Raw genomic sequence first — 55,331 nt, 5'->3', positions numbered from 1 at the left:
GGCGGCGGCTTCGGCATCGCGCGCTTCGAATGTACCTTCGGGCAGGACGACGCGGCCGGGAAGGAACTTGAGGGTGGCCGGATTGGGAGTGGCTTCGGTTTGGATGAACATGGAATTCTCGATCCTCGTCCGCTGCGCCGGTTCAAGGCCGGCCGGGAAGCGGCACCGGTATAGACCGGCGCCCCTCCCCATGTGGACCCAGGTGGCGATTTTCTCAACACTCGGATCCGTTGCGACGATTTCACGACGGCCGCATCGACAGGGAGCGATTCCTCCTGTATGGGCAGCGCCAACTCACAACAGGATGCCGAAATCCTGACGCTGGATGTTCCCATCGGGACGCCCGGCGCGACACGGCGGAGCATAGTATGAACATCATCCAGCAGCTCGAGCAGGAGCAGATCGCTTCGCTCGGCAAGACCATTCCCGATTTCCAGCCCGGCGACACGGTGACCGTGAACGTCAAGGTGAAGGAAGGCGAGCGCACCCGCGTCCAGGCCTATGAGGGCGTCTGCATCGCGCGCTCAGGTGGCGGGCTCAACGAGAGCTTCACCGTCCGCAAGATCTCATACGGCGAGGGCGTCGAGCGCGTCTTCCCGGTCTACTCGCCGCTGATCGACTCGATCGTGGTGGTCCGCCGCGGCAAGGTCCGGCGCGCCAAGCTCTATTACCTGCGCGATCGCCGCGGCAAGTCGGCCCGTATCGTCGAGCGCGCCGACCGTCCGGCCGAGAAGGCCGACAAGGCCGCCGCCGCAAAGGCGACGAAGGACGCCCGCAAGGCCGAGAAGGCGGAGAAGTCCGCCGCGAAGGCCGCTGCCGCGGAGTAAGTCTGCAAGGATTGCAACGTTTGAAGGCCGGGCGGCGTGCCCGGCCTTTTTTCTTGAGGACGCTGGGACTATTCCAAAGCGGCCGTAACCTTGATCTCGACCCTCATCTCAAGCTTGAGCAGACCGGCGGCGATGACGGTCGTGGCCGCCGGCCTGATCGTCGCCAGCAGGCGGCCGTATATGCTCAGCACGGCCTCGGCATCGTCGCGATCGGTCACGTCGTAGGTCGCCCGGACGATGGCGTTCAGGGATGTTCCATCTTCGGCGAGCACCGCCTCGATCGTCCGCCAGCAGGCCTCGGCCTGCGCGCCCGCATCCTCTGTAATCGTCGTGAACGAGGAATCGTAGCGAGCGTGCCGGCGACGAAGACGAAGCTGCCCTCCACGACGGCGCGAGATTATCCGTAGGCCGCCTCGAAGAGCGAACCGGACGCGATCAGCCGACGACCGTTCACCCGCGCCGGAGTGCTTCGAGCACCTTGGCGCCCGGCCGTCCCGTCGCCGGCATGCCGAGACTCCGCTCGACTTCCTTGATCGCCTCGCGGGTCTTCGATCCGACGCGCCCGTCCGGCTCACCCACGTCGTAGCCGCGAGCGGTGAGGCGGGTCTGGAGGTCGCGGCGCTCGGCACGCGACAGCGGCGGATCGTCGGTCGGCCATCCGGCCTGGATGCCCGGCCGCCCTTTCAGTCGGTCGGACAGGACGGCGATGGCGAGGCCGTAGGATTCGGCAGCGTTGTAGGAGTAGATCGCGTCGAAGTTCTTGGTCACCGCGAAAGCTGGTCCGTTGATCCCGGCGGGCAGAAGGATGCCTATCGGGCCGTCCCCGGAGAGCGGCCTTCCGTCTATCCGCGTCACGCCCATGGCGGCCCAGTGCGAGACCGCATGCTTGTTCTTGCGGCCGGCGGCGCCCGCGTTGAAGCTCCGCGGCACCTTGACCTCGTAACCCCAAGGCATGCCGTTCGACCATTTCGCGGCGCGAAGGAAGTTCGCCGTCGAGCCGACAGCGTCGGGCACCGAATCGACGACGTCGCGGCGGCCGTCGCCGTCGAGATCGACTGCAAGGCGCTGGTAGGTCGTCGGCATGAACTGGGTCTGGCCGAAGGCGCCGGCCCAGGAGCCGGTCAGCCGGCTCGGCTCGATCTCGCCGCGCTCGATGATCTTCAAGGTCGCCATCAGCTCGCCGCGGAAGAAGTCGCGCCGGCGATTGCCCGAGCACGCGAGGGTGGCGAGCGACTGGATCAGCGGCATCTTTCCAAGATTCTTGCCGAAGTTCGATTCGACGCCCCACACCGCCGCGATGGTGTGGCGGTCGACGCCGTAGCGAGCTTCTGCACTTGCGAGTGCTTGCGCGTGCTGGCGCATCGCCGCCTTTCCGTCGTCGACCCGTTCCTCGTCGACGAGGGCGGCCATGTAGTCCCAGATCGGTGTCTTGAATTCGGGCTGGGCCTGGGAGAGCTCGATGACCTTGTCGTCGAAGGCGATTCCCGCCGTCGCCTTGCGAAAGCTCGCGGCGGAGACCCCCTGCGCGGCGGCCTGCGACTGCAAGCCAGCGAGACAGTCCTGAAAGTCGGCCCGCGCCGCCCCGGCCATGGTGAGGCCGGTGAGGCAGAGGATGGCGGTCAGCGTCACGCGCGAGGTCATGGCGATCTCCAGGCCGTCTTTTAGCGATTCCCCACCTTTAAGCCGCCGCCATGGTAAACGATCCGTAAATCTCAGGCCCAGCCGCGTGCCGCGAGCTTCTCTTCGTAGGCGTCGATCTTCGGCGCGCGCTTCAGGGTGAGGCCGATCTCGTCGAGGCCGTTGAGCAGGCTCTCCTTGCGTCCCGGATCGATGTCGAAATGCAGCGTTCCGCCGTCCGGCCCTTTGATGGTCTGAGTTTCGAGATCGATGGACAGCGTCGCGTTGGCGCCGCGCTCGGCATCCTCGAACAGTTTCTCGAGGTCCTCAGGCGAAACCACGATCGCCAGGATCCCGTTCTTGGCGCAGTTGTTGAAGAAGATGTCGGCGAAGCTCGTCGAGATGACGCAGCGGATGCCGAAATCGGTCAACGCCCAGGGCGCATGCTCGCGTGACGAGCCGCAGCCGAAATTGTCGCCGACCACCAGGATCTTGGCGTTGCGGTAGGCGGTCTGGTTGAGGACGAAGTCGGGGTTCTCCGAACCGTCGTCACGGTAGCGCATCTCCGAAAACAGGCCTTTGCCCAGACCCGTGCGCTTGATCGTCTTCAAGTACTGCTTCGGGATGATCCGGTCGGTGTCGACGTTGATGATCCGCATGGGCGCGGCGACGCCCTCGAGGGTGGTGAATTTTTCCATGGTGGTCCGCAATTCGTGAGCGCATCGGACAGTGACGCATCGTGCAGATCTTGTAACAGCGGCGGAGAAGCGCCGGAAGCCGCTGCTGTCTCGCCGTCGTCGCCGCGAGCGGCTATGTTCTGCCACGACCGATCGAAGGCGTACGCGATGACCGAGACGAGCAATCAGTTCAAGAAGGCGCCCAAGCGCAAGAAGGAGAAGGCGCGAACCGTATCGGTCTCGCCAGAGATGCGGCAGGCCTATGCCGACCTCATCAAGGAACGGGAAGAGCGGGAAGCCTATGCCAAGCACCTGCCTGCCAACGAGAAAGCCCGCTAACCCCTGGGCCGCGCATCAAGGCGCCATAAAAACGGCCGAATAGGACGTGACCTGACGGGGATCAGGATCGCCTTGGCGGCGGCGCATCCCCGACCTTATCGGGGTGCCGGCGCGGACCGGTGCCCCCGAACCAGGTGACGAGGTCTTCCCCTGTCACGAAGTCTTCGCGTGGCGCGAGGCTCCAGGAAAACGAATCGATGAGCCTGGACGAGGTCAAGCAGCAGGAGCGACAGCACGAGGTGATCGACCTCGATGCCGTCGGCACGCCCGACCTGCGTCATGGCATCGAGATCGCCGACCCCTCCGATAACCGACGGTTACCGGCTCTCTTGCGCAAGGCGCGGGAACGGCTCGACTGGACGCAGATCCCACGCCTGCCTCAGCGCAGCGCAAAGCCCGCCAGCCTCGCAAAGTCTCTGGCGCAACGCTTCGGCTTGTTCGTCTTGCTCCCGACCGCCATCGTTGCGGCCTATCTCTTCCTCATTGCATCCGATCAGTACGTCGCAGAGGCGCGTTTTGCGATCAGGGGCAATGTCGAGCCGATGGGCAATGCCGCGCTCGGTGAGTTCACATCCCTGATCCGCAAGCACAACAGCCAGGACAGCTTCGTCATCAAGGAGTTCATCGGCAGCCAGAACATGGTCGAGCAGCTCGAGAAGGCGATCGGCGTCTCGACCATGTTCGCCAAGCCCAGCGTGGATCTTTGGGCGCGCTATTGGGGCCCTCAGCCGATCGAGGAACTGACCAAGTACTGGAACCACCAGGTTGCCACCCATATCGACGTGATCTCGGGCATCATCACGTTGAACGTCCGCGCCTTCACGCGGGAGGACGCCCTGACGATCGCCAAAGAGGTCGTCGAGCGATCTGAAAAGCTGATCAACGAGATCTCCCGCCGTGCCCAGGCCGACATGGTGCGGCAATCGGAGGTCGACGCGGCAAAGGCGCAGGAGCGGCTGCGAAACGCCTATCTCGGCCTGCAGCAATTCCGAAACCGCTGGGGGATCATCGACCCGGCGAAATCGGCGGAGTCGACATCGACGACACTGATGAGCCTTCGCCGCGACAAGCTCAAGGCGGAGTCGGACCTGCAGGTCCTGCGCGGTTCGAGCCTCGACGAGAAGTCTCGCAGCATCCAGGTATTGGTGGCCAACATCGCGGCCGTCGACCAGCAGATCCGACAGCTCCAGGACCAGCTCACCACGGACGGGATCGTCCCGGGCTCGGTGACCAACATGACCCAGGCGCTGCTCGAATTCGAAGGACTGCAGGTCGAGCGCACGATCGCCGAGAAGCTGAACGAATCCGCGAACTTCCTCCTCGACCGAGCCAGGGTCGAAGCCGGCAAGCAGCAGATCTTCCTCTCGACCTTCGTGCCGCCGGCGCTTCCGGACGCTTCGCTCTATCCGCGACGCTGGTACGCGCTCGCCGTCGCCTTCTTCAGCTTCCTCGTGGTCTGGAGCTCGGTGTCTCTGATTATCAGCGGCATCAACGATCAGCGGCTCTAGATCGTCGTATCCGCGTCAGAGTACCCGGCCATGTCCGATTTTACCGACCTCGTCTCCCGTGCGGTGAACCCTACGATGACGCGCGAGGAGCGCAACGCCGTCTACGATGTCGTCAAGCAGGCGCTCCAGCGGTTGCAGGAGCGTGAAGGCCAGTCTCCGACCGATCCGCGTACAGCGCTCCAGCAGCATCTCGTCGAGGAGACCATCCGCGACGTCGAGCTCGACATCGGCCGCGTCCTCTCCATGCAAAAGCTGGAGCGCGCTTTCGCCGCGCAGGACACCGGCGACGGCGAGGCTGGCTGAAACCCGCCTCGTCGACTTTGCTCTCAGCCGTAGGCCGCGACGCGAGCGCTCCCGGGCTCGGCGACGCTCATGCCGGCATCGACATACTCGTTGAGCTTGTTGCGCAGGGTTCGGATCGAGATGCCGAGGATCTTGGCGGCATGGGTCCGGTTGCCGAGGCAATGGTCGAGGGTGTCGAGGATGAGGTCGCACTCGACCTGCGCCACCGTGCGGCCGACGAGGCCGCGCGTGGCAGCCTCCGCGACTTGGGCGGCCCGTTCCACCGGTCCGATCGCGGCGGAGATCGTCTCGCCCTCCGGCGTCAGGATCGCGTCCGGGCCGATCTCGTTTCCGGCAGCGAGGAGGACCGCGCGATGAAGCGTGTTCTCGAGTTCGCGCACGTTGCCGCGCCAGGGGTTCTCGCGCACGAGTCCTTGAGCCTCGCGGCTCAAGGGACGCACCGGGAGGCCGTTCACCTCGGCGTATTTCTTGGCGAAATGGCCGGCGAGTTCGAGGATGTCGGCCGGCCGCTCGCGCAGGGGCGGGAGCCGCAGGTGGACGACGTTGAGGCGGTAGAACAGGTCCTCGCGGAATGTGCCCTTCTTCACCTCGTCGAGGAGGTTGCGGTTCGAGGTCGCCAGCACCCGTATGTCGACCTTGACCGGTGACGAGCCACCGACCCGGTCGATCACCCGCTCCTGCAGCGCGCGCAGCAGCTTCGATTGCAGCCGGACGTCCATCTCGGAAATCTCGTCGAGCAGCAGCGTGCCGCCATTCGCCTCCTCGAAGCGGCCGATGCGCCGGGCAATTGCTCCCGTGAAGGCCCCCTTCTCGTGGCCGAACAGCTCCGATTCGAGCAACGCCTCGGGGATCGCGGCGCAGTTCACCGAGACGAAGGGGCGTGAGCCGCGGTTCGACTTCTGGTGGACGTGGCGGGCGAGCACCTCCTTGCCGGTTCCGCTCTCGCCGGTGATGAGGACGGAGGCCTCGGAGCGTGCGACCTGCTCGGCGAGCCTGACGACCCTCTCCATCGACGCGTCGCGCCAGACGAAGGCGCGGCCATCCTCCGAGACCGCCTGCAGAACGGCGGCGATGAGCTCGGGATCGGGCGGCAGCGGGATGTACTCCTTGGCGCCGGCCTGGATCGCGGCCACGGCGGCCTTGGCGTCGGTGGCGACGCCGCAGGCGACGACGGGAGTACGGATGCGTTCGTCGGCGAGCGCGGTGACGAGGTCGCGGATGCTCAGCGACACGTCCACCATGACGAGGTCGGCGCCCTTTGCGCGTAGCACCGCAAGGCCCTGCTCGATCCCCTCGGCATGGGTGACTGCGGCGCCGCGGTTCATGGCAATCTTGGACGCCGTGATCAGCTCGCCGTTGAGTCGTCCGATGATCAGAAGCCGCATGGCGGTCACTCCTTGTCGAGGGCCTCAGCGGCCGGTTTCGTTCTGCGAGGGCGGGACGCCCACCGGCTGTCAGTCGTCGCTCTTGATGATCTCGGTCATGGTCACGCCGAGGCGTTCCTCGACCAGCACGACCTCGCCGCGGGCGACGAGTCGATTGTTCACGTAGATGTCGATCGCCTCGCCGACCTTGCGGTCGAGTTCGAGCACTGCTCCGGCCTGGAGGCGAAGGAGGTCGCCGATCGGCATCCGCGACGAACCGAGGACCGCTGAGACCATCACCGGGACATCGAAGACCTGTTCGAGATCCGACGCGCTCTTCGGAGTCGTGGGGGCATCGCGGATCGACTCGGTTCCGAGGCCGTCGAAAGAGGCGTCGATGCCGTTGAGCTGAGGCAGGCTGAAATCGTCGGCTGACATGGCGGCTCTCGGATACGAACGGAAAATCTGGGCTCAGGCGGAAGCAGGACCGGAGACGTGTCCGATGGCGTTGAGGACGGCCGCCTCGATACGGGCGCGGTCGCGCACCACGCCGCCGTCCGCCCATTCCATGCGGGCATCGCCTGGGGCGAGGTCTGGCTCGCCGAGGACGACGAGGCGACCCTCGAAGCCGCGCTCGCGCGCGAGGCGCTTCACCAGCGCTTCGGCATCGTCGAGCAGACTTTCGTGGACGCGCATGACGAGGTGCGGAACGCCGCGCAGGTGCTGCAGCGCCTCGCGGGCCGCTTCCGCAATGGCATCGAGGGGACGCGAATCGAGGGCGTCGCCGGCGATCCGGCGGGCGAGGGCGACGGCAAACGCCATCGCTTCGGCCTCGCGCTCGGCGTCGCGGGCATCGGATTGTCCGAGGAGGCCCGCTGCCGCGAGGCCAAGCCGCGTAATCGCATCGGCGAGTCGGGCCTGGACCTGATGTTCGGCCTGGGCGCGGCCTTCCTGAAAGCCGCGGGCATGAGCCTGCGACGCGGCCTCCGCTGCGGCGGCTGCCTCCTTCTCGGCGGCAGCGCCGACATCCGGGCGGCGGAAATCGGTGTCGAACAGGAAGGGCCGGGCGTTCAATAGACCAGCTCCTCTTCACCGCTCGACTTGGCGATCATGATCTCGCCCTTCTCGGCGAGTTCCTTGGCGAGCTCGGTCATCTTGGCCTGGGCCTCGTCGACGTCCTTGAGGCGGATCGGGCCAAGCGAGCCCATTTCGTCGGTGATGTTCTTTGCTGCACGCGTCGACATGTTGCCGAGGAAGAAGCCGCGCACGCGCTCGTCGGCACCCTTGAGGGCGCGGCAGAGGGTGTCGTTGTCGACCTTGCGCAACATGGTCTGCACGCTGCCCGGATCGAGCTTGAGCAGGTCCTCGAAGGTGAACATGAGCTGGCGGATCTTCTTGGCCGCGCCGCGATTCGCCTGATCGAGGGCGGAAAGGAAGCGGCCTTCGGTCTGGCGATCGAAGGCATTGAAGACGTCCGCCATCAACTCGTGGGCGTCGCGACGTGTGGTTTGCGCGATGGTGGTGACGAACTCGACCCGCAGCGTCTCCTCGATGTGGCGCAGGGCCTCCTTCTGCACCGTCTCCATGCGGAGCATCCGGTTCAGCACGTCGATGGCGAACTCCTCCGGCAGGATGGTGAGCACCTTGGCGGCGTATTCGGCGCGGACCTTGGACAGCACGACGGCGACCGTCTGCGGGTACTCGTTGCGCAGAAACGAGGCCAGGATCTCGGGATCGATCTGCGCAAGGCTCGCCCAGACGCGTTTACCGCTCGCGCCCTTGATCTCCGCCATGATCGAGGAGACCTGATCGGTGGGGAAGATCTTGAGCAGGAGCGACTCGGTGCGCTCGAAGTTCGAGGTGATGCCACCGCCCGACGAGAGCCGAGAGACGAAGTCGACGATGAGCTTCTCGACGGTCTCGGCTTCGAGCGAGCCGAGCTGCACCATGGCGTGGGAGACCTTCTTGACCTCCTCTTCCTCGAGAAGCTGCCAGATCGGTGCACCTTCGGTCTCGCCGAGCAACAGCAGAAGCGCGGCGGCGCGCTGAGCGCCGGGCATCGCCGCGAAGGCGGCCCCTCCGAGCGAGCTCAGATCCCTGGCGACGTTCGATCCAGAAGCCATGCGGTCAGCTCCTCACGACGGCGGAAATGAAGGATGAGATCATGCCGGTTCCGCTCAATTGTCCTGGATCCAGTTGCGCAGGACCTCGGCCGTCTCGGTCGGGCTGGCGCGGACCATGTCGACGACCCTCTGCACGGTCTCTGCCTGGATCTTCCCGTTGAGCTGCGCGAAGTCGACGAGCTGCGCGGTCTTGTTCTCGCGCGGGACCAGGGCTTCCGCCTCGGAGCTCATCATCCCGCTTCCGGCGAGAACGAGCTGCGGCTGCGGCACCTCGGGCGTCAGGATGCGGCGTACCAGAGGCTTCACCACGGCGAGAAGGACGATGATCGTCAGGAGTGCGAGCACTGTCAGCTCGACGATGCGCAGGATTTCCTCCTTGCTCGGTGCGAGCAGGGACTGGACGAGGGATGGCTCCGTAAATTCCGGCGGCACCGGCGTTTCGGCGAAGCGCAGGTTCACGACCTCGACCTGGTCGCCCCGGACCTTGTCGTATCCGATGGCGGTGCGGACGAGGGCCGCGATGCGCTCCATCTCGGCGGCGGGCCGAGGCTGGTAGGTCGGTTTTCCGTCGGCGCCGGGAACGTAGGCGCCGTCCACCGCCACCGCGACCGAGAGGCGCTTGATCCGGCCGCCCTCGACCACCTCGGTCTTGGTGACACGGGAAATCTCGTAGTTCGTCGTCTCTTCGTTCTTGTTGGAGGCGTCCTTGGGGGCCGCCGCGGCGCCGCCCTTGTCGGCGCCCGGCAATTCGTTACCGACGGTGGTGGCGCCCTCGGCAGCGCTGGTTTGCGAGGTCTCGCTCCGGGTCTGGCTCGAACGGACGACCCGGCTCTCCGGATCGTAGGTCTCGGACCGGCTCTCGATCCGGTTGCTGTCGAGCTCGGCGCTCACCTGGATACGCGCGCGCCCCTGGCCGACGATGCCGGCAACGATCTCCTCGACCTGGGACCGCAGGCGCCGCTCGATGCCGGTCTGCTTCTCCTCCAGCCCGATACCGGCTTCCGCCTGCGCGCCGCGGGCGCCGTCCGCGAGCAGGCGGCCACGCTCATCCACGATCGATACGCGCTCCGGCTTCAGCCCTTCGACGGCGGAAGCCGCGAGATGCCGGATCGCCCGCACCTGGGACGGGTCGAGGTCGCCCATCAGCTTGAGGACGATGGCCGCGCTCGGCGACTCGCGGTCGCGCTCGAACAGGCGGCGCTCCGGCATGACGAGGTGAACACGGGCCGCCTGGACCCGGCCGATGGCACGGATCGAGCGGGACAACTCGCCCTCCAGCGCCCGCAGGTGGTTCACATTCTGGACGAAATTCGTGGACGAGAAGGCGTCGCCCTTGTCGAAGATCTCGTAGCCGACGCCGGCCGTGCTCGGCAGGCCCTTGCCGGCGAGGTCCATGCGCAGGCGCGGCAGGTCGGCCCGTGGGGCGAGGATGGTCTGCCCGGCATCGCCCTTGGTCTCGTACTTGATGCCGCGGGCATCGAGGTCGCGGATGACGGCGCTCGAATCCTGCATCGACAGGTCGGCGAACAGGACGCCCATATCGGGCTTCGAGACGCGCAGGATCACGAAGGCGAAGAAACCGATCAGGGTGAGCGTGACGGCCGCCATGGCGGCGAGCCGCGCCGGCCCCAGCTTCGTCACCACTTCAAGGACGGATTTCACGACGCGACCAACCCACCCGACGCAGCGCGGCGGCTGGCCCGCCCCGCTCGGCAAAATTTGCCCAGGCCGTGGTTAGCGGGTGGTTAACGAATGATGCGATCGAGAGTGGAAAAGGGCAAAACACGCCAGGAAGGTTGCCGGCGCGTTAGAGGGTCCACCGCCGAGGTGGTGTTCGGCGGCTGCACAAATCCTTCGGGTGCTCTCACGCTGATCGAGCTCCGTCGGATCCGGATCTCACGCCGCGAGGGCGACGGCCTCGACCGCTGCCATGACCTCGTGGGGAGCGGTGTGATGCACCATGTGCCCGCAGCCCTCCACGACATGCAGGAAGCTTCCCGGCAGGGCGCGGTGGAGGCGCAAGGCCTGATGGTCGAGATCGACCATCTTGTCCTCCGATCCAGCCACGATGGCCACCGGCATCGTGAGTTCGCCGTAGCGGCTCTGCAGAGCGACGGCGTCGGGGATCATAAGGGCCGATTCCGCAGCGCTGGCCCGCAGCTGCGAGGGCCGGATCGCCATTTCGGGAGGCACAGCGGCGAAGGTCGCCGGCACCGGTGCGGGACTGAACAGCTTGCGGATCATCTTCGGCCACAGAAGGCGCGCCAGGGGTGGAGATACCGTATAGCGAAGGATATCGCCGAGTACCGGCACCGCCGGCGCCGACATCAGGACGACGTCGCCGCGCACCGAGGCGTAGTAATAGCCGCTCTCCACGATCAGGCCGCGCACCATCTCCGGATGCGCCAGCGCCAGCGCGATGGCGACGGAAGCGCCCCAGGAATGGCCCAGGATGAGGGCTCGGGGCGCCTCTATCTGCTGAAGGGCGGAACGCAGCAACTCCGCCTGGGCCGCAGGGGTCCACACCGTGCTGCGCGGGCGATCGCTGTAGCCGTAGCCCGGACGGTCGAAGGCGATGACGCGATAGCGCTTCGCGGCCTGCCTGACGAACCCGCTCGACATGAAGTCCTGGACCATGCTGCCGTTTCCGTGCAGCAGCACCAGCGGCTCCCCCTCACCAAGTTCGGCGTAGTGGACCTGCACGCCGTCGACGTCGATCAGACGCCCGGTCGGTGGGTTGTCCCTCTCCGCCTGTCTGGCTCTTGCGCTCACGGCAAGGGCCGTCAGACCAAGTGCGGCTGCGCCGAGACCGGCCAGGATGACCGGACGTGCCAGGGGATTGGGCTGAGCCATAGGGTGACATCCGATCTTGGGGGATCGCACGCAAGTCGCCTCAGGTTGGGGCGCTGATGCTGCGTTGCAACAAGATTAACGGTCGCCGCGAACCATCGTTCCTTGGTGCTGAAGAGCGTCATCCCTCCTCGCCTTCGATCGTGGCCAGGGCCCGTGCCGTGAACACGTCGAAATCGCCTGCCATGCGGATTCTGCCTCGCAAAGCACCGGGCTGGCGGCGGAATCGAAGCGACTTCGATGGCGGGTGGACCTCGGTCAGTACCTCATCCCCCGACGTGACAACGAACGAGCTGCCGTGCCGGGCTTGGTGCAGCACAGCGGTCATGCTCGTCTCGAACTCGCGTAGCTCCAGACGGCGAGGCGTCTCCTTCTCGTCCCGGTCCGACTCTGCCATCTGTCCCGCTCCTTCAGCAAAAAAGGCCTCCGACCGCGAGGTCGAAGGCCTTTGTCGATCATCCGCTACCGCAGGTTCAGCGCTTGAGCGGCCCAGCCTCGATGACGTCTTCCAGGGTGCGCAGACCGGCGCGCGGGGCGTTGACGAGGCAGGCCATGTTGCCGGGCGGGTGCTGGTTCTTCCACATCTTGGTGTGGGCGTGAGGGATCTTGTCCCACGGGAAGACCTCACTCATGCACGGGTCGATGCGCTGATCCAGAACGAACTGGTTGGCGGCGGACGCCTGCTTGAGATGGGCGAAGTGCGAGCCCTGAATTCGCTTCTGGCGCATCCAGACGTAGCGGGCGTCGAAGGTGATATTGAAGCCCGTCGTGCCGGCGCAGAACACCACCATGCCGCCGCGCTTCACCACCAGCGCCGAGACCGGGAAGGTCGCCTCGCCCGGGTGCTCGAACACGATGTCGACGTCGTTGCCCTTGCCGGTGATGTCCCAGATCGCCTTGCCGAACTTGCGCGCTTCCTTGGTCCAGGCGTGGAACTCGGGCGAGTTCACCTTGGGGAGCTGACCCCAGCAATCGAAATCCTTGCGGTTGATGACACCCTTGGCCCCGAGGCTCATGACGTAGTCGCGCTTGGACTCGTCCGAAATCACCGCGATGGCGTTGGCGCCGGAGGCCGCGCAGAGCTGCACGCCGAACACGCCAAGGCCGCCCGAGGCGCCCCAGATCAGCACGTTCTGGCCTGGCCTCACGGTGTGAGGGGCGTGGCCGAACAGCATGCGGTAGGCGGTGGCGAGGGTGAGGGTGTAGCAGGCACCTTCCTCCCAGGTCAGGTGCTTGGGGCGCTGCATGAGCTGGCGCGACTGCACCCGGCAGAACTGGGCGAAGGAGCCGTCCCCGGTCTCGTAGCCCCAGATCCTCTGGCTCGGCGAGAACATCGGGTCACCGCCGTTGCATTCCTCGTCGTCGCCGTCATCTTGGTTGCAGTGGATGATGACCTCGTCGCCGACCTTCCAGCGCTTCACCTTGGCGCCCACCGCCCAGACGATGCCCGAGGCGTCGGAACCGGCGATATGATAGTCGCTTTTATGCACGTCGAAAGGCGAGATCGGCTCGCCCAAGCCAGCCCAGACGCCGTTGTAGTTGATGCCGGCGGCCATGACGTAGACGAGCACTTCGTCATCGCCGATCTCCCAGGTCGGAAGAACCTCGACCTTGAACGAATCCTCAGGCGGTCCGTGGCGCTCGCGCCGGATCGCCCAGGCATACATCTTGGCCGGCACGTGTCCGAGCGGCGGGATCTCGCCGAGTTCATAGAGGTCCTTGACTTCGCTCTGCTTCAACTGTGCCCCTGCCGACATCCTGGATCTCCCTGCAACTGCTATGGCGCCCCTATATCGGCGAACCGTAGCCGCTCCAAGGCCCCCAAAAGGCCGAGAATCGGCTATGCCCCAGGTAAAATGGGGTCTCATCTGCTATGTTAAGACTGGTATAAAGTATTAAGGCCTTGGCTTACTCCATGAGCTGCTGTCGCCGTGAAATCGCTTCATGGAGGCGCGAAGAATTTTTTAGATACTGCGGGTCCGCTCGTCCGTTCAGGAACGTCAGCCGGCAGATGACGGATCGGTGAGGCTTGGCTAGGGTGCCGCGCAGCGAGCGGCTCCCTAGCCGCGCAACATCATCGAGACGGAGCCACGTGGAATGAGCGCGAATGCGACCATCGCAGAGGTCAAGCGCGACAAGCCCTGGATCATCCGGACCTATGCCGGGCATTCCAACGCCAAGGAATCGAACGCGCTCTACCGTGGCAACCTCGCCAAGGGCCAGACAGGCCTGTCGGTGGCTTTCGACCTGCCGACCCAGACCGGCTACGACCCAGACCACGAGCTCGCTCGCGGCGAGGTCGGCAAGGTCGGCGTGTCGATCGCGCATCTCGGCGACATGCGCACCCTGTTCGACCAGATTCCGCTGGCGCAGATGAACACCTCGATGACGATCAACGCCACGGCGCCGTGGCTGCTCTCGCTCTACCTTGCCGTTGCCGAGGAGCAGGGCGTGCCGTTCGCGGGCCTACAGGGCACGACGCAGAACGACATCATCAAGGAGTACCTGTCGCGCGGCACCTACGTGTTTCCCCCGGCGCCCTCGCTGCGGCTGACCAAGGACGTGATCCTGTTCACCACCAAGGAAGTGCCGAAGTGGAACCCGATGAATGTCTGCTCCTACCACCTGCAGGAGGCGGGGGCGACGCCGGTCCAGGAACTCTCCTACGCCCTCGCCATCGCCATCGCGGTGCTCGACACCGTGCGGGAGGATCCCGATTTCGACGAGGCGAGCTTCGCGGACGTGTTCAGCCGCATCTCGTTCTTCGTGAATGCCGGGATGCGGTTCGTCACCGAGATCTGCAAGATGCGGGCATTCTCCGAGCTCTGGGATGAGATCGCACAGGAGCGATACGGCATCACCGACCCGAAGAAGCGGATCTTCCGCTACGGCGTCCAGGTCAACTCCCTCGGATTGACCGAGCAGCAGCCTGAGAACAACGTCCACCGTATCCTCATCGAGATGCTGGCGGTGACGCTGTCGAAGCGCGCCCGGGCCCGGGCGGTGCAGCTTCCCGCCTGGAACGAGGCGCTCGGCCTGCCACGTCCCTGGGACCAGCAATGGTCGATGCGAATGCAGCAGATCCTCGCCTTCGAAACCGACCTCCTCGAATACGACGACATCTTCGACGGCTCCAAGGTCATCGACGCCAAGGTCGAGGAGTTGAAGACGCAGACCCGTGCGGCGCTCGACCAGATCGGCGGCATCGGCGGCGCGGTCGCGGCGGTGGAGACCGGCGCCCTGAAGCGCGCGCTCGTCGAGTCGAACGCCAAGCGCATCTCGGCGATCGAGGCCGGCGACCAGATCGTGGTCGGCGTCAACAAGTTCCAGGCCGGCGAGCCCTCGCCGCTGACGGCGGGGGAGGGCGCGATCTTCACCGTCTCCGAGACCGTCGAGATGGAAGCCGAACAGCGCATCCGCGAGTGGCGAGGCAAGCGCGATCAGAAGGCCGTCGACAAGGCCCTCGACGAGCTCGAGGCCGCGGCCCGCTCGGGAGCCAACATCATGCCGGTCTCGATCGCGGCGGCAAAAGCCGGCGTCACCACCGGCGAATGGGGCGGGCGCCTGCGCCAGGTCTTCGGCGAGTACCGCGCCCCGACCGGCGTCACCCTGGAGACGGTGTCGTCAGGTGCGGCAGAGGAGGCCAAGCTCCTCATCGCCGATCTCGGCGAGCGGCTCGGCGAGCAGCCCAAGATGGTGGTCGGCAAGCCCGGCCTCGACGGCCATTCGAACGGCGCCGAGCAAATCGCGCTCCGCGCCCGCGACGTCGGCTTCGACGTGACCTATGACGGCATCCGCCAGACCCCTGCCGAGATCGTCGCCAAGGCGAAGGAAACCGGCGCCCATGTCGTCGGACTCTCCATCCTGTCGGGCTCTCACGTGCCGCTGGTCCGCGACGTGAAAGCGAAAATGCGCGAGGCCGGCCTCGACCACGTCCCGGTCGTCGTCGGCGGCATCATCTCGCCGGACGACGAACTCGTCCTCAAGAACATGGGCGTCACCGCGGTCTATACGCCCAAGGACTACATCCTCGACACGATCATGATCGGCATCGCCAAGGTGGTCGGCCGGGCCCTGGACAAGCAGGCGGCCGATAAGGCGGATGGCGTCGCCGGCTCATCGCGGGGCAGCGCCGAGAAGGTGTTCTGAGGCTCTGCAGAACCCTTTCTCTACGGGTATCCGGCCTGGTGGGTATCGGCGCTAAGGTGCCCAGGTCGGCAGGCCCGACTTGGGTGGGGGAGATTACCCGGCGGCTGCCGGTCGGAAGAGGGGACCGCGACCTTTCCGGACAGACCAGTGCTTTCCTTTTCCAACCCACTTCATGGGCCACCCTCTCCCGTAGAGGGGAAAGGGACGAGATCCCGTGTAAACGCGTCAGTGGAACGCCCCCGCCGCATGTCCCTAGCGCCGCTCGTCGCCGTACCGCTCGCCGCCGGCCTGAGCGCCGGCTTGATCGTCCTTCTGCGGCCTCTGCTCCACCGTTATGCCCTGGCCCGGCCGAACGCGCGGTCGAGCCACACCGTGCCGATACCGCAGGGCGGCGGCATCGCGGTCGTGCTGGCCGTCCTCGTCGTGTGCGGTTTTGCCCTCGCCATGTCCGGCCCGGGGCTGGATGCCATCGAGGCGCTGCTGCTCTCGCACGCGATCCTGGCCCTGGCCATCCTCGGCGCCGTCGACGATATCCGGCCCCTCCCGGCGTCGCTGCGCCTCACGATCCAGGTGGCCGTCGTGGCCGGCGTCGTCTTCGGCGTCGGCGGCCGGCTCGTTCCCGCCCTGCCTCTGCCGCTCGAGCGGGTGCTCGCTGTCGTCGCCGGCGTATGGTTCGTGAATCTCACCAACTTCATGGACGGGCTCGACTGGATGACGGTCGCGGAGATCGTGCCCATCGCCGGGGCGCTGACCCTGATCGGCCTCGCAGGCGGATTCCCGGCTTTGCCAACCCTGGTGGCGGCCTGCCTGCTCGGGGCCATGCTCGGCTTCGCGCCGTTCAACCGGCCGGTGGCGGGGCTGTTCCTCGGCGATGTCGGCTCGTTGCCGATCGGGCTTATGGTCGCCTGGCTGCTCTATCGGCTCGCGCTCGATGGCGGATTCGCGGCGGCGATCCTTCTGCCGCTCTACTACCTTGCCGACGCCACCCTCACGCTGCTGCGCCGGGCCGCACGGGGCGAACGCATCTGGCAGGCGCATCGCAGCCATTTCTATCAGCGCGCCACCGTGAACGGCCTCCCGGTGATGGCGGTCGTCACGCGGGTCTTCGTGCTGAACCTCTGGCTCGCAGGACTTGCGGCGCTCACCTTGGTTTGGCCGTCCTCGACGGTCACCATACTGGCGCTGGCAGCGGGCATCGGCGCCGTGGCACTGACGCTTCGCGACTTCTCGCGGTCCCGTCGCATGGCGATCTGACGAGAGAGGCTGGGATTTTGAGCGGACCCCTCATCGCGCTCACCGGAGCCACCGGCTTCATCGGGCGCCATCTCCTCAAGACCTTGTCCGCCAAGGGCTTCCGCGTCCGGGTCCTGCTGCGCCGGCCGATCGAGGTGCCGGAGGGCGCGAGCGGCGCCGTCGTCGGGGATCTGACCCGACCGATGAACATGGCCGCCGCCCTGGCCGGCGTCGATGCCGTCGTCCATTCCGCGGGCCTTGCGCACGCGATGTCGGGCGCGCCGGAGGACGATTACCGCTCATCGAACACCGACGCGACGCGCCGCCTCGGCGAGGCTGCGGCCAAGGCGAAGGTGCGCCGCTTCGTGTTCCTGTCCTCGATCCGCGCCCAGACCGGGCCGAGCGCCGAGGGCGTCGTGCGGGAGACCGATACGCCTGCTCCCACCGACGCCTATGGCCGATCCAAGCTCGAGGCCGAGCGCGCCCTGTCGGAGATCGGGATCGACTGGGTCGCCCTGCGCCCGGTGCTGGTCTACGGCGAGGGCGTGAAGGGCAACATGGCCGCGCTCCTCAAGCTCGCCGCCACACCCTATCCGCTACCGCTTGCCAGCATCCGCGGACGGCGGTCGCTCGTCTCGCTCGATGGCTTGTCCGACGCTGTCGCTGCCGTTCTGACGACCTCGGCGCCGCTCGCCCGCCCGCTCGTCGTCGCCGAGCCCGATCCCCTTACATTGCCGGAGATGATCACGGCTCTGCGTCTGGGGTACGGCCGCCAAGCGGGGCTGCTACCCTGTCCGGAAGCAGCGCTTCGACTCGCCGGTCGACTGACCGGTCGTGAAGAGGCCTTCACGCGGATCGCCGCGGACCTCATGGTCCAGCCGGAGGGCATTCTGGCCCTTGGCTGGACGCCGCGACGGACGAGCCGAGACGGGCTTGCCGCCCTCGCGCGATCGATGGTGACGAGCGCATGAAGCTTGCTGCGATCCCCGGCTGCGGACGTCGACAAGGTCGCGGTAGCGGCGTCCGTCATCGACGCGGACGCCGCCAGGGTCGGTCGAGATCCCCGTGCCGAAGCGGGAGCAGCCGCGAGGCCGAGGCTGGTCGCGTGAACGCCGTCTACGAGCAGTCGAACGGGTTTCGGCAAAAGTCTCCCCTCGATCGGAGCGCCGATGGGTGCTCTGGGGGCACCATCTCCCTAAGAACCAATTTCAATCCTGAAGGTCCTTTTCCCCCTCCTGCCATCCCGAACTGGCTGGCGGGATCATGAGCCTGATTCAGGAAACTGCCTCGGCGGTCTGGGAGAGTTCGGTCAGGACCGGTGCCGTGCTCGACCCGCGCTGGCGAAAATCCGGAATGGCTTCTTCGAAGACCGCTTCGGCACCCGTCCGATCCCCGGAAGCGACCGCGGCACGAAGGCGTTCGATCCAGCCTGCCAGAACGGTGCGGTCCGCAAAGACAGGCTTAGCCGCCATGACACCGTCGATCCCGTCGAGTGTCACCCGCGGCTCCTCGCGTGCGAACAGGATCTCATTGAGGCGCTCGCCCGGGCGCGCACCCGTGACGGCGATCTCGATATCCTCGCCGGGCTCGAAACCCGCGAGCCGGATCATCCGCTCGGCGAGGTCGCGGATGCGCACGGGCTGGCCCATCTTGAGGACATAGACCGCCGCGCGCTGATCATCGCCCACGAGGTCGTCCGCGCGGCCCTCGCGATCGGCATGGGAAGCGGCGGTGAGGACGAGGTCGGCGGCCTCCCGCACCGTCATGAAGTACCGCACCATGTCGGGATGCGTGACCGTTACCGGGCCGCCGCGGGCGATCTGCGCCTTGAACACCGGCACCACCGAGCCGACCGAGCCGAGAACATTGCCGAAGCGCACGGCGATCAGGCGGGTGGCTCGTGCCGACGAGCCGGCGGCCTGTTCGGCATCGTGGGCCTGGGCCACCATTTCGGCGAATCGCTTGGTGACGCCGAGCTGCGACACCGGCTCGATCGCCTTGTCGGTGGAGATCATCACCATGGCCCGCGCGCCTGCCGCCAGCGTCGCCTCGGCGACGTTGATCGAGCCGAAGACGTTGGTCTTGATGCCCTCGGTCCAGTCGCGTTCGAGATAGGGCACCTGCTTCAAGGCGGCGGCGTGGAAGACGTAGTCAGGCCGGAACTCGGCGAAGACCTCGCTCAGCCGTTCGCCGTCGCGGATATCGGCGAGCGCGCCGGTAACCTCGGCTTCGGCTTCAAGAAGGCTCGGCTGGTTGAGGACGCCGTGCAGGGCCGGCTCCGAGCTCTCCACCACCAGGACGGCGCTCGCCCCGAAGGCGACGGCTCGGGCGCAGATCTCGGCGCCGATCGAACCGCCGCCGCCGGTGACGATCACCCGGGCGCCGTTGAGGAAACGCTCCAGCCTCGGGCGATCGATCTCGACAGTCGGGCGCAGCAGCAGGTCCTCGATCTCCAGAGGCGCCAGTTCTGTATCGCGCATGCCGTCGCCGAGGCTCGTCACCCGCGCCAGCGGCAGGCCGAGGCGACGTGCACGAACGATGAGGTCGTCGGGCTCGGCTTCAGGGGCAAGGGCGCTCGGCGTCGCCACCAGCCGGCGCACCGGCGTTCCGCGCTCGGCAAGGCCCGCGATCACCGCCTCGAGGTCGGAGAAACCCCCGAGCACCGGCACGCCGCGCATGATCTGGCCGGCTTCGTCGGCCCGCGGCGACAGGATGCCCTTCGGCGACAGCCGCCGGATCGATCCGGCCTCGATGGCGCGCAGGATGACCTCGATGTCCGAGCCTCGGCCGAGCAGCAGGGTCGGCGTCGAGGCGCCGCGGGCCTGGGTCTGGCGCGAGCGGGCATATTTGAAATACCGGAAGGCGAGGCGAGTGCCGCCGAGCAGGAAGACCTGCAGCACCCAATAGAGGCCGATGGCGATCTTCCCGAAGAAGTAGAAGCCGTACATCGTCGAGGAGACGAGGACGTAATCGAGCACCAGGAGCGTCAGGGCCAGGACGCTCGCCGCTCGCACGATCCCGGCGAGATCGGGAAGCGAGGCGAAGCGCCATTTCGTGCGGTAGAGCTTGAACCGCGCGTAGACGAAGCCTGCGAAGATGACGAAGGGCGGCAGCAGGAGCGGCAGCGCGTGCAGCCGTTCGGCGAGGAGATCGCCGTTGAAGCGGAACACGAAGGTGAGGATCACGGCCAGCGCGGTCGCCACGAGATCGTGGGCGATCATCACCGCCAGTTTGTAAGTGCGCTGCTGCATCGATCGCCCGGCCGGCGGTATCGGCGTCGCCCCGTGCGATGTCAACGCGGGGCGCTAGTCCTCGCCTCGCTGAGGTTTGCCGGTCAACGCGATGTAGAAGCCGAGCCCGTCTCCGGCCGGGAGCGGATGCAGCCGCTCGATGAGCCCCTTGCGCCGGGCGTCGAGCAGCAGCCGGCCGGTGGGCTGGAACAGCGTCTCGCCGCCGCCTTCCGGCGGAGGATCGAGGCGGACGGCCACCGTCTTTGCCTTCCCGAAGCGGCTGCGCTCGATCATCTCCTTGAGCGAGGCCTCCGCCCGCGCCCGATTGGCGCCGCGCAGGTCGAGGACGGATTCGGCGTCGGTGACGCCGAGGGAGCCGTGCAGATTGTCGGTTTGGATGTGGTCGAGATCGGACAAGGGGGTACCTGATGCGGCGGTCGGGTCAGGAAATGACGTCGCGATAGACATCGCGGACCGCGACGGCGCCCGCGAGTTCGGGCAGGTCTATCCCATTGTCGAGACCAAGCACCACGCTCTCCCACTCCTGCGCACCGACACGCGAGAACATCTCGATCCGGACTTCGTCCTGGTAGACGATGAGGAAGCGCCGAAGCGACGCAACGGTCTTGTAGAAATCGATCTTGCGTCCGCGGTCGATCGTCATGGTCGAGGGCGACAGCACCTCTGCCACAAGGATTGGATCGGAGGCGTATCCGTCCGGCAGGAATGGACCGCATCGAACCACGACATCCGGGATGGGCGCGAAATCATCCGTTGCCTCGCTGAGGATGGCGAGGCCCGGCAGTGCGCGGCAGCCCTTATCCCGTGTCAGATCGGAAAGCGAAAGAATGAGGTTAGCGACGATAGTCTGATGACGCTCGCGAGGCGGCGACATCAGGACGGGTTCGCCGTCGAGGAGTTCCCAGATCTCACCGTCCGGTCGGGCAGCAACCCATGACCGATACTCGGCGACGCTCATGCGGGTCTCGCGGCGAGCCGCAACGCTCATGGAAACGACCTCCCGATCAGGAGCCAAATCGTATCACCACGGGCGGCGCCGCAATAGAGTAGGCGCCGCCCGTACAGAGAGTTCAGCCGTGGACCAGCACGTTGCGGAACTGCCAGGGATCGCTCTCGTCGATATCCTCCGGGAACAGCCCGGGGCGGCCTGTGAGCGGTGTCCAGTCGGTGTAGACGCCGACGACCGGGCCGAGATACGGCATCTGCACCTCGAGGCAGCGGCGGAAATCGACCTCGTCGGCCTCGACGATGCCTGCCTCGGGGTTCTCCAGCGCCCAGACCATGCCGGCGAGGACCGCCGAGGTCACCTGAAGGCCGGTGGCGTTCTGGTAGGGGGCGATGCGGCGGGTCTCCTCGATGGAGAGCTGCGAGCCGAACCAATAGGCGTTCTTGGCGTGGCCGTAGAGGAGCACGCCGAGCTCGTCGATGCCATCGACGATCTCGGTCTCGTCGAGGATGTGGTGTTTCTCCTGCACGATTGCGGCATTGCCGAACATCTCGTGGAGCGAGAGCACGGCGTCGCCCGCCGGGTGGTAGGCGTAGTGGCAGGTCGGCCGGTACGCGGCGCGCTCGCCTTCCAGAACCGTGTAGTAGTCCGAGATCGAGACCGCTTCGTTATGGGTCACGAGGAAACCGAACTGCGACTGCGCGGTCGGCGTCCAGGACCGGACGCGGGTGTCGGCACCGGGCTGCAGCAGGTAGATCGCGCAGCGCGAGCCCTTCTCTTGCTCACGGGCGTTCTGCGGCTTCCACGTCTCGTGCGTACCCCAGCCGAGCTCGGCCGGCTGGTTGCCCTCGGAGACGAAGCCTTCCACGGACCAGGTGTTGACGAAGACGCCCTGGGGCTTCGGGTTCTTGGCGCGCTGGGTATCGCGCTCGGCGATGTGAATGCCCTTGACGCCGACTTCGCGCATCAAAGCCGCCCATTCGGCGCGGGTCTTCGGTTCCGGCGTGGTCAGGCCGAGATCGGCGGCGACGTTGAGGAGGCCCTGTTTGACGAACCAGGAGACCATGCCGGGATTGGCGCCGCAGCAGGACACGGCCGTGGTGCCGCCGGGCTTCTGCGCGCGCGCATCGAGGATGTCCTCGCGAAGCGCATAGTTGGTGCGGTCGCCCTGGCTCTTCGACTTGTCGAAGTAGAAGCCCGGCCATGGCTCGGCGACGGTGTCGATGTAGAGCGCGCCGAGCTCGCGGCAGAGCTCCATGATCGCGCGCGACGAGGTATCGACCGAGACGTTGACGCAGAAGCCCTGGCCGCCGCCCTCGGTGAGGAGCGGGGTGAGCACGTCGCGGTAGTTCTCGCGGGTGAGCGCCACCTGCTCGAAGCGCAGGCCGTGCTTGTCGGCGAGCGGCTTATGCGCGTCCGAGGGCTCGATGACGGTGAAGCGGGCCTTGTCGTACTCGAAATGTCGCTCGATCAGCGGAAGGGTGCCGCGGCCGATCGAGCCGAAGCCGATCATCACGATGGGGCCGCTGATGCGGCCATGCACGGGCCAGGAGGTTGCGGCGTCGGTCATGGGCAGATCATCCTTCTTTCTTGGTCTTCGAGGTCGTCGCACGGCGATCGCATGCCTTAGGCGCCGGAAATGACGAACAAGCGACGGGCTCAGTGGCGTTTGCGGACCCGTCGGTCAACCGCGGCAGGTTGGTGATCGCCATGCGCTCGGCAGCAGCCGTTACCGAAGATTGAACGAGACTATGCCCTGAACGCAGGGCGACATCCCACCGAACTTCATTGCGGCGTCAACGGCCCGGCTTGATATTGCACTGCAACAGAACAATAGCGACCCCATTCGAGGAAGCGTCCGTCTCCCTGCGCCACGGACCCCTGTCATGCTCGCTCTCATCACCCCCGGCCTCGGTACCCCCGCCGACGAGCCGATCGATCGCGATCCCGGAATCATTACCCTGGCGGCATCGCTGCTTCGCGCGGTAAGCCGCCATCGTGAGGCGGCCTTCCAGCGCCGCTGCGATCTCGCCGCCAAGGCGGACCATCACATCAACGTCTGAGCCTCGGCGAGCCCTCAGTCAGGCGACGCGTCGTCGCGAAGCCGCACCGGCTTCGGCTGCTGCCGGCACCAACTGATCCGGCACCTCCTGATCCAAGGCGCCTGCGGCCCGCAGGATGCCGCGTGCGCCGGCCAATGCGCCCTTGCGCAATTCGAGACCGAGAAAGCGCTCGCGCTCGAAGGGACCAGGCATGAACAGCCCGCCCACGATCTCCGGCGAGAACCCGAACCGCGCATAGTAAGGCGCGTCGCCTACCAGCAGGATTGCCGCGTGGCCGAGCATCTCGGCGCGGCGCAGGGCAGCCCGCATCAGGGTCGAGCCGAGGCCGTGCCCCTGTAGCGCGGGATCGACGGCGAGCGGCCCAAGCAGAAGGGCAGGGCAATGGGCGCCGGCAGCGACATGCCACAGGCGCACGGTGCCGACGACGCGGCCGTCCTGCTCGGCCGTCATCGCGAGACCCTCGGCCGGAAGGCGACCGGTCCGCAAGCGCTCGGACGTCTTGAAGCGGCGCGCCTCGCCGAAACAGGCGTCGAGCAGACCTTCGCGGGCTGCGACGTCCGGTGGGCGCTCTTCACGGATCTGGATCACGGCCGTAGCCTCCCTCGCATTCGAGGCGGGAGAAAACAGCCCTCGCACCGACCCCTCGCAGGGCGGCCGTCCGGGACGCGGAATAGGGGTGAGGTCCGGAAATCTCCTCCCCACACCCAAGTCGGGCCTGCCCGACTTGGGCATTTGGACTTCAGATCTCGGGCAAGCCCGAGGTCTGTGGGGGAGGAGAGCGGGCCGTCAGATCACGTATTGCTGCAGCGGCGGGAAGCCGTTGAACGCCACCGCCGCGTAGGTGGTGGTGTAGGCCCCGGCACCCTCGATCAGCACCTTGTCGCCGATGGAGAGCGAGATCGGCAGCGGGTACGGCACCTTCTCGTAGAGCACGTCGGCGGAATCGCAGGTCGGGCCGGCAAGGACGCAGGGGCTCATGCGATCCTCGTCGTGCTCGGTGCGCACGCGGTAGCGGATCGACTCGTCCATGGTCTCGGCGAGGCCGCCGAACTTGCCGATGTCGAGATAGACCCAGCGGATCTCGTCCTCGGCATCCGACTTCTTCGAGACCAGCACGACCTCGGCCTCGATCATGCCGGCATTGCCGACCATGCCGCGGCCCGGCTCGATGATGGTCTCGGGAAGCTGGTTGCCGAAATGCTTGGTGAGCGCGCGGAAGATCGCGTCGCCATAGCTCTCCACGCCCGGCACCGCCTTGAGGTACTTGGTCGGGAAGCCGCCGCCGAGATTGACCATCGAGAGCGCGATCCCGCGATCCGCGCACTCGCGGAAGATCATCGCAGCCGAGCCCAGAGCCCCGTCCCATGCGCCGGTATTGCCCTGCTGCGAACCGACATGGAACGACACGCCGTAGGCATTGAGACCCTGGCGGTAGGCGTGCTCCAGGACGCCCACGGCCATTTCCGGCACGCAGCCGAACTTGCGCGAGAGCGGCCATTCCGCGCCGGCCCCGTCGCAGAGGATGCGGCAGAACACCTGCACGTCGGCGAGATCCACGTCCGCAGCCTCGGCGGCACGCACGATCTTCTCGACCTCGGCCTCGCAATCGACGGCGAAGAGGCGCACGCCGAGCTTGAGCGCGCGCGTGATGCAGCGCTCCTTCTTGATCGTGTTGCCGAAGGAGACACGGTCGGCGGTGGCGCCGGCCGCGAGCGCCATCTCGACCTCGACCACCGAGGCGGTGTCGAAGCAGGAGCCCATCTCGGCGAGCAGACGCAGCACCTCAGGAGCAGGGTTCGCCTTCACGGCGTAAAACACGCGCGTGTCCGGCAGAGCGCGGGAGAAGGCGGTGTAGTTGTCGCGCACGACGTCGAGGTCGAGCACCATCACGGGGCCTTCGTCCTGGCCCATGTCGCGACGGGCGCGCAGGAAGTCGCGGATACGATCGGTCATGGCGTCAACAACCCACAGGTTCGCGGGCGCCCCATTTCGCGGGGACGCGCTGTCGAATGTCTGGACGACGTCAGTCGTCCGGCGTCTGGGGTTCCTGCGTCGCGACGCACGTCGTGCTTTGGAGACACGTCGGGCGTCGCGGGCGCATGAGCACCCGGAAGCTGCCGTGGATTGGAAGGGGATTCCCTACCGCACGCCGGGCAAAGAGAAACAAGCCTCTTCGGTGCCGGCCTTTGGAGGGCCGACGAGACCAAAAAAGCCCGTTCGTCGTTGCTTTAAGCTGCGTCCCCCATGGAGAGTGGGGTTCGCCGGTTTCGCCTCCGGCTGCCGGTTGTTGTCGGGGTCCGGTGTTGCCACCTGGATGCCGGCCGGAGGGAATCCACCCTATCGACCATCGATCCTTTAAGACCCCTGGCGGCTGTCCGGCAGTTGGCCGGATGCCCACCAACCGACACGCGGCCACAGGCACGTGCGAAATTGGGCAAGCGCGATATACGGTCGGGCCGTTCCTGCCACAAGGATAAACAGCCGGCTCAGCACAAATAATATGCGGTTGCCGGCGGTTGTTGCAGAAACGCCGCGGAAGGGCTTTAGGCCTTCCCAAGTTGCGGCGGACGCGCCATCAAGCCCGCAACTCGAGCCCGAGCCGGATGGCCTCAGAGCGCAGGACAATGACCGTGCCCACCCGCTCTGCAAAGTCGCATAAGAAGTCCGCAGGCACACCGACGATCCGGCTCGCGACCCTCGACGATCTCGACGCCCTCGTGGCCCTCGAACACGCCGCCTTCGCCAGCGATCAGGCCGAACGCCGTGCGATCCGCCATGCGATCCGGTCGGCCAGTATGTCGGTTCTGGTGGCGGTAGATGACGAAAAGGAAGGGGCCGAGGTCTTGGTCGCCGCTGCGACACTGGAACGCCGTCGCGGCACCCGGTTCTCGCGCCTGTCCTCGATTGCGGTCTCGCCGACACGAATCGGCCGCGGACTCGGGACGATCATGCTGCAAGCGGCGGAGGAGGATGCGCGCATCCATGCCTGCGCGGCGCTGCGGCTCGAAGTCCGGGCCGATAACGGCGCCGGCATCCGCCTCTACGAGCGCCACGGCTATAAGCGCTTCGCCGTCATCGAGGATTACTACGAGGACGGGATGGAGGCCTGGCGCTACGAAAAGGCGCTCTAGAGACCCCCTCCCCGACGAGGGGAGAGGGATGGGACTGCAAGGATCAGTCGCAGCTTTCCTTGGTCACCGACTTGCGATCGCCGAGCTCGTTCTCTTTGGTCACCGTCTTGGTGCGGCAGCCATCGCTGGTCTCGCGGCGCTCGACGGTCCTGGACTCGGAGGCCGGACGATCGACGACGACGCGGTCGGGACCGCCACGTTCGATGACGGTGGTCTGAGCCTGGGCGGCGGAGACGCCCGAGAGGGCCAGCACGGCAACGGCTAAGATTGAATAACGCATGCATCTCTCCATCAGGATGATGCGCCGTAACGGCGAGGGGGGCCGTACCGTTCCGGTTGGTCCTGGATGATTTGCCGAATTCTACTTGGAGTCGTTCCGCGAAATGTACTGTTAGAGCGCTACGGTTGTCGTGCCGCTTTCCTCGCCCTTATGGGAAGGAGCTGGAGGTAGGGTCATTGGGTGACCCGTTGCGGAGCCCAGCGGAACCACTCACCCCCGCCCCTCCCCACAAGGGGAGGGGACGTGCCTCAGCCCTCGATCTTCGAGAAATCCGCGACCTCGCGGGTGGCGGCGCGCAACGCGTTGAGGAGATAGAGGCGGTTCTCGCGAAGGCGCGGGTCGTCGGAATTGACCGTCACTTTCTCGAAGAAAGCATCGACCGGCACTCGAAGGGTCGAGAGCGCACGCATCGCGCCGGAAAAATCCTCGGCTGCCACTGCGGCGGACGCAGCCTCGCGGGCCGTCACCAGGGCTTCCGAGAGGGCCCGCTCCTCCGGCTCGCCGGATTGCGCGATCAGCGCCCGGTCTGGCTCGGCCTCGTAGCTGCGGCCGTCCTTCTTCTCCTCGATCCTGAGGATGTTGGCTGCGCGCTTGTAGCCGGCTAGCAGGTTCTTGCCGTCCTCGGTGTCGAGGAACTGACCGAGCGCTTCGACGCGCCGGACGACCATGAGGAGGTCATCCTGACCGGGCAGCGCGAAGACGGCATCGATCAGGTCGTGACGGGCGCCTTGGTCGCGGAGGTAGACTTTGAGACGGTCAGCGAAGAAGGACAGGAGGTCTGAAAGATACTCGTTCTCCTCCCGCGCCGGCGCGGCGACGCGCTCTTCACTTAAAAAGAAATCGGCGTCCTCCAGCACCGATCGGAGTTTCAAGGAAAGCTGCCGCTCTACAATGATCCGCGTGACACCTAACGCGGCTCGACGCAGAGCATAGGGGTCTTTACTCCCGGTTGGCTTCTCATCGATGGCCCAGAACCCCACCAACGTATCAATTTTGTCGGCCAGGGCCACGGCCACCGAGACCAAGTCGATCGGCACGCGATCGCTAGGACCAACAGGCTTGTAGTGCTCCTCGATGGCAGCCGAGACACTAGGATCTTCGCCCTGCAGTTCGGCGTAACACCGCCCCATGAATCCCTGAAGCTCAGGAAATTCACCGACCATCTCAGTGACGAGGTCGGCCTTTGCAAGTCGCGTTGCGATTTCAACGAGACCAAGGTCGGCGCCGATGTGCGAAGCCACGTTTCGCGCCAGGGACACAAGGCCTTTTACCCGCTCGCCCTGCGTCCCGAGCTTCTCGTGGAACACGATGCTGTCGAGCTTCGGCAGCCGGTCCTCGAGCTTCACCGCCTTGTCGGTCTCGAAGAAGAAGCGCGCATCCGAGAGCCGGGCGCGCACCACCCGCTCGTTGCCCGCTGTGATGGCGAGGCCGCCGTCGCTGGCGACGAGGTTCGAGGTCAGTATGAAGGCGGGGGCGAGCTCCTCGCTGCCGCTCTTGCGCAGCACGAAGCATTTCTGGTTGGCGCGGATCGTCGCCCGCACCGCCTCCGCGGGAATTTCGAGGAAGGCCTCGTCGAAGGTGCCGAGCAGCACGACCGGCCATTCCACCAGCCCGGCGACCTCCTCCAGCAGGCCTTCGTCCTCGACGAGGTCGAGGCCGCGGGCGAAGGCGAGGTCGCGGGCATCGTGCAGGATGATGTCCTTGCGCCGATCCGTGTCGAGGACGACGTGGGCGCGCTCCAGCGCCTGGACGTAATCGTCGAAGCGGCGCACCTCGATCGGGCCGGGCGAGAGGAAGCGGTGGCCGTAGGTCGTGGTGCCGGCCTCGATCCCGTCGATGGAGAAGGGCACCACGTCGGGCGTCTCGGTCTCGGGCCCGAAGGTGGCGACGATGGATTGCAGCGGGCGCACCCAGCGCAGAGAACCGGATTTCGCAGAGGCTGCGCCCCAGCGCATCGATTTCGGCCAGGGAAAGGACCGGATGATCTGCGGCAGGATCTCGGCGAGGACGTCGAGGGTCGGAAGGCCGGGCCGCTCGATGACGGCGACGTAGAACTCGCCCTTCTTCGGGTCGGTGACGATCGTCGCCTCGTCGAGGCTGTTGAGCCCGGCGCTCTTGAGGAAGCCCTGAACGGCCCCCTCCGGCGCGCCGACGCGCGGGCCCTTGCGCTCCTCGCGCACGTCCTGGCCGCGGGCTGGCAGCCCGGCGATGTGGAGCGCAAGGCGCCGCGGCGTCGCGAAGGCCTTGGCGCCCTCGTAGAGGAAGCCGCGCTCGACCAGGGCGTCGGTGACGAGCTTCCTGAGGTCGTCGGCCGCGCGCCGCTGCATGCGGGCGGGAATCTCTTCGGAGCGCAGTTCGAGGAGGAGATCGGGCATGGTCCGGGGGCCTGGACGCAAGCCTCGTCTGGGCCGCGTCGTGGGTTGCCGAGAACCGGCGGGGCCGGCTTAGTGGAGCCCGTGTAGAGAGGCGCGTGAACCCTGTCGAGAACGGCGACGCCCGGATCAGCGCGTCGACATGATCGCGACGAGGTCCCACCGCTCCTTGGTGAGCGAGCGGACATTGGCCACCATCCAGCTGCCGTTTTCCTTCACCATGTCGTAGCGCAGGTCCTGCGGAGTGCCGTTCGTGAAGCGCGCCTGGATTTCGGCCCGTTGGTCGTCGGCGGCGACGAGGCTCTACCGAAGCGTCTTTGCGAGGCCGTCCTGCCGGTCCTGGCCGTTCAGGTGATAGGCGAAGCCGAGCCGCCCGACCTCACCCTTCGCCTCCTGGGCATCCTTCTCGAACAATCCTCGCAAGGGGCGAGCGAGGAAGCGCAGATCGTTGATGTCGTCCGCCGCGTAGACCGCGCGGACCGTCTCGATCGGGTTCGTCGCGGATTGCCCCAGGACTGGGCCTGCTAGGAGGATCAGAGCGAGAGCAGTCGCAACGCGTCTCCGATGGATGCTTCTCACGCCGCCATTCCTCCGCCCGCCGTCTTCAGCCACGCCGCCCCACAGGCTTTTGCCAGTTCCCGCACCCGCAGGATGTAGCTCTGCCGCTCGGTCACCGAGATTACCCCGCGGGCGTCGAGCAGATTGAAGACGTGGCTTGCTTTGATGCACTGGTCGTAGGCCGGCTGCGCCATCAGGTGGCGCTCGGTCTCCGAAGCCGGTGCGCCGGCTTCGAGGTAGCTGCGGCAGGCCTTCTCCGCGTCCGTGAACTGGCGAAAGAGCATTGCCGTGTCGGCCGCCTCGAAATTGTGGCGCGAATATTCCTGCTCGGCCTGGAGGAAGACGTCGCCGTAGGAGACCTTCTCGTCGCCCTCGCCGCCGTTGAAGTTGAGGTCGTAGACGTTCTCGACGCCCTGGACGTACATGGCGAGGCGCTCCAACCCGTAGGTCAGCTCCCCCGCCACCGGCGCGCATTCGAAGCCGGCGACCTGCTGGAAATAGGTGAACTGGCTCACCTCCATTCCGTCGCACCAGCATTCCCAGCCGAGACCCCAGGCGCCCAGCGTCGGGCTTTCCCAATCGTCCTCGACGAAGCGGATGTCGTGGAGCTCCAGGTCGACGCCGATGGCGTCGAGCGAGGCGAGGTAGAGTTCCTGGAGGTTCGGCGGGTTCGGCTTCAGGATGACCTGGAATTGGTAATAGTGCTGCAGCCTGTTCGGGTTCTCGCCGTAACGCCCGTCCTTTGGGCGGCGCGAGGGCTGGACATAGGCGGCCTTCCAGGGCTTCGGTCCCAATGCCCTCAGCGTCGTCGCCGGATGAAAGGTCCCGGCGCCGACCTCCATGTCGTAAGGCTGCAGGATGACGCAGCCTTGTGCTGCCCAGAAGTTCTGCAGCGTCAGGATCAGGCCCTGGAACGATGTTCTCGGTGCGAGATCGATGGCGCTCGACATGGTCTTCGTGTCCGGTCTGTTCGAGGGACGGCCAGCGTTTAAGGGGGGAGCGCGCCCTGTCAACGCCCGACGCTCCGCGAAGATGTGCGGCCCGGCACACAATTCTGCCACGATTCCGAAGGGCAAGCGGAACTGTACGCCAGCAGCCAAGTTTATGCAGCAATCAAGGGGTTGGGGTCGTCTTCGAGACAGTCCCCAGAATCAGGGCACAAGGTCATGCGCCAGTCCGTCACCGTCTTCGCTGCGCTCGTCGTCGCTTCTCTCGCCGCGACACCTTTCGTCATGAGCGCCACGAACGCCCTCGCTACGCCCGAGCACACCGATGTCGCCGAGATGCCCGCTGCGGTGACTGCAATCGAGGTGGCGCCCGTTGCGGCTCCTGTGGTCGCTCTCGCTGCCGTCGAGACCTGTCAGCGCAAGATTCGTGTGGTCTATGCCGGCTACGCCTCGCCCGCCTGCACAACCGCTTCGCGCTGAGGCCTAGAGACCGAACCGCGCCCAAAGCGCTCGCTCCTCCAGGGCGCCTATGGCCTCCGAGGCAAGGCTCGCATTTGTACCGCCGGGCGTCGCCCGGCGCAGTATGCGGGCAAGGAGCGAGCCCTGGCGATCGGCGACGAGAGTCAACTCGACCTTGTCGCCGTAGCGTTCCCTCATTGTCGCGCGCAGATCCCCAAGGCCATCGACCAGTCCTAAAGGCAGAGCCTGACGGCCGGTCCAAACCGCGCCAGTGAATAGGTGTGTACCCTCGGGCAAGTTCGGGCGCCGCTCGCGGACCAGCTTGGTGAAGAGTTCCTGCACGTCGGCCTGGATCTCGAGCAGCCGCTCCACGTCCGCGGGGTTTTCGGGCCGGAACGGGTCCAGCATCGCCTTGGCTTCGCCCTGGGTATGGACGCGGCGCTCGATGCCGACGCGCTCGATCAGCTTGTCGAACCCGAACCCCGCCGAGACGACGCCGATCGAGCCGACGAGGGAGGCAGGATCGGCGATGATCTCGTCGGCGGCACATGCGATCATGTAGCCGCCCGAAGCCGCCACATCCTCCAAGAAGGCGAAGACCTTGAGGTTCTTCTCGGCCGCCAGTGCCCGGATGCGGCGGTAAATCAGATGCGACTGCACCGGCGATCCGCCAGGGGAATTGATGACAAGGGCGACAGCGGTGACGCCCTTCAGCGTGAAGCCCCGTTCGAGGCTGCCGGCGAGGCCGGCAATGGACAGACCAGCCCTGAACGGAGAAACGGCACCGATCGCGCCGTTAAGGCGAATGATTGCGATCCGCGGCGGGGATTTGCGCCAGCGCGCCGGTACCAACGTCCTGAGCCACTTCGAAAAAGCCGTTGCCATGGGTCCTCGATCGCCTCGTCGTCACTTGGCTGCAGCCTTACCACGGCTCGGTTTCGGACCGCGGCTTCCCCGTCGCCGCACCGACCGCTCTCATGCCTCACCGCGATGCATAGCCTCCACGGCCGGCGTGAAGCGCCCCTCCGCATCCTGCAGGACGAGCGGCGGCAGCAGCATCATGGGCGCGCGGCTCCCCTTGCGGGCCGTCGCCAGAATTCGGATCGCGGGGCGATCGTCGCGCGCATGGACGGGACGGACCGCGATGGCGCCAAAACGGTTACCCAATGCGTCGAGGCATTGGCCGAGGGCATCAGCCCGATGCACCAGGCCCAGCCTGCCATCGGCAGCGAGCACGTCGGCACAGGTTCGGACCCAGCCGTCGAGGTCACCCTTACCGAAGCTGTGAGCGTCTCGCTTGCCTGGATGTGGCGAGTTCCGATGGCGAGCCTCGTCGAAGAAGGGGGGGTTCGTGAGGACGAGATCGGCCATTCCGGGCGTCAAACCTGCGGAATGACGTTCGCGGCCTGGACTCAGAATGTCGGCCTCGACGACTCTCACACGGCCGGTCATCCCGTTGTTCTCGACATTCTCGCGCGCCAGCCCGGTGAGCCCGGAATCCCGCTCCACCAGGACCACTCGGCACTCCGGATGTAGGAGCGCAACGGCAAGGCCCACCGCGCCCGTCCCGGCTCCGAGATCGAAGATCGTAGCGCCTGGATCCGGCCTCAACAGATGGGCAAGCAGGACGGCGTCGGTCCCGGCCCGGTGGCCACCGCGCTCGGGCTGGCGTAGCCGCAGGCGCCCGCCGAACCAAAGGTCTGCCTGGTCGGTCACGGAGCTCGCAGCTCGTGGGCGAGACCCGCATCGGTGAGCAGCCGCCGCGCCTGCCGGGCATGGTCGTCGGGAACCAAGAGCCGTCTTGCGAAAGCTCCGATCGAGCCCTCCAGCAGGCTCATGTGCTGGTCCGCGACGAGGACGGGAATATCGGCGCCTTCGAGAAGCGATTGCGCAAAGCCCATCAGGACGATGTCGTTGCTGCGGATCAGTTCCGTCATGAGGATCGTGTCTCCGGTCGCCCGTCGGAATGGGCGCGAACAGGCCAACGGCGGCCGCCTGGGGGGAAAGGCTTAGCCGGTTTCGTTGCGGCATGCTGCGTGTTGCGGGCGCGGGGGCAGCATGCCATGGGGAGCCTGAGAGGTGAGCCCGCGGGCGCCGAGGACGGCGGAGCGGGCCGCGGCCGGCATGGTCCTATCGCGGGCTCGGTCAGCATGGAGGCTAGGCCCATTGGGTGTCGTGGTTCCCTTCGATGAGGGCCGCTCCGATCCGGAAGCGAGCCTGAACGATCTCGTCGCGCTGGTGGCCAAAGGGATGGAGCGCGTCAACGCGACGATCCTGTCCCGGACGGGCTCCGAGGTCGAGATGATCCCGGAGGTGGCCAATCACCTCATCGCCTCGGGCGGCAAGCGCCTGCGCCCGATCCTCACCCTCGCGACCGCCGACCTCTGCGGTTATGCCGGGGGGGAGGGGGCGGTGAAGCTCGCCGCGAGCGTCGAATTCATGCACACGGCGACGCTCCTTCACGACGACGTCGTGGACGAGAGCGACATGCGCCGCGGCCGGGTCGCCGCCCGCATCAAGTGGGGCAACGAGGCCAGCGTCCTCGTAGGCGACTTCCTCCTCGGCCAGGCCTTCCGGATGATGGTCGAAGTCGGTTCGCTCCGAGCGCTGGACATCCTCTCGGCGGCAGCCACCGTCATCGCCGAGGGCGAGGTGATGCAGCTCACCGCCGCCAAGAACACCGAGACCAGCGAGGACGAGTATCTCGCCGTCATCCGCGCCAAGACCGCAGAGCTCTTCGCCGCCGCCTGCGAAGTCGGGCCGGTCCTCGCCGATCGCCCGCGGGCGGAACAGGCGGCCTGCCGCTCCTATGGAATGAATCTCGGCATCGCCTTCCAGCTCGTGGACGACGCCCTCGATTACGGCGGCACCAGCGCCTCGCTCGGCAAGAATGTCGGCGACGATTTTCGCGAGGGTAAGATCACCCTGCCGATCGTCCTCGCCTTCCGCCGAGGCAGCGACGAGGAGCGGTCGTTCTGGCGCCGGACGCTCGAACAGGGCGAGGTGACCGATGCCGACCTGGACACGGCCCTGGCCATCCTGCGTCGCCATAAAGCCCTCGACGATACGATCGAGCGCGCCCGCCATTATGGGGCGATGGCCCGTGACGCGCTGGCGCTGTTTCCGAACAGCCCGATGAAGCTGGCACTCCTCAAGGTCGTCGACTTCTGCATCGCTCGGGCCCACTGAGCGGAGCAACAGCCGGATTTTGTTTCGTCAGGCGGCCCGCATGGCCGCCTCGGCAGCGATCTCCTGGCGTTGGGCCTCTGCTGCGCCGTCGAGAACCACGTTGCCGTCCTTGTCGGACCATTCGGCGAGCAGCAGGTCGGTGGCCTGCTTGCCCAGAGGCGCACCGAACAGGTAGCCCTGTCCGTAGGTGCAGCCCTGATTGGCCAGCCAATCGACGCTCGACGCGTTCTCGATCCCCTCGGCCGTCGTGACGAGACCGAGACTGGAGCCGAGCGCGATGATGGCGTCGACGAGCCTTGCCCGCTCGGAGCCAAGCGGAATCGACGAAACGTAGCTTCGGTCGATCTTGAGCTTGTCGAACTGGAGCTCGCGCAGGTGGTAGAGACTGGAATAGCCTGTGCCGAAATCGTCGAGCGCGATGCGGACCCCGAGATTCTGGAGCGATTTCAATGCAATGCGAGCGGATTCGAGATCATTGACGAGCGCCGTCTCGGTGATCTCGATCTCCAGTCGGCTCGGAGCGAAGCCCGTCTCGGTCAAGATCGCAAGCACCCGCTCGGGCATCTGCTTGTCCTGAAGCTGCAGCGGTGAAATGTTGACGGCGAGCTGGAGATGAGACGGCCAGGAACGGGCATCCCAGCAGGCCTGGCGCATCAAGGACCAGCTCAGGTCGGCGATCATGCCGGTCTCTTCAGCCAGAGTGATGAAATCGGCCGGATTCATCAATCCATGGTCGGGATGACGCCAGCGCGCCAGCACTTCGAATCCAATCAGTTCGCGTCCTGGCAGCGCCACCACCGGCTGGTAGAACGGTTCGATCTCGCCGCGCTCGATACCCGTGCGCAGCTCCTGTTCGAGGCGAGCTCTCACCTTGAGCGCGTGCCCCATCTCGAGTTGGAAGAAGCGGTAAGTGCTGCGTCCGTCGCGCTTGCCTTGGTACATTGCCACGTCGGCGGCATGCAGGAGAGCTTCGGCGGTCGAAGTTTCGACTGTAGCGAGGGCGATGCCGACGGTCGCGCCGATCTCGAGATGCCCGGCGCCCCATGGGATCGGCTGCGACAAGGTCGTGATGATCTGCTGGGCAAGCCGGCTCACGCCGTCCGTATCGATGCCGTAGTCGAACAGGACGGCGAATTCGTCGCCACCGAGGCGAGCAGCGGTGTTTCCGGCAGGAATGACGAGTCGCAGACGATCGGCGACCGCACAGAGGACGGCGTCACCGGCGGCATGGCCGTGAACGTCGTTGATCGGCTTGAAGCGGTCGAGATCGATCTGAATCACCGCGATGCTCGGGACACCCCTCGCTCCGTCGATGCGCATGTCCAGCAGCTCACGGAAGAGCCGGCGGTTGGCAAGTCCGGTCATCGCATCGTGGCGCGCGACCGCTTCGGCATGGGCCTGGGCTCCATCGCGAGCCATCATGACGCGGCGAAGCTTCAGAGACTTGCGCACGGCAGCGACCACGACGCCAAGGGTCATGCAGATGGCGAGCAACATCATGTGCTCGAGCCCATGCAGGGTCATGAAGGAGAGAACGACCGTGAACACCCCGAGCTGCGTGCCGATGATCCAGATGCAGGCACCGATCATCATCAGCGAAAGCAGCTCGCGCAGCTCGCCCTCGGCCCAGGACGCGGATGTGTCGTCTCTCATTCGCTGATCTCCTTGGAGACCAGCCTTACCGTTCCGCCCCTTTCACGGCGGTAAACGAGGCACGAGCAGGGACCGGCAGGACAACGAAATCTAGCGAATTTTCCCGTTTCAAACCGGTCGATCAAATCGATTCAGAATACCGATTTATACACGATAACCGCGAGTACTTCGCAGCCCGGCAGTTCCGTTGAACAAGTGCTGTGCATCAGCGGAGCACGACAGGCTTCACCCACCATCCAGCTTCAGCCGCACGGATCCTGCGCGCGGCCCGAACGGCAGCCGTTCGATCGCTGAACAAGCCGAAGGCGGTGGCTCCGGAACCGGACATCCGGGCGAGGCGACAGCCGGGCTGTCCACGCAGTGTCTCGAGCACTGCGCCGATCACCGGTGCGACCGTAAGCGCAGGCGCCTCGAGATCGTTGCGCGCAGGTTCGAGGGCGGCGATGACAGCATCCCTGTTCGAGCAAGTGGTCATGGCAGGGTGTGCCAAGCCCGGATGGCGCGCACCGACTGCCAGTCCCAGAGCCCGGAAGACCGGTGCCGTCGAGACTGCAACTCCCGGGTTGATGAGGAGTGCAGGGAGCGGCGGTAAGTCGACTGCTTCGCCGACACTCTCTCCGGCCCCGCACATCATCCGCGCTCTCGGCTCCAGACATACCGGCACATCGGCTCCGGTGCGGCGCGCGGCCTCGATGACAGCGGGATGAGTGATCGCAAGATCGTTGTGACGAGCGAGCAGCCGCAGTGCAGCGGCGGCGTCGGAAGACCCGCCCCCGATCCCCGCGGCAACAGGCAGGCGCTTCACGAGATGGAAGTGACCCCAATGCAGGTTCGGCATCGCTGAAGCGAGATGTCGAGCGGCCCTGATGACGAGGTTGTCGTCCAGGGGGCCGGCCGGACCTGCGGTCGGACCAGACGTCGTCAGGGCAAGGTCGGAACCGGGATCGAGGATGAGTGTGTCGCCCGATCCGGTGAACGCTACTAGGCTTTCCAGCTCATGGTAGCCGTCCCCCTCCCGGCGTCCGAGAATATGAAGGCTCAGGTTGACCTTCGCCGGGGCACGGGTGACGAGACGGGACACGGACCCTCGGTAGGGCAAAGGTGGGTGAACAGGCTAGCTCGCCGCCTATGGCTGGGCGGAGCCCAGGAGGTCAAGCTGCCGCGCTTCCGTGTCAGCCTCCGCTCTTCTTGTCCGCGGCACCGGGCGGCTCGTTCGGGGCGGGCGCGCCTTTAGGGAGCTCTGGGTTCGCCTGTGCGGGCGGCGGGTTCTCCGCGGTGGCGGCCGGCTTGTCGAGCTCGGGAAGGCCGTCCTTGAGCTTGGCGTTGATTTTCTCGAGATCTTCGGGCTCAGGATTCAGGTCCTTGGCGTGCTGCCACTGGAACTTGCCTTCGAGCCGACGGCCGGCCCGCCAATAGGCGTCGCCGAGATGGTCGTTGATCGTCGGGTCGCCCGGCTTCAGTTCGATCGCCTTCTCCAGCTCACGAACGGCGTCGTCCCAACGGCCGAGGCGGAAGTACGCCCAGCCCAGGCTATCGATGATCATGCCGTCGCGGGGGCTCGCATCCACCGCCTGCTTCAGCATGGTGAAGGCTTCGTCGATGTTGATGTTCTGATCGACCCAGGAATAGGCGAGATAGTTCAGCACCTGGGCACGGGCGCCGGGCTGGGTCGGCGGAACCAGTTCGAGCGCCTTCTTGAGGTCGGCTTCCGCTTTGGGCCATTCCTTGGCCCGCTCATAGGCGGTCCCACGGAAATAGAAGGTCGTCCAGTAGCTGGCGGCCGGCTGAGCGCCGATGAGGTCGATGGCCTTGGTGTAGGTCGCCGCGGCCTCCGCGTATTTCTTGCGCGAGCGCTGGACGTTGCCCAATGCGGTAACCGCGTCGATATCGTTCGGATGTGCCTTCATCACGGCATTGAGGTGCTGGAGCGCCTCGTCGCCCTTGCCCATCTGCTCGAGGTTTAGGCCGATCTGGATGTCGGCGTTCAGGCGAAGCGGCGAGGCGGCGGGGATCTGAGCATAGGCCTCGTTGGCCCGCTCGGTCTGCTTCATCCTGTCGAGGAGGTCGGCGAGGGTGAGGCGGGCCAGAGCGTGGTCGGGCGCGAGGTAGAGGGCAAGACGCAGATAGACGACTGCAGGCAACTCGTCGCCCTGCGTCGAGCCGGCCGACCCGAGGCCATAGAGCACCTCGGCCGCGCCCTCCTGTGCGGTGGTGACGAGACGCCCGAGAGGCCTGCCGGCCTTGAGCTTGTCCAGGCCGTCACGCACGATCGGGTGGCGGGGCATCAGCTGGTCGAATTCGGTATAGGCCTGGATCGCCAGATCGGTGCGGCCCGCCTGCGCCTCGAACCTTCCGTAGGCGTCGACGATGCGAAGCGTGTTTCGATCGGCGTCGTAGGCCGCTTTCAGACGGCGCTCGGCCTCGGCCTGGTCTCCGACAACGCTGGCGATCAAGCCGGCATGATAGTCGCGAAATGTATTGTAGTAGCGTTCGCCCTTGAGCTTGGAGACCGTTTCCATCGCCCGCTTGGCGTCGTTGGCGCCCGCATAGGACCAGGCCGAGAGCAGCGTTCCCGTGAGGTCGGCAGCCGCGCCTCGGCCACTGCGGGCGAAGTTCTGGCGTGCCTGAGCGAACTGGCCCGCCTTGATCTGGCGCACGCCCAAGGCGAGCTGCGCGAGTCCGTTGGAGCCGTCCTTGGCGGTCAGGCGCTCGGCGGTCCGGAATGCGTCCGGGAGAGCGCCATCGGCCAGCAGCGAGATGAAAGCGCGCTCCTGAAGCTCGGCATTGCGAGGATCGGCCTTCAGGGCCTCGCGATAGAAGGTTGCCGCTGCGGCCGTGTCTCGCGAGGCACCGGCGATGTACGCGGAGAGGAAGTTCCCCTCCAGGGACTCCGCCGGCTCGAAGCTCGATACGGGTGTCGATTCCCGAGGCTGCGTCGCCTGTGCGTGAGCCGGCAGGGCCACCGTTGCGAGAAGCGAGAAGGCGAGAAGGGTCCGCCGTGCAGCGTGTGCGGTCATCGGTCTTCCGTTCATGTGCGCGCGTGCCGGCTCCGCGAGGGCCTCGCCGGCGGTTCAGGCCAGCGTCGGATCGGGCGCGGACACTGGACTCTTCCCGCCATCCCCGCAAGGCGAAAGGATGGCGGGCGACGTCGCGCCTTGGCGCTCACATGTTCGGGTAGTTCGGCCCGCCCGGACCCTCCGGCGTGACCCAATTGATGTTCTGGTTGGGGTCCTTGATATCGCATGTCTTGCAGTGGACGCAGTTCTGCGCGTTGATCTGATAGCGCACCCCGTCTGAAGCCGCGGCTTCCGCCACCCATTCGTAGACGCCGGCCGGGCAGTAGCGTGCCGATGGTCCTCCGTAGACGTCGTGCTCTGAGACCTTCTGCAGACCCATATCCTTCACGTTGAGGTGTGGCGGCTGGTCCTCCTCGTGGTTGGTGTTCGAGAGGTAGACCGAGGACAGGCGGTCGAAGGTTAGGACGCCGTCGGGCTTCGGGTAGACGATCGGCTTCACCTCGGCGATCGGCTTGGTGCAGGCATGATCGGGCTTGCCGTGTCCGAGCGTGCCGAAGGGCGAGACGCCGAGGATGGTGTTCGCCCACATGTCGAGCCCGCCGAGGCCGACGCCGGCCAGGGTACCGTAGCGCGACCACAGCGGCTTCACGTTGCGCACCGGCTTCAGGTCGCGACCGATCTCGCTGTCGCGCCAACCGGCATCGTAGTCGGCGAGCTCGTCGCCCTGGCGTCCGGACGCCAAGGCCGAGGCGATGGAATCTGCCGCCTGCATGCCGGACAGGACCGCGTTGTGGGAGCCCTTGATGCGCGGCACGTTCACGAAGCCGGCGGAATCGCCGACGAGGCAGCCTCCTGGGAAGACGAGCTTTGGCACCGATTGCCAGCCGCCCTCCATGATCGCGCGGGCGCCGTAGCCGATGCGCTTGGCGCCCTCGAAGACTTCGCGGATCATCGGGTGGGTCTTGAAGCGCTGGAACTCCTCGAACGGCGACAGGGTCGGGTTCTCGTAGTTCAGGTGTGTGACGAAGCCGACCGAAAGCAGGTGGTCGTCGAAATGGTAGAGCCAGGAGCCGCCACCGGCCTTGTTCGGCAACGGCCAACCCATGGTGTGCTGGACGAGACCCGGCTGGAACTTGTCGGGCGAGAGCTGCCACAGCTCCTTGACGCCGAGGCCGTATTTCTGGTGGTCGCTGTTCGCGTTGAGCCTGAACCGGTCGATCAGCGTCTTCGTGAGCGAGCCGCGAGCACCTTCGCCGAAGACCGTGTACTTGCTGCGCAATTCCATTCCGCGGGTGTAGTCGTCGCGCGGCTCGCCGGACTTGCCGATGCCGAGATCGCCGGTGGCGATGCCGACGACAGCCCCCCTCTCGTCGTAGAGGATCTCCGAAGCCGGGAAGCCCGGATAGACCTCGACGCCGACCTCCTCGGCCTTGCGGCCCAGGAATTTCGTGACGTTGGACAGCGACCCGACGAAGTTGCCGTGGTTGCTCATGAATTTCGGAAAGAACAGGTTCGGCATCGTGACGCCGCTGTTCTTCGTCAGCATCATGAACTCGTCGCGCTCGACGGCGGTCTTGAGCGGCCTGTCGGGATCGTCGCGCCATTCCGGAACGAGCTTGTCTAGGCCGAGGGGATCGATCACCGCGCCCGACAGGATGTGGGCGCCGACCTCCGAACCCTTCTCGACGACGACGACGCTGATCTCGTTTCCCGTCTCCGCCGAGAGCTGTTTCAGGCGGATCGCTGCAGCGAGGCCAGCCGGCCCTGCACCCACGATCACCACGTCGAAATCCATCGCCTCGCGTTCCGGCAGCGCCATTCTCGATGTCTCCCCAAAATTCACGTAACCCGATCCAGCGCCGTGGCGCGTCCAGAGGCCGCCATCGCGAGATACGGGTGCTGATAACACTCTGAACCCATTCCAACCTGCGAACGCAAGTCGATAGTTTATATATGAACTGTCGCAGCCTTCCCAAGCCCGACCATTTCATGGTCCTACGAGAGAGAGCACGGATGGTTGTCCACAGGCCGTCCATGCTCCACATCAAGTTCATGAGCGAGATGCACGACGAGCGCCGCGACCTGATCGATTACCTCGATTTCCACGTCGAAGCCGGTGTGGATCTCACCCTCGACGAACGCCCGCACGACCGTTTCGCAGAGATACAGCCGGGTGTCGAAGAAGCTGGTTTTCGTGAGGAACCGAAGGCACGAGCCCCAACCTCTCCGCGGCCTGCGCTTGCCGTGCAAGCGCCTACTGCGTCTCCACCGATCCAAACCTTCGGACGGTCTGCCTCGGCGCGGCCCGAAGTTGCAGCGGGCGATGCGAGAGCCCAGGCAAAGGATTGCTCCACCCTCGCCGAGCTTGAGGCGCTTCTGGCGACTTTCGACGGCTGTCCGCTCAAGTTTACGGCAAAGAACCTCGTGTTTGCCGATGGCAATCCCGATGCGAAGCTGATGTTCGTCGGCGAGGCCCCCGGCGCCGACGAGGATCGCATCGGCAAGCCCTTCATGGGACGTTCCGGCCAACTCCTCGACCGGATGATGGCCGCGATCGGCCTCGACAGGACGAAAGCCTATGTCACGAACATCGTGCCCTGGCGCCCGCCGGGGAACCGCAACCCGACGCCGCAAGAAGTGGCGATCTGTCGGCCTTTCATTGAACGGCAGATCGAGCTCGCCGATCCCGACCTCATCGTCTGCCTCGGAAGCCCCGCGACCCAGGCACTGACCGGCACCAAGGATGGAATTCTGAAGGCACGCGGTCGCTTCTTCCCCTATCAGGTCGGAAACCGTCAGATCCGTGCGCTGGCGGCCTTGCATCCAGCCTATCTGCTGCGCCAGCCCGTCCAGAAGCGCCTCGCCTGGCGCGACCTCCGCCTGCTCAGGAATGCCCTCGACGGAAAGGCCTGACGAAGCCTGGAATGGGCTTGACCGCAGCCGCGCGGATGCTCACGGAACCGTTACGCTCGTCCTCGACTTAGTTGGTGTCGGCGTCGAACCCGACGAACGCCGAAGACAGGTGGTAGCCTCGACATGCGCTGGCAGGATTTTGGTTCGTCCGACAATGTCGAGGACCGCCGCGGCGAAGGCGGCGGAGGAGGCGGGTTCGGGTTTCCCGGTGGCGGCGCCGGTGGACTTGGCATCGGCACCATCGTCATCCTCTGCATCATCGGCTGGGTCACGGGCATCAACCCGGCCATCCTCATCGGCGGCGCCGAGCAGATGACCGGAGGACGCGAGCCGCAGCAGGAGCGTGTGGGCCCGCAGACCAGGTCACAGCGCAGTAACAAGCCCACCGATGAGAACGGGCGCTTCGCCTCGGCAATCCTCAAGAACACCGAGGATGTCTGGAGCCAGGTCCTCCCCAACCAGACCGGCAAGCAGTACCGGCCGACGACAATGGTCCTCTACACCGGCGGCACCCGCAGCGGCTGCGGCTCGGCCAAGGCGGCGATGGGGCCGTTCTACTGCCCACTCGACAAGAAGGTCTATCTCGACACCTCCTTCTTCAAGGAAATGGAGCGCAAGTTCGGCGTGAAGGGCGATTTCGCCTACGCCTACGTCATCGCTCATGAGGTCGGTCACCACATCCAGGGCGAACTCGGGATTCTCGGCAAGGTTCAGTCCCGCCAGCAGGCCGCCGGACAGGTCGAGGGCAACCGCCTCTCGGTCCGTGTCGAGCTGATGGCCGATTGCCTCGCTGGCGTCTGGGCGAAGAACTCGAACGACAAGTACAATTCACTGGAGCAGGGCGACATCGAAGAGGCGATGCAGGCCGCCAGCGCCATCGGAGACGACAAGCTGCAGGAGCAGTCCCAGGGCTACGCTGTCCCGGATTCCTTTACCCACGGCTCGTCGGCGCAGCGCATGCGCTGGTTCATGACCGGCTACAAGAGTGGGCAGACCCGCTCCTGCGACACCTTCCGCGCGGCGGCGAATTGATCAGATCAGTGGAGATTTGAGACCCGATAGGGCGTAGGTTCAGAGCCTATGCCGCTTCGAGGATCGGGACCATGGTCGCCTTCGACAAGACACGCTCGTTCATTCCCCTCTCCATTGCGGTTCTCACGGTGTCCGACACGCGCGTGGCCGAGGACGACCGGTCCGGCGATACTCTGGTCGACCGCCTGAGCAGCGCCGGCCATGGCCTTGCGGCGAGGGCGATCGTTCCCGATGAGGTCCAGGCGATCCGGGCCCGTGTCGAGGAGTGGATCCGAGATCCTGCGATCGACGTGGTGATCACGACGGGAGGGACCGGCTTCACCGGCCGCGACGTGACGCCCGAAGCTCTTGAACCCTTATTCGAGAAGCGCATGGACGGTTTCTCGGCAGTGTTCCACCGTATCTCATACGACAAGATCGGCACCTCGACGCTTCAGTCGCGGGCGACGGCGGGGGTAGCGGCGGCGACTTACATCTTCGTACTCCCAGGCTCTCCCGGCGCCTGCCGCGACGCCTGGGACGGGATCCTGGCGGCACAGCTCGACTACCGCCACCGGCCCTGCAACTTCGTCGAGATCATGCCGCGCCTGGACGAACATCTCAGGCGAGGGGCGACGATCAGCGTCTGAGCACTTAAGGATGATCGAGGCGGGCCGAGAGTTTGCGCGGGCGTAGGCGCGGCGACAGATTCGGCCCGGCGAGAAGACGCTCCCGCCTGACGACATCACCCGCACGGGGATGCCTGACGCCGATCACCCGCTCGCCGCGGGCGGCGATCCGGGTCGGAAGAGCCGCATGGGGGCGGCGTAGCCGCCCGAGACCGATGTCGGGTCTCGCTGTGCCGATGAAGCGATCGAGTGTCCGAATCCAGCCTTCCACCGGAACGTCGCCCGCTTCGAGGCAGAGCACCCATTCGCGTCGTGCGGCTTCGGCTCCGGCAGTCCAGGGTCCGGTTCCGCGCCGGTGCACGACCAGGGTTGCACCCGTCGCCTCCGCGACGGTGTCGATCGCGGGATGGTGCGACGGAACGACGATGACGGCATCGCCGACGAGCCCTGCCGCCACGCCAGCAACCAGGGCAGCGAGGGTATCGGCGAGGCGGTCTACGGCAACCGGATCGCCCGGACGTTCGACATGGATCAAAGCCGAGATCATGCGCGCCCATACCGCATTTCGCTGCCGCGAGAAGCGGGCGGATGACGATAGGTCGCGATTCTCATGTCAACATCCGAACGGATCGTAGAGATTGCCTGAAATACGTGCATTAATTCACAATCCTGTTCTTGTTATGTTCTGTTCGTCGCAATAGCGTGCCGACGGTCCGAGGAAGGAGCCGACCATGCGTGAGGATGGTAAGATCGACTACATCGAGTTTCCTGCCCCAGCCCTCGCTTCGGTGAAGAGCTTCTATGCCGACGCGTTCGGCTGGCGCTTCGTCGATTACGGGCCTGGCTATGCCGCCTTTGAGGAAGGACTGGATGGCGGCCTCGACGGCCATCCCCACGAGGATGCGAGAGCGCCGCTACCGGTGATCTATGCCGTCGATCTCGAAGCGATGCTGGCGAAGGTGGAGGGTGCCGGCGCGGCCATCGTGAGAGCGATCTATGCTTTTCCGGGCGGTCGGCGATTCCATTTCCGGGACCCGTCTGGAAACGAGCTCGCAGTCTGGTCGCCGGATTGAAGGAAGGCGGGATGTCGGCGCGATCGACGCTTCTCGCCGGCTCTACGCGGCCGGCTTCCGATCGGAAGGGCCGCGGCGCCACGGCTAATCCCGATGGGCGCTACGAAGCTGCTCGCTACGAAATCGTCGACGATGGCTGGCACTTGGATGAAGGACCGAGACCAATCCGGACCGAAGTAAGGGCGGAGCGGGCAAAATCGATCATCTCGCGCAACAGCTCTCCCGATATTTCCTTCGACCGTTCGATCAATCCCTATCGCGGCTGCGAGCATGGCTGCGTCTACTGCTTCGCGAGGCCAAACCACGCCTATGTCGGCCTGTCGCCGGGCCTCGATTTCGAAACCAAGCTCTTCACCAAACCGGACGCCGCGCGACTTCTCGAACAGGAACTGTCCGCACCCGGCTACTCACCTGCGACGATCGCCCTCGGGACGGCCACTGACCCCTATCAGCCGATCGAGCGGACGCATCGGCTGACGCGAGCAGTTCTCGAGATCCTCGCCAAGTTCCGGCATCCGGTCGGGATCGTGACGAAATCCAACCTCGTCACGCGGGACATCGACATCCTGGCCGGCATGGCTGCGGACCGGATCGTCAAGGTCGCGATGTCGGTGGCGACACTCGATCCCGCCCTCGCTCGAAAGATGGATCCGAGGGCGCCTCACCCCGAGCGTAGGCTCGATGCGATCGCGAAGCTCAGCGCTGCCGGCATCCCCGTCATGGTCATCGTGGCACCCATCATCCCGTCCCTGAACGATCACGAGATCGAAGAGATCCTGGGACGGGCGAGACAGGCCGGGGCAAGCGAGGCGAACACGGTCTTGCTGCGCCTGCCGCACGAACTCGACGATCTCGTCGGCGATTGGCTCGGCGAGCATTATCCCGGCCGACGGGAGCATGTGCTGTCGCTTGTCAGACAGGCCCGTGGCGGCAAGCTCTACGATGCCGCCTATGGACAGAGGATGACCGGTGCCGGCCATTACGCAGAGCTGCTCCGCCACCGCGTCCGCCTCGCCAAGCAGCGCCTCGGCTACGTGCGCGAACGCATCATCCTGGAGACCGGATCCTTTGCCGTGCCACCGAGGCCCGGCGATCAGCTTTCGCTGTTTGGAGAGGCGCCATAACGGTTTGTGAAGCTGACGCGATGATGCGGCGAACGCCCATGGGCCGCGAGGCCGGCGAGATGAACTCGCGTGCCATAACCCACGTTGCTGTCCCAACCGAAAGCCGGATGGCGCACGGCGAGGATGCGCATGATTCGGTCGCGAACCGTCTTCGCCACGATCGAGGCTGCCGCGATCTGCGGCACCAGCCGGTCTCCTCCGACCACAGCCCTGCAAGACGAGCCAAGTCCCGGAATGGCGTCGCGGCCATCGACCAGTACTGGGGCGTCTGGGAGGTTCGCGTCGAGGCGGAGTTTAAGGACGGCCCGGCGCATGGCATCGAGGGTCGCCGCACGGACGTTGATCCGGTCGACGAGAGCGCGTGAGCCCGCTGCCAGGGCAACTTTGGACCCCTCTCGGATCAGGGGTGTCAGGGTCTCGCGCGTGTTCCGGTCGAGGCGCTTGCTGTCGTCGAGGCGCGCGAGCAGGGCTGGGGGAATTTGGCTCGGATCGAACCATACCGCGGCGACGATGACCGGGCCGCTCAAGGCCCCGCGCCCGACCTCGTCGCAACCGATGACGCTTGCATAGGCAGCCGCTGCGGCGGGATCGAAAGGGGGCATTGGAATCGCTGTATCGAGGCGGTGTCGGATCCTATCACGCGGCGCCCCACCTTACAGGTCAACCGCCTTCCACGGCCCCGGTCGCGACGGGAGCGCGCGATGCGGAGCGCCTCGGCGGCATCTCGTGCGCCCGCTCGATGTTGCCGAAGAACTGGCGCGCGCTCTCGGCCCAGGTGTAGCGCAGGGCCTCGGCCCGACAGGCTGCGCGGGGGATGGCCAGGGCCGCCAGGGCGGCTGCACGCAGGTCGCGATCGAGGATCCCGACGCCGGTCTGGCCGATCACGTCGAGGGGACCGGTGACAGGGTAGGCGGCCACCGGAACGCCCGACGCCAGGGCTTCGAGAAGGACGATGCCGAACGTGTCGGTCAGGCTTGGGAAGACGAAAACGTCCGCCGCCGCGTAGATGCTCGCGAGCGCCTCACCCGTTCTCGTGCCGAGGAACCTGGCTGCCGGATGGAGGGCGGCAAGCCGCTCGCGGTCGGGCCCGTCGCCGACGATGACCTTGGTGCCGGGTAGGTCGAGATCGAGGAACGCCGCGATGTTCTTCTCGATGGCGAGACGACCGACGAAGAGGAAGATCGGATCGGGGATGCCGGCGAGGGCATCGCTCCCATGAGGGCGAAACAAGTCGGTGTCGACGCCGCGGGTCCAACGCATGATCCGCGTGAAGCCGCGTCCCGTCAGTTCGCGCTCCAGCGAGGGCGTGCTCACCATGATGCCGTTCGAGGCGCCGTGGAAGCGCCTCAACCAGGCATAGCTCCAGGCCTCCGGCACCGGCAGCCGCGCAGCCAGATATTCCGGAAATCTGGTGTGATAGCTCGTGGTGAAGGGGCGGCCGTGGGCGAGGCACAGGCGCCGCGTGGCAAAGCCCACCGTCCCCTCGGTCGCGATGTGGACATGAGTCGGCGCAAGGCCCGCCCACCGCCGCTCGACCTTCGCCCTGGTGGCGTATGACAGCCGGATCTCCGGATAGCCCGGCAACGGCATCGACGCGAAATCCTGATGGGTCAGGAACATCGTCTCGATGCCGCCGGTCCGGCCTGCCTCTGCCATGTGTTCCAGCGAGCGGACGACGCCATTGACCTGTGGATGCCAGGCATCGGTGGCGATCAGGAGCCTCACGCGACAGCCCTGGCTCCGCCCCGCTCGATCGGCATCGGCGCTGCCTCGGCGGCCTCGCGGGCGCGCAGCAGGCTCGGGTAGTGAAGGACTTCCATCCGGCCGTCGTAATGCTCGACGATCGCAGTGCAGGACTCTACCCAATCGCCGGTGTTGAGATAGGTCAGCCCGTCGATCTGGCGGTTCGCGGCATGGTGAATGTGTCCGCATATGACGCCGTCCGCGCCGACGCGCTTGGCTTCAGCGGTGAGCAGTTCCTCGAACTTACCGATGAAGTTGACGGCATTCTTGACCTTCAGCTTAGCCCAGGCCGAGAGCGACCAGTAGGCGAGGCCGAGCCGGCGGCGCAATGTGTTCAGGTGCGTGTTGATGAACAGCGCGAAAGTGTAGGCCCAATCGCCAAGGAACGCGATCCACTTGGCGTGGCGCACCACCATGTCGAACTGGTCGCCGTGAATGACGAGATAGCGCTTGCCGTCGGCGGCGACGTGGACGTGCTGGTCGTGGATCTCGATGCCGCCGAAATTCGCGCCGAGATAATCGCGCAGGAATTCGTCGTGGTTGCCTGGCACGTAGACGAGCTTCGTGCCCTTGCGGACCTTGCGCAGCAGCTTCTGAACCACGTCGTTATGGCTCTGGGGCCAGTACCAGCCTGATTTCAGCTGCCAGCCGTCGACGACGTCGCCCACGAGGTAGATCTCGTCGGCGTCGTAATCCCGCAGAAAGTTCAAGAGCAGTCCGGCCTGACAGCCCTTCGTGCCGAGATGCATGTCGGAGAGAAAGAGCGTCCTGACGCGGATCGTCTTCTCGTTGTCTTCGCTCACGGGGCTCTCCGGGCGGCGTCCATCTCTCCGGAGCCAAACCGGATTCCCGTATCAGTTTGATGACGCGGTCCTGTCGTCCTGGCCACTGATGCTTCCAGGGCCCTGTTGCAGCGCAATTTTTTGAGTCGGGAGGAAAAGTTTTTTCCGTTTTCCTTGCGCGCCGAAGGTCGCCATATTGCCGCCGCGGTGAAGGCGGCGCGAGCCGGGTCTTTGCGCGTGCATCGTCGCTCGATGACGCGCGTGACGGCCGACCCAGCGATCGCGGCCAATACCGGCCGTATTCACCCCGAGATCGACCGAGTGGCGCCGCCGGAACGCGGTCGCGCTGCAGAGCTTTAGGAAACCGGAGACATCATCATGGCGGCAACGAGACGGCCTGGTCGCAATCACCTGTTCGTGCCGGGCCCGACGAACATCCCGGATCGTGTGATGCGCGCGATGCTCGTGCAATCCGAGGACCATCGCTCGGTCGACTTCCCGTCCCTGACGAAGCCGCTCTTCCAGGACACCAAGGCGGTGTTCGGCTCCACCGACGGCACGATCATCCTGTTCCCGGCTTCGGGCACCGGCATCTGGGAATCGGCGCTGACCAATACGCTTGCCCGCGGCGACAAGGTGCTCACCGCCCGTTACGGCCAGTTCAGTCATCTCTGGATCGACATGGCCCAGCGCCTCGGCCTCGACGTCATCGTCCAGGACGAGGAGTGGGGCACCGGCGCTCACCCCGAGAAGATCGAGGAGGCCCTTCGGGCCGACAAGAACCACGAGATCAAGGCCGTCATGGTGGTCCATAACGAGACCGCCACCGGCGTCACCAGCGACATCGGCGCGGTCCGCAAGGCCATCGACGCGGCCGGTCACCCGGCGCTCCTCTTCGTCGACGGCGTGTCCTCGATCGGCTCGCTGCCCTTCAAGATGGACGAGTGGCGGGTCGATTGCGGCATCGCCGGCTCGCAAAAGGGCCTGATGCTGCCCGCTGGTCTCGGCGTGATCTGCGTCAGCCCCAAGGCTCTCAAGGTCGCCGAGGGCTCTTCCGGCCGCAACGACCGCCTCGGCAACGTCTACTTCGCCTGGGCCGACCATCTGAAGCAGAACCCTGGCGGCTACTTCCCCTACACCCCGTCGCTGCCGCTGCTCTACGGCCTGCGCGAGGCCCTTGCCTGCCTCAACGAGGAAGGCCTCGAGAACGTCTATCACCGGCACCACGTCCTCGCTGAGGCGACCCGCCAGGCGGTCTCGGCTTGGGGTCTGAAGACCTGTGCCAAGGATCCGAAGTGGAACTCCGATACGGTGACGGCGATCCTTGCGCCTGAAGGCGTCGATGCCGCCGCGATCATCAAGCACGCCTATGTCCGCTACAATCTCGCCCTCGGCGCAGGTTTGAGCCAGGTCGCCGGTAAGGTGTTCCGCATCGGTCACGTCGGTGACCTGAACGAACTCTCGCTACTCGGCGCCATCGCGGGCGCCGAGATGTCGATGCTCGACAACGGCGTGAAGGTGCAGCCCGGCTCCGGCGTCGCCGCCGCGTCGAGCTACCTGCGCGAGAACCCGCTCTCGAAGTCCTGAAGCCGTCGATCCGGGGCCGGCATCGCGCCGGCCCCGCCTCTTCTTGAATCCACGTGTCTGCGTTACGCCGCGCCCGGCGCGGGACGTCACCCGAGAGACCCCATGACGCATAAGATCGTCTTCCTCGACCGTGAATCCCTCGATGCCCAAGTGCGCGAATTCAACTTTCCGCACGACTACACCGAGTACGAGTCGACCTGGACGCCGGAAGAGATCGTCGAGCGTCTGCAGGGTGCCTCGATCGCCCTGATCAACAAGGTCCCGATGCGCGCCGACACTCTGGCGAAGCTTCCCGACCTCAAGCTGATCGCGGTCGCCGCCACCGGCACGGACGTCGTCGACAAGGCCGCCGCCAAGGAGCGCGGCATCACTGTCGTGAACATTCGCAACTACGCCTTCAACACCGTGCCCGAGCACGTGATCGGGCTGATGTTCGCCCTGCGCCGCGCGATCGTTCCGTATGCGAATTCGGTCCGCCGCGGCGATTGGGCGAAGTCGACCCAGTTCTGCTACTTCGACTACCCGATCCATGACATCGCCGGCTCGACGCTGGGCATCGTCGGCTACGGCGCGCTCGGCAAGTCGATCGCCAAGCGGGCCGAGGCACTCGGCATGAAGGTCATCGCCTACGACGTGTTCCCGCAGCCGGACCTCGTCGATTTCGAGACCATCCTGACCGAGTCGGACGTCATCACGCTCCACGCGCCGCTGACGCCCGAGACCCGCAACATGATCGGGCGCGAACAGCTCGCGAAGATGAAGAAGAACGCCCTTCTCATCAACACGGCCCGGGGCGGGCTCGTCGACGAGGAAGCTCTCGCCGAGGCTCTGAAGGCTGGCACCATCGGCGGCGCCGGCTTCGACGTGGTGATGACCGAGCCTCCGAAGAACGGCAATATCCTGTGCGAGCTCGACCTGCCGAACCTCATCGTGACGCCGCACGTGGCGTGGGCCAGCAAGCAGGCGATGCAGATCCTCGCCGACCAGCTCGTCGACAATGTCGAGGCCTTCGTGGCGGGCAAGCCGCAGAACGTGGTTGAAGGCTGAGTTTACGAGGGGTTCGGGTAAGACTCTCCCGGTGACCTCTTTAATTGCGTCATTCCGGGGCGCCGAAGGCGAACCCGGAATTCATAGCCGCTACAGCGATCCAGTCGGCAAGGTCGGCGGCTATGGATTCCGGGTTCCGCTGCGCGGCCCCGGAATGACGGAGAGTTCGCGGGAAACGACGTAGAAGCTTGAACGAAACGCCGCCTGCAACCTGACGCGGGCACGAGGAAGCGCGAAATGACGAAGAAACTGCTGTTCCAGTTCGACACTGATACCATGCCGAGCGTGTTCGACACGGTCGTCGGCTACGACGGCGGTGCCGACCACATCACCGGCTACGCCAATGTCACCCCGGAGAATGTCGGCGCTCTGGTCGACGGCACGATCTATACCCGCGGCGGCTCGGAGAAGAAGGGAACCGCGATCTTCGTCGGCGGCGGCAACATGGCGGCGGGCGAGGCCGTGTTCGAGGCGGTGAAGAAGCGTTTCTTCGGTCCCTTCCGCGTCTCGGCCATGCTCGATTCCAACGGCTCCAACACCACCGCCGCGGCTGGCGTCGCACTGGTGCACAAGGCGGCCGGATCGCTCCAGGGCAAGAAGGCCGTGGTTCTGGCCGGCACCGGCCCGGTCGGCATGCGCTCGGCCGCGCTCCTCGCCAAGGAGGGCGCGGAGGTGATCCTGACCGCCCGCCAGGAGGCACGCGCCAAGGAGGCGGCCGATGCCGTCAACAAGCGCTTCGGCGTCAACGTCACCTATGCGGCGACCCCCGATGCGGCTTCCCGCGCCGCCATCGTCAAGGGCCAGAACGTGATCTTCGCCGCAGGCGCGATCGGCATCGAGCTCCTTCCCGAATCCGACTGGAAGGACGAAGCCAGCATCGAGTTCATCGCCGATTACAACGCCCAGCCGCCCCTCGGCTTCGGCGGCATCGAGGCCATGGACAAGGCCAAGGAGCGCCACGGCAAGAAGGTGTTCGGTGCACTCGGCATCGGCGGCCTGAAGCTCAAGCTCCACCGCGCCTGCGTCGGCCAGCTCTTCGAGAACACCGAGACGGTGTTCGACGCCGAGGAGATCTACGCCCTCGCCAAGAAGATGGCCTGAGCCATGGCTTCCAACGAGACGATCCAGGGCTTCCTCGACGGGCTGGCGAGCTCGGCCCCGACACCCGGCGGCGGCGGCGCTGCCGCCATCTCCGGCGCCATGGGCGCCGCGCTCCTCAGCATGGTCTGCAACCTGACCATCGGGAAGAAGAAGTATGTCGAGGTCGAGGAGGAGCTGAAGGGCATCCTCGTCCAGTCCGAGGCGCTGCGGGCCAAGCTCACCGGCATGATCGCCGACGATGTCGAGGCCTTCGACGCCGTGATGGCCGCCTACGGGCTTCCGAAGGAGACGGACGAGCAGAAGACAGCGCGTGCGGCGCAGATCCAAGAAGCCCTAAAGGTCGCCACCGACGTCCCGCTGGCCTGCTGCCGGGCCTGCCGCGAGGTGGTCGACTTGGCCCAGCCCGTGGCGGACAAGGGCAACCTCAACGTCATCTCCGATGCCGGCGTCGCGGTGCTATCGGCCTATGCCGGCCTGCGCAGCGCGGCCCTGAACGTCTATGTCAACGCCAAGGGCCTCGACGACCGGGACTTCGCCAAATCGCGCCTCGACGAGCTCGAAACGCTGCTCGGTGACGCCGGTGCTTTGAACGAGTCGATCTACGATGTCGTAAAGACCAAGGTTAACTGAGCTCGTTCTTTACGCGAGCTAAGCATTCCGGCCGCCTTCAAGGCGGACTCAAAGAGAATGTAAAAAAATATAATTGGCTGAGGCCTTTTCGCGAAGTCAAATTTACGAGAAGGTCCGCGCCAAGGGAAACGTCGAGGAGCGATCAGATGGATGTCCACGAGTACCAGGCCAAGGAGCTGCTCGCCGGGTTCGGCGTGGCTGTTCCGAAGGGCGCGGTGGCGTTCAGCCCCGATCAGGCGGTTTACGCGGCGACCGAGCTCGGCGGCTCTTTCTGGGCGGTGAAGGCACAGATCCATGCCGGCGCCCGCGGGAAGGCCGGCGGGATCAAGCTGTGCCGGACCTATAACGAGGTTCGCGACGCGGCCAAGGATCTGCTCGGCAAGCGCCTCGTCACCCTCCAGACCGGCCCCGAGGGCAAGCCGGTCCAGCGCGTCTATATCGAGACCGCCGATCCGTTCGAGCGCGAACTTTATCTCGGCTATGTTCTCGACCGGAAGGCCGAGCGCGTCCGCGTCATCGCCTCCCAGCGCGGCGGCATGGACATCGAGGAAATCGCGGCCAACGAGCCCGAGGCGCTCATCCAGGTGGTGGTCGAGCCCGCTGTCGGCCTGCAGCAGTTCCAGGCTCGCGAGATCGCGTTCCAGCTCGGGCTCAACATCAAGCAGGTCTCTGCGGCGGTGAAGACGATCATGAACGCCTACCGGGCGTTCCGCGATTGCGACGGCACCATGCTGGAGATCAACCCGCTCGTCGTGACGAAGGACGACCGCGTCCTGGCGCTCGATGCCAAGATGTCGTTCGACGACAACGCCATGTTCCGGCGCAGCAACATCGCCGACATGCACGACCCTTCGCAGGGTGACCCGCGCGAGGCGCAGGCCGCCGAGCACAACCTCAGCTATATCGGCCTCGACGGCGAGATCGGCTGCATCGTCAACGGCGCCGGCCTCGCCATGGCGACCATGGACATGATCAAGCATGCCGGCGGCGAGCCGGCGAACTTCCTCGATGTCGGCGGCGGCGCCTCGCCGGACCGTGTCGCCACGGCGTTCCGGCTGGTCCTGTCGGATCGCAACGTGAAGGCGATTCTCGTCAACATCTTCGCCGGCATCAATCGCTGCGACTGGGTTGCGCAGGGCGTGATCCAGGCGGCTCGCGAGGTGAAGATCGACGTTCCGCTGATCGTTCGCCTCGCCGGCACCAATGTCGAAGAGGGTCAGAAAATCCTCGCCGAGAGTGGCCTTGATCTCATCACCGCCGACAGCCTGTCCGACGCCGCCGCCAAGGCCGTGGCGGCCTGCGACGCCGCCAAGCGCAAGCATTAAGGTCGGGGAGACCGCATCATGAGCATTCTGATCGACGAGAAGACCCCGATCATCGTCCAGGGCATCACCGGCGACAAGGGCACGTTCCACGCCAAGGAGATGCTGGAATACGGCTCCAACGTCGTCGGCGGCGTCACGCCCGGCAAGGGCGGCAAGACCCATCTCGGACTTCCGGTGTTCAACACCGTGAAGGAGGCCGTCGCCGCCACCGGCGCCACCACCTCGATCACCTTCGTGGCGCCGCCCTTCGCGGCCGACGCGATCATGGAGGCGGCCGATGCCGGTCTCGCGCTGATCTGCTCGATCACCGACGGCATTCCGGCCCAGGACATGATGCGGGTGAAGCGCTACCTGCGGCGCTATCCCAAGGAGAAGCGCTCGATGGTGGTCGGGCCGAACTGCGCCGGCATCATCTCGCCCGGCAAGTCGATGCTCGGCATCATGCCCGGCCACATCTACCTCAAGGGCAATGTCGGCGTGATCTCGCGCTCGGGCACGCTCGGCTATGAGGCTGCCGCGCAGATGAAGGCGGTCGGCATCGGTATCTCGACCTCCGTCGGCATCGGCGGCGACCCGATCAACGGGTCGTCCTTCCTCGACCACCTCGCCCTGTTCGAACAGGATCCGGAGACCCAGGCGGTTCTGATGATCGGCGAGATCGGCGGTCCGCAGGAGGCCGAGGCCTCCGCCTGGATCAAGGAGAACATGTCGAAGCCCGTCATCGGCTTCGTCGCCGGCCTCACGGCGCCCAAGGGCCGTCGCATGGGTCATGCCGGTGCGATCATCTCGGCTACCGGCGACAGCGCGGCCGAGAAGGCCGAAATCATGCGCAGCTACGGCCTCACCGTCGCCCCCAGCCCCGGTGAGTTCGGCACGACGGTCGCAAAGGTGATGGGCACGCTGGCGGCGTGAGGCCCATTAAACCTTCCCCTCTGCGGGGGAGGGAGCCTCGCGGATGCGAGGCGGGAGAGGGGGCCGCGGCCTTTCAGGTAAGGGCGGTTCTCCCCTTTCCCGACCTGTTTGGCGGGCCACCCTCTCCCGCAGAGGAGGGAGGGACGCTGCCCGCCTCCATTCCGGCCACCCGTTCACCGCTCAACCGAGAGGAGGCCATCCGATGACCGACACCCTCCACGCCCCCCTCGGCGCCGTCGATCAGACATTCGCGCCGCCGGTGATCACCGGCACCTCGTCGAAGGAGGCGCTCGACATCCTGTTCCATGCGCTCCTCGAGGTCGCCCGCCGGCACGAGCCCGAATTGGAGGACGTTCTACACGGGCGCGCCGACATCTCGGCCTTCACGCCCGAGATGCTGGCCCGCGCGCTCCAAGTTCAGGGCATCTGGTTCCAACTCCTGTCCATCGCCGAGCAGAACGCGGCCATGCGCCGCCGCCGGCAGGTGGAGCGGACCAAGGGGCGCGCGGAGCTCTCCGGCAGCTTCAGCGCCGTGCTGGCCGACGCGGTGAAGGACGGTGTCGCTGCGCCCCAGATCCACGCTCTGCTGAAGGATCTG

At 65.9% G+C, this 55,331-nt stretch carries 56 protein-coding genes and 1 pseudogene (2 of these 57 cut by a window edge); 24 read left to right on the top strand and 33 right to left on the bottom strand.

The features are described 5' to 3' along the window. Positions 1 to 111 carry the 5' end (the start) of a NifU family protein gene (locus tag K2Y56_RS04540; protein WP_292505569.1) on the bottom strand. Its footprint begins 456 nt before the window's first position, so 111 of the gene's 567 nt are visible here — the first part of the coding sequence; the start codon lies at positions 109 to 111; the stop codon falls past the left edge of the window. A gap of 257 nt (positions 112 to 368) precedes the next feature. Between K2Y56_RS04540 and rplS the strand changes: the two genes are divergently transcribed. Beyond that, positions 369 to 827, top strand: coding sequence for a 50S ribosomal protein L19 (rplS, locus tag K2Y56_RS04535; protein ID WP_292505567.1), 459 nt, complete (start codon positions 369 to 371; stop codon positions 825 to 827). A gap of 68 nt (positions 828 to 895) precedes the next feature. Here the strand turns inward: rplS and K2Y56_RS04530 are convergent. The 3 genes and pseudogenes from K2Y56_RS04530 to leuD all read right to left on the bottom strand — a co-directional run bounded on the left by K2Y56_RS04530 (position 896) and on the right by leuD (position 3,142). Then, positions 896 to 1,281 (bottom strand): annotated as a pseudogene (locus tag K2Y56_RS04530) (Rid family hydrolase). Further along, positions 1,278 to 2,468 carry a lytic murein transglycosylase gene (locus K2Y56_RS04525; protein ID WP_292505566.1) on the bottom strand — a complete coding sequence of 397 codons (1,191 nt, stop codon included), beginning with the start codon at positions 2,466 to 2,468 and terminating at the stop codon, positions 1,278 to 1,280. Before K2Y56_RS04525 ends, K2Y56_RS04530 begins: the two are co-directional and overlap by 4 nt. A gap of 71 nt (positions 2,469 to 2,539) precedes the next feature. Then, the gene (leuD, locus tag K2Y56_RS04520; RefSeq protein WP_292505565.1) at positions 2,540 to 3,142 is read right to left on the bottom strand and encodes a 3-isopropylmalate dehydratase small subunit; all 603 of its coding nucleotides are present in this window, start codon (positions 3,140 to 3,142) and stop codon (positions 2,540 to 2,542) included. 147 nt (positions 3,143 to 3,289) lie between these two features. On the opposite strand from leuD, the gene K2Y56_RS04515 reads away from it, so the two are divergent. From K2Y56_RS04515 to K2Y56_RS04505, 3 genes are all read left to right on the top strand, one after another. Next, on the top strand, positions 3,290 to 3,460 hold the full coding sequence (locus tag K2Y56_RS04515; RefSeq protein ID WP_292505563.1) for a hypothetical protein: 171 nt from the start codon (positions 3,290 to 3,292) through the stop codon (positions 3,458 to 3,460). Between the two features lie 197 nt (positions 3,461 to 3,657). Further along, complete coding sequence (locus K2Y56_RS04510) at positions 3,658 to 4,968, top strand: capsule biosynthesis protein (protein WP_292505561.1); 1,311 nt, start codon at positions 3,658 to 3,660, stop codon at positions 4,966 to 4,968. Between the two features lie 30 nt (positions 4,969 to 4,998). Next, positions 4,999 to 5,271: a hypothetical protein gene (locus K2Y56_RS04505; protein ID WP_292505560.1), complete on the top strand. Its 273-nt coding sequence runs from the start codon at positions 4,999 to 5,001 to the stop codon at positions 5,269 to 5,271. Positions 5,272 to 5,294: 23 nt separating this feature from the next. On the opposite strand, the gene K2Y56_RS04500 is transcribed toward K2Y56_RS04505, so the two are convergent. The 8 genes from K2Y56_RS04500 to ccrA form a co-directional block, all read right to left on the bottom strand. Next, positions 5,295 to 6,656, bottom strand: coding sequence for a sigma-54 dependent transcriptional regulator (locus K2Y56_RS04500; RefSeq protein WP_292505558.1), 1,362 nt, complete (start codon positions 6,654 to 6,656; stop codon positions 5,295 to 5,297). A 69-nt stretch (positions 6,657 to 6,725) separates the two neighbouring features. Continuing rightward, positions 6,726 to 7,073 carry a flagellar motor switch protein FliN gene (gene fliN, locus K2Y56_RS04495; RefSeq protein WP_292505556.1) on the bottom strand — a complete coding sequence of 116 codons (348 nt, stop codon included), beginning with the start codon at positions 7,071 to 7,073 and terminating at the stop codon, positions 6,726 to 6,728. Between the two features lie 33 nt (positions 7,074 to 7,106). Continuing rightward, complete coding sequence (locus tag K2Y56_RS04490) at positions 7,107 to 7,709, bottom strand: FliH/SctL family protein (protein ID WP_292505554.1); 603 nt, start codon at positions 7,707 to 7,709, stop codon at positions 7,107 to 7,109. Then, positions 7,706 to 8,758, bottom strand: a complete 1,053-nt coding sequence (gene fliG / locus K2Y56_RS04485; protein WP_292505552.1) for a flagellar motor switch protein FliG — start codon at positions 8,756 to 8,758, stop codon at positions 7,706 to 7,708. The genes K2Y56_RS04490 and fliG overlap by 4 nt, the downstream gene beginning before the upstream one ends. Positions 8,759 to 8,812: 54 nt before the next feature. After that, positions 8,813 to 10,420: a flagellar basal-body MS-ring/collar protein FliF gene (gene fliF / locus K2Y56_RS04480; protein WP_292505551.1), complete on the bottom strand. Its 1,608-nt coding sequence runs from the start codon at positions 10,418 to 10,420 to the stop codon at positions 8,813 to 8,815. A gap of 234 nt (positions 10,421 to 10,654) precedes the next feature. After that, the gene (locus tag K2Y56_RS04475; protein WP_292505548.1) at positions 10,655 to 11,611 is read right to left on the bottom strand and encodes an alpha/beta hydrolase; all 957 of its coding nucleotides are present in this window, start codon (positions 11,609 to 11,611) and stop codon (positions 10,655 to 10,657) included. 118 nt (positions 11,612 to 11,729) lie between these two features. Beyond that, complete coding sequence (locus tag K2Y56_RS04470) at positions 11,730 to 12,005, bottom strand: prevent-host-death protein (RefSeq protein WP_292505547.1); 276 nt, start codon at positions 12,003 to 12,005, stop codon at positions 11,730 to 11,732. A gap of 76 nt (positions 12,006 to 12,081) precedes the next feature. Then, positions 12,082 to 13,365 (bottom strand): crotonyl-CoA carboxylase/reductase, encoded by a 1,284-nt coding sequence (ccrA, locus tag K2Y56_RS04465; RefSeq protein ID WP_292505545.1) that lies wholly within the window; start codon positions 13,363 to 13,365, stop codon positions 12,082 to 12,084. Positions 13,366 to 13,705: 340 nt separating this feature from the next. On the opposite strand from ccrA, the gene K2Y56_RS04460 reads away from it, so the two are divergent. The 3 genes from K2Y56_RS04460 (at position 13,706) to K2Y56_RS04450 (ending at position 17,961) form a co-directional block, all read left to right on the top strand. Further along, positions 13,706 to 15,757, top strand: coding sequence for a methylmalonyl-CoA mutase family protein (locus tag K2Y56_RS04460; RefSeq protein ID WP_292505543.1), 2,052 nt, complete (start codon positions 13,706 to 13,708; stop codon positions 15,755 to 15,757). A 246-nt stretch (positions 15,758 to 16,003) separates the two neighbouring features. Beyond that, the gene (locus K2Y56_RS04455; protein WP_292505541.1) at positions 16,004 to 17,011 is read left to right on the top strand and encodes a glycosyltransferase family 4 protein; all 1,008 of its coding nucleotides are present in this window, start codon (positions 16,004 to 16,006) and stop codon (positions 17,009 to 17,011) included. Between the two features lie 17 nt (positions 17,012 to 17,028). Then, positions 17,029 to 17,961 carry an NAD-dependent epimerase/dehydratase family protein gene (locus tag K2Y56_RS04450; protein WP_292505539.1) on the top strand — a complete coding sequence of 311 codons (933 nt, stop codon included), beginning with the start codon at positions 17,029 to 17,031 and terminating at the stop codon, positions 17,959 to 17,961. A gap of 303 nt (positions 17,962 to 18,264) precedes the next feature. On the opposite strand, the gene K2Y56_RS04445 is transcribed toward K2Y56_RS04450, so the two are convergent. The 4 genes from K2Y56_RS04445 to K2Y56_RS04430 form a co-directional block, all read right to left on the bottom strand. Continuing rightward, positions 18,265 to 20,241: a nucleoside-diphosphate sugar epimerase/dehydratase gene (locus K2Y56_RS04445; RefSeq protein WP_292505537.1), complete on the bottom strand. Its 1,977-nt coding sequence runs from the start codon at positions 20,239 to 20,241 to the stop codon at positions 18,265 to 18,267. A gap of 54 nt (positions 20,242 to 20,295) precedes the next feature. After that, on the bottom strand, positions 20,296 to 20,637 hold the full coding sequence (locus tag K2Y56_RS04440) for a hypothetical protein (RefSeq protein ID WP_292505535.1): 342 nt from the start codon (positions 20,635 to 20,637) through the stop codon (positions 20,296 to 20,298). 25 nt (positions 20,638 to 20,662) lie between these two features. Next, positions 20,663 to 21,229, bottom strand: coding sequence for a Uma2 family endonuclease (locus tag K2Y56_RS04435; protein WP_292505533.1), 567 nt, complete (start codon positions 21,227 to 21,229; stop codon positions 20,663 to 20,665). An 82-nt stretch (positions 21,230 to 21,311) separates the two neighbouring features. Beyond that, positions 21,312 to 22,757, bottom strand: a complete 1,446-nt coding sequence (locus K2Y56_RS04430; RefSeq protein ID WP_292505532.1) for a saccharopine dehydrogenase NADP-binding domain-containing protein — start codon at positions 22,755 to 22,757, stop codon at positions 21,312 to 21,314. Positions 22,758 to 23,073: 316 nt separating this feature from the next. Here K2Y56_RS04430 and K2Y56_RS04425 point away from each other — a divergent pair, with 316 nt between their 5' ends. Then, the gene (locus tag K2Y56_RS04425; RefSeq protein ID WP_292505530.1) at positions 23,074 to 23,250 is read left to right on the top strand and encodes a hypothetical protein; all 177 of its coding nucleotides are present in this window, start codon (positions 23,074 to 23,076) and stop codon (positions 23,248 to 23,250) included. Between the two features lie 18 nt (positions 23,251 to 23,268). On the opposite strand, the gene K2Y56_RS04420 is transcribed toward K2Y56_RS04425, so the two are convergent. Further along, a complete protein-coding gene (locus K2Y56_RS04420; protein ID WP_292505529.1) occupies positions 23,269 to 23,838 on the bottom strand; it encodes an N-acetyltransferase in 570 nt (189 codons plus the stop codon). A 198-nt stretch (positions 23,839 to 24,036) separates the two neighbouring features. After that, the gene (locus K2Y56_RS04415) at positions 24,037 to 25,203 is read right to left on the bottom strand and encodes a type III PLP-dependent enzyme (RefSeq protein ID WP_292505527.1); all 1,167 of its coding nucleotides are present in this window, start codon (positions 25,201 to 25,203) and stop codon (positions 24,037 to 24,039) included. Positions 25,204 to 25,880: 677 nt separating this feature from the next. Here K2Y56_RS04415 and K2Y56_RS04410 point away from each other — a divergent pair. Then, on the top strand, positions 25,881 to 26,381 hold the full coding sequence (locus K2Y56_RS04410) for an N-acetyltransferase (RefSeq protein WP_292505525.1): 501 nt from the start codon (positions 25,881 to 25,883) through the stop codon (positions 26,379 to 26,381). Between the two features lie 43 nt (positions 26,382 to 26,424). On the opposite strand, the gene K2Y56_RS04405 is transcribed toward K2Y56_RS04410, so the two are convergent. The 4 genes from K2Y56_RS04405 to K2Y56_RS04390 all read right to left on the bottom strand — a co-directional run bounded on the left by K2Y56_RS04405 (position 26,425) and on the right by K2Y56_RS04390 (position 30,541). After that, positions 26,425 to 26,661, bottom strand: coding sequence for a hypothetical protein (locus tag K2Y56_RS04405; protein ID WP_292505523.1), 237 nt, complete (start codon positions 26,659 to 26,661; stop codon positions 26,425 to 26,427). A 248-nt stretch (positions 26,662 to 26,909) separates the two neighbouring features. Continuing rightward, the gene (glyS, locus tag K2Y56_RS04400; RefSeq protein WP_292505522.1) at positions 26,910 to 29,036 is read right to left on the bottom strand and encodes a glycine--tRNA ligase subunit beta; all 2,127 of its coding nucleotides are present in this window, start codon (positions 29,034 to 29,036) and stop codon (positions 26,910 to 26,912) included. A gap of 300 nt (positions 29,037 to 29,336) precedes the next feature. Further along, entirely contained in the window at positions 29,337 to 29,612 is a 276-nt protein-coding gene (locus K2Y56_RS04395) for a hypothetical protein (RefSeq protein WP_292505520.1), read from the bottom strand. After that, positions 29,609 to 30,541, bottom strand: coding sequence for a glycine--tRNA ligase subunit alpha (locus K2Y56_RS04390; protein WP_292505518.1), 933 nt, complete (start codon positions 30,539 to 30,541; stop codon positions 29,609 to 29,611). The genes K2Y56_RS04395 and K2Y56_RS04390 overlap by 4 nt, the downstream gene beginning before the upstream one ends. A 216-nt stretch (positions 30,542 to 30,757) precedes the next feature. Here K2Y56_RS04390 and K2Y56_RS04385 point away from each other — a divergent pair, with 216 nt between their 5' ends. Then, positions 30,758 to 31,018, top strand: coding sequence for a hypothetical protein (locus K2Y56_RS04385; protein ID WP_292505516.1), 261 nt, complete (start codon positions 30,758 to 30,760; stop codon positions 31,016 to 31,018). Positions 31,019 to 31,021: 3 nt separating this feature from the next. Here K2Y56_RS04385 and K2Y56_RS04380 read toward each other — a convergent pair whose 3' ends face one another. From K2Y56_RS04380 to K2Y56_RS04370, 3 genes are all read right to left on the bottom strand, one after another. Then, entirely contained in the window at positions 31,022 to 31,882 is an 861-nt protein-coding gene (locus K2Y56_RS04380; protein ID WP_292505514.1) for a S49 family peptidase, read from the bottom strand. Positions 31,883 to 31,972: 90 nt separating this feature from the next. Beyond that, complete coding sequence (locus K2Y56_RS04375) at positions 31,973 to 32,713, bottom strand: methyltransferase (protein ID WP_292505513.1); 741 nt, start codon at positions 32,711 to 32,713, stop codon at positions 31,973 to 31,975. Further along, complete coding sequence (locus K2Y56_RS04370) at positions 32,710 to 32,934, bottom strand: DUF2007 domain-containing protein (RefSeq protein ID WP_292505512.1); 225 nt, start codon at positions 32,932 to 32,934, stop codon at positions 32,710 to 32,712. Before K2Y56_RS04370 ends, K2Y56_RS04375 begins: the two co-directional genes overlap by 4 nt. Positions 32,935 to 33,163: 229 nt before the next feature. On the opposite strand from K2Y56_RS04370, the gene K2Y56_RS04365 reads away from it, so the two are divergent. After that, complete coding sequence (locus K2Y56_RS04365) at positions 33,164 to 34,186, top strand: polyprenyl synthetase family protein (RefSeq protein ID WP_292505510.1); 1,023 nt, start codon at positions 33,164 to 33,166, stop codon at positions 34,184 to 34,186. Positions 34,187 to 34,213: 27 nt separating this feature from the next. Here K2Y56_RS04365 and K2Y56_RS04360 read toward each other — a convergent pair whose 3' ends face one another. The 4 genes from K2Y56_RS04360 to K2Y56_RS04345 all read right to left on the bottom strand — a co-directional run bounded on the left by K2Y56_RS04360 (position 34,214) and on the right by K2Y56_RS04345 (position 40,675). After that, positions 34,214 to 35,839, bottom strand: a complete 1,626-nt coding sequence (locus K2Y56_RS04360; protein WP_292505508.1) for an EAL domain-containing protein — start codon at positions 35,837 to 35,839, stop codon at positions 34,214 to 34,216. A 205-nt stretch (positions 35,840 to 36,044) separates the two neighbouring features. After that, entirely contained in the window at positions 36,045 to 36,920 is an 876-nt protein-coding gene (locus K2Y56_RS04355) for a 4-(cytidine 5'-diphospho)-2-C-methyl-D-erythritol kinase (protein WP_292505506.1), read from the bottom strand. A gap of 91 nt (positions 36,921 to 37,011) precedes the next feature. Continuing rightward, positions 37,012 to 38,856 carry a tetratricopeptide repeat protein gene (locus K2Y56_RS04350; protein ID WP_292505504.1) on the bottom strand — a complete coding sequence of 615 codons (1,845 nt, stop codon included), beginning with the start codon at positions 38,854 to 38,856 and terminating at the stop codon, positions 37,012 to 37,014. A gap of 145 nt (positions 38,857 to 39,001) precedes the next feature. Then, positions 39,002 to 40,675, bottom strand: a complete 1,674-nt coding sequence (locus tag K2Y56_RS04345) for an electron transfer flavoprotein-ubiquinone oxidoreductase (protein ID WP_292505502.1) — start codon at positions 40,673 to 40,675, stop codon at positions 39,002 to 39,004. A gap of 233 nt (positions 40,676 to 40,908) precedes the next feature. Between K2Y56_RS04345 and K2Y56_RS04340 the strand changes: the two genes are divergently transcribed. From K2Y56_RS04340 to moaB, 3 genes are all read left to right on the top strand, one after another. After that, entirely contained in the window at positions 40,909 to 41,769 is an 861-nt protein-coding gene (locus tag K2Y56_RS04340; RefSeq protein WP_292505699.1) for a uracil-DNA glycosylase, read from the top strand. 123 nt (positions 41,770 to 41,892) lie between these two features. After that, entirely contained in the window at positions 41,893 to 42,801 is a 909-nt protein-coding gene (locus K2Y56_RS04335) for a neutral zinc metallopeptidase (protein WP_292505500.1), read from the top strand. Between the two features lie 71 nt (positions 42,802 to 42,872). Continuing rightward, positions 42,873 to 43,430: a molybdenum cofactor biosynthesis protein B gene (gene moaB / locus K2Y56_RS04330; protein ID WP_292505498.1), complete on the top strand. Its 558-nt coding sequence runs from the start codon at positions 42,873 to 42,875 to the stop codon at positions 43,428 to 43,430. Between the two features lie 4 nt (positions 43,431 to 43,434). Here moaB and K2Y56_RS04325 read toward each other — a convergent pair whose 3' ends face one another. Continuing rightward, complete coding sequence (locus tag K2Y56_RS04325) at positions 43,435 to 43,956, bottom strand: hypothetical protein (protein ID WP_292505496.1); 522 nt, start codon at positions 43,954 to 43,956, stop codon at positions 43,435 to 43,437. 184 nt (positions 43,957 to 44,140) lie between these two features. On the opposite strand from K2Y56_RS04325, the gene K2Y56_RS04320 reads away from it, so the two are divergent. Together K2Y56_RS04320 and K2Y56_RS04315 are read left to right on the top strand one after the other, a co-directional pair. Further along, positions 44,141 to 44,482, top strand: a complete 342-nt coding sequence (locus K2Y56_RS04320) for a VOC family protein (RefSeq protein ID WP_292505495.1) — start codon at positions 44,141 to 44,143, stop codon at positions 44,480 to 44,482. 11 nt (positions 44,483 to 44,493) lie between these two features. Continuing rightward, on the top strand, positions 44,494 to 45,606 hold the full coding sequence (locus K2Y56_RS04315) for a PA0069 family radical SAM protein (protein WP_292505494.1): 1,113 nt from the start codon (positions 44,494 to 44,496) through the stop codon (positions 45,604 to 45,606). Here the strand turns inward: K2Y56_RS04315 and K2Y56_RS04310 are convergent. From K2Y56_RS04310 to K2Y56_RS04300, 3 genes are read right to left on the bottom strand one after another with little or no spacing between them, the layout of a single operon-like run. Then, positions 45,576 to 46,208 (bottom strand): ribonuclease HII, encoded by a 633-nt coding sequence (locus K2Y56_RS04310; protein WP_292505492.1) that lies wholly within the window; start codon positions 46,206 to 46,208, stop codon positions 45,576 to 45,578. The two genes, K2Y56_RS04315 and K2Y56_RS04310, sit on opposite strands and share 31 nt — an antisense overlap. A 58-nt stretch (positions 46,209 to 46,266) precedes the next feature. Beyond that, a complete protein-coding gene (locus K2Y56_RS04305) occupies positions 46,267 to 47,331 on the bottom strand; it encodes a glycosyltransferase family 1 protein (protein WP_292505490.1) in 1,065 nt (354 codons plus the stop codon). Next, positions 47,328 to 48,152, bottom strand: a complete 825-nt coding sequence (locus K2Y56_RS04300) for a UDP-2,3-diacylglucosamine diphosphatase (RefSeq protein ID WP_292505488.1) — start codon at positions 48,150 to 48,152, stop codon at positions 47,328 to 47,330. The genes K2Y56_RS04305 and K2Y56_RS04300 overlap by 4 nt, the downstream gene beginning before the upstream one ends. A 105-nt stretch (positions 48,153 to 48,257) precedes the next feature. On the opposite strand from K2Y56_RS04300, the gene K2Y56_RS04295 reads away from it, so the two are divergent. From K2Y56_RS04295 to K2Y56_RS04260, 8 genes are all read left to right on the top strand, one after another. Further along, on the top strand, positions 48,258 to 48,491 hold the full coding sequence (locus K2Y56_RS04295) for a hypothetical protein (protein WP_292505486.1): 234 nt from the start codon (positions 48,258 to 48,260) through the stop codon (positions 48,489 to 48,491). Positions 48,492 to 48,509: 18 nt separating this feature from the next. Then, positions 48,510 to 49,718: an aminotransferase class V-fold PLP-dependent enzyme gene (locus tag K2Y56_RS04290; RefSeq protein WP_292505484.1), complete on the top strand. Its 1,209-nt coding sequence runs from the start codon at positions 48,510 to 48,512 to the stop codon at positions 49,716 to 49,718. A gap of 102 nt (positions 49,719 to 49,820) precedes the next feature. Continuing rightward, positions 49,821 to 50,765 carry a D-2-hydroxyacid dehydrogenase gene (locus K2Y56_RS04285; RefSeq protein WP_292505482.1) on the top strand — a complete coding sequence of 315 codons (945 nt, stop codon included), beginning with the start codon at positions 49,821 to 49,823 and terminating at the stop codon, positions 50,763 to 50,765. A 237-nt stretch (positions 50,766 to 51,002) separates the two neighbouring features. Then, positions 51,003 to 51,866, top strand: a complete 864-nt coding sequence (locus K2Y56_RS04280) for an NADP-dependent methylenetetrahydromethanopterin/methylenetetrahydrofolate dehydrogenase (RefSeq protein ID WP_292505480.1) — start codon at positions 51,003 to 51,005, stop codon at positions 51,864 to 51,866. A gap of 3 nt (positions 51,867 to 51,869) precedes the next feature. Beyond that, positions 51,870 to 52,496 (top strand): methenyltetrahydrofolate cyclohydrolase, encoded by a 627-nt coding sequence (fchA, locus tag K2Y56_RS04275; RefSeq protein WP_292505478.1) that lies wholly within the window; start codon positions 51,870 to 51,872, stop codon positions 52,494 to 52,496. Positions 52,497 to 52,642: 146 nt separating this feature from the next. After that, positions 52,643 to 53,821, top strand: coding sequence for a malate--CoA ligase subunit beta (locus K2Y56_RS04270; RefSeq protein WP_292505476.1), 1,179 nt, complete (start codon positions 52,643 to 52,645; stop codon positions 53,819 to 53,821). A gap of 18 nt (positions 53,822 to 53,839) precedes the next feature. Next, positions 53,840 to 54,733, top strand: coding sequence for a succinate--CoA ligase subunit alpha (gene sucD, locus K2Y56_RS04265; RefSeq protein ID WP_292505474.1), 894 nt, complete (start codon positions 53,840 to 53,842; stop codon positions 54,731 to 54,733). 202 nt (positions 54,734 to 54,935) lie between these two features. Beyond that, positions 54,936 to 55,331: the start of a phosphoenolpyruvate carboxylase gene (locus tag K2Y56_RS04260; protein WP_292505472.1), read on the top strand. The gene runs 2,364 nt beyond the window's last position; only the first 396 of its 2,760 coding nucleotides appear in the window; its start codon is at positions 54,936 to 54,938; the stop codon falls past the right edge of the window.

The organism is Methylobacterium sp. (assembly GCF_019745455.1).
In the GTDB taxonomy this organism is placed as follows: domain Bacteria; phylum Pseudomonadota; class Alphaproteobacteria; order Rhizobiales; family Beijerinckiaceae; genus Methylobacterium.
This window is presented reverse-complemented; position numbering and strand designations above follow the sequence as displayed.

Excerpts from the sequence above, each read along its gene's own strand:
- rplS (WP_292505567.1), top strand. The coding sequence starts at position 369 with ATGAACATCATCCAGCAGCTCGAGCAGGAGCAGATCGCTTCGCTCGGC.
- K2Y56_RS04525 (WP_292505566.1), bottom strand. The coding sequence starts at position 2,468 with ATGACCTCGCGCGTGACGCTGACCGCCATCCTCTGCCTCACCGGCCTC.
- leuD (WP_292505565.1), bottom strand. The coding sequence starts at position 3,142 with ATGGAAAAATTCACCACCCTCGAGGGCGTCGCCGCGCCCATGCGGATC.
- K2Y56_RS04515 (WP_292505563.1), top strand. The coding sequence starts at position 3,290 with ATGACCGAGACGAGCAATCAGTTCAAGAAGGCGCCCAAGCGCAAGAAG.
- K2Y56_RS04510 (WP_292505561.1), top strand. The coding sequence starts at position 3,658 with ATGAGCCTGGACGAGGTCAAGCAGCAGGAGCGACAGCACGAGGTGATC.
- K2Y56_RS04505 (WP_292505560.1), top strand. The coding sequence starts at position 4,999 with ATGTCCGATTTTACCGACCTCGTCTCCCGTGCGGTGAACCCTACGATG.
- K2Y56_RS04500 (WP_292505558.1), bottom strand. The coding sequence starts at position 6,656 with ATGCGGCTTCTGATCATCGGACGACTCAACGGCGAGCTGATCACGGCG.
- fliN (WP_292505556.1), bottom strand. The coding sequence starts at position 7,073 with ATGTCAGCCGACGATTTCAGCCTGCCTCAGCTCAACGGCATCGACGCC.
- fliG (WP_292505552.1), bottom strand. The coding sequence starts at position 8,758 with ATGGCTTCTGGATCGAACGTCGCCAGGGATCTGAGCTCGCTCGGAGGG.
- K2Y56_RS04475 (WP_292505548.1), bottom strand. The coding sequence starts at position 11,611 with ATGGCTCAGCCCAATCCCCTGGCACGTCCGGTCATCCTGGCCGGTCTC.
- K2Y56_RS04470 (WP_292505547.1), bottom strand. The coding sequence starts at position 12,005 with ATGGCAGAGTCGGACCGGGACGAGAAGGAGACGCCTCGCCGTCTGGAG.
- ccrA (WP_292505545.1), bottom strand. The coding sequence starts at position 13,365 with ATGTCGGCAGGGGCACAGTTGAAGCAGAGCGAAGTCAAGGACCTCTAT.
- K2Y56_RS04460 (WP_292505543.1), top strand. The coding sequence starts at position 13,706 with ATGAGCGCGAATGCGACCATCGCAGAGGTCAAGCGCGACAAGCCCTGG.
- K2Y56_RS04455 (WP_292505541.1), top strand. The coding sequence starts at position 16,004 with ATGTCCCTAGCGCCGCTCGTCGCCGTACCGCTCGCCGCCGGCCTGAGC.
- K2Y56_RS04445 (WP_292505537.1), bottom strand. The coding sequence starts at position 20,241 with ATGCAGCAGCGCACTTACAAACTGGCGGTGATGATCGCCCACGATCTC.
- K2Y56_RS04435 (WP_292505533.1), bottom strand. The coding sequence starts at position 21,229 with ATGAGCGTTGCGGCTCGCCGCGAGACCCGCATGAGCGTCGCCGAGTAT.
- K2Y56_RS04430 (WP_292505532.1), bottom strand. The coding sequence starts at position 22,757 with ATGACCGACGCCGCAACCTCCTGGCCCGTGCATGGCCGCATCAGCGGC.
- K2Y56_RS04425 (WP_292505530.1), top strand. The coding sequence starts at position 23,074 with ATGCTCGCTCTCATCACCCCCGGCCTCGGTACCCCCGCCGACGAGCCG.
- K2Y56_RS04415 (WP_292505527.1), bottom strand. The coding sequence starts at position 25,203 with ATGACCGATCGTATCCGCGACTTCCTGCGCGCCCGTCGCGACATGGGC.
- K2Y56_RS04405 (WP_292505523.1), bottom strand. The coding sequence starts at position 26,661 with ATGCGTTATTCAATCTTAGCCGTTGCCGTGCTGGCCCTCTCGGGCGTC.
- glyS (WP_292505522.1), bottom strand. The coding sequence starts at position 29,036 with ATGCCCGATCTCCTCCTCGAACTGCGCTCCGAAGAGATTCCCGCCCGC.
- K2Y56_RS04390 (WP_292505518.1), bottom strand. The coding sequence starts at position 30,541 with ATGTCGAGCGCCATCGATCTCGCACCGAGAACATCGTTCCAGGGCCTG.
- K2Y56_RS04385 (WP_292505516.1), top strand. The coding sequence starts at position 30,758 with ATGCGCCAGTCCGTCACCGTCTTCGCTGCGCTCGTCGTCGCTTCTCTC.
- K2Y56_RS04380 (WP_292505514.1), bottom strand. The coding sequence starts at position 31,882 with ATGGCAACGGCTTTTTCGAAGTGGCTCAGGACGTTGGTACCGGCGCGC.
- K2Y56_RS04370 (WP_292505512.1), bottom strand. The coding sequence starts at position 32,934 with ATGACGGAACTGATCCGCAGCAACGACATCGTCCTGATGGGCTTTGCG.
- K2Y56_RS04360 (WP_292505508.1), bottom strand. The coding sequence starts at position 35,839 with ATGAGAGACGACACATCCGCGTCCTGGGCCGAGGGCGAGCTGCGCGAG.
- K2Y56_RS04350 (WP_292505504.1), bottom strand. The coding sequence starts at position 38,856 with ATGACCGCACACGCTGCACGGCGGACCCTTCTCGCCTTCTCGCTTCTC.
- K2Y56_RS04345 (WP_292505502.1), bottom strand. The coding sequence starts at position 40,675 with ATGGCGCTGCCGGAACGCGAGGCGATGGATTTCGACGTGGTGATCGTG.
- K2Y56_RS04340 (WP_292505699.1), top strand. The coding sequence starts at position 40,909 with ATGAGCGAGATGCACGACGAGCGCCGCGACCTGATCGATTACCTCGAT.
- K2Y56_RS04335 (WP_292505500.1), top strand. The coding sequence starts at position 41,893 with ATGCGCTGGCAGGATTTTGGTTCGTCCGACAATGTCGAGGACCGCCGC.
- moaB (WP_292505498.1), top strand. The coding sequence starts at position 42,873 with ATGGTCGCCTTCGACAAGACACGCTCGTTCATTCCCCTCTCCATTGCG.
- K2Y56_RS04325 (WP_292505496.1), bottom strand. The coding sequence starts at position 43,956 with ATGATCTCGGCTTTGATCCATGTCGAACGTCCGGGCGATCCGGTTGCC.
- K2Y56_RS04320 (WP_292505495.1), top strand. The coding sequence starts at position 44,141 with ATGCGTGAGGATGGTAAGATCGACTACATCGAGTTTCCTGCCCCAGCC.
- K2Y56_RS04315 (WP_292505494.1), top strand. The coding sequence starts at position 44,494 with ATGTCGGCGCGATCGACGCTTCTCGCCGGCTCTACGCGGCCGGCTTCC.
- K2Y56_RS04310 (WP_292505492.1), bottom strand. The coding sequence starts at position 46,208 with ATGCCCCCTTTCGATCCCGCCGCAGCGGCTGCCTATGCAAGCGTCATC.
- K2Y56_RS04290 (WP_292505484.1), top strand. The coding sequence starts at position 48,510 with ATGGCGGCAACGAGACGGCCTGGTCGCAATCACCTGTTCGTGCCGGGC.
- K2Y56_RS04285 (WP_292505482.1), top strand. The coding sequence starts at position 49,821 with ATGACGCATAAGATCGTCTTCCTCGACCGTGAATCCCTCGATGCCCAA.
- K2Y56_RS04280 (WP_292505480.1), top strand. The coding sequence starts at position 51,003 with ATGACGAAGAAACTGCTGTTCCAGTTCGACACTGATACCATGCCGAGC.
- fchA (WP_292505478.1), top strand. The coding sequence starts at position 51,870 with ATGGCTTCCAACGAGACGATCCAGGGCTTCCTCGACGGGCTGGCGAGC.
- K2Y56_RS04270 (WP_292505476.1), top strand. The coding sequence starts at position 52,643 with ATGGATGTCCACGAGTACCAGGCCAAGGAGCTGCTCGCCGGGTTCGGC.
- sucD (WP_292505474.1), top strand. The coding sequence starts at position 53,840 with ATGAGCATTCTGATCGACGAGAAGACCCCGATCATCGTCCAGGGCATC.